Origin of the sequence: Allobosea sp. TAF32 (assembly GCF_052113585.1) — a bacterium.
GTDB lineage: Bacteria > Pseudomonadota > Alphaproteobacteria > Rhizobiales > Beijerinckiaceae > Allobosea.
Genome location: NZ_JBFRDM010000013.1, coordinates 1 through 55,101, shown reverse-complemented (window position 1 = coordinate 55,101; position 55,101 = coordinate 1). Strand labels below are relative to the sequence as shown.

Annotated in this window: 55 protein-coding genes and 7 pseudogenes (1 of these 62 only partly in view); 36 read left to right on the top strand and 26 right to left on the bottom strand. The window is 62.8% G+C overall.

Annotation, left to right across the window (positions count from 1 at the left end):
* Nucleotides 1-984, bottom strand: partial view of a GlxA family transcriptional regulator gene (locus AB4Z16_RS25205; RefSeq protein WP_441514067.1) — the 5' portion only. It extends 3 nt beyond the left edge of the window; the window shows 984 of its 987 coding nt (coding positions 1-984); the start codon lies at nt 982-984; its stop codon lies beyond the left edge, outside the window.
* Between the two features lie 317 nt (nt 985-1,301).
* Between AB4Z16_RS25205 and AB4Z16_RS25200 the strand changes: the two are divergent.
* Nucleotides 1,302-1,916, top strand: a pseudogene (locus AB4Z16_RS25200) (transposase); the annotation flags it as partial.
* Between the two features lie 317 nt (nt 1,917-2,233).
* Here the strand turns inward: AB4Z16_RS25200 and AB4Z16_RS25195 are convergent.
* Together AB4Z16_RS25195 and AB4Z16_RS25190 are read right to left on the bottom strand one after the other, a co-directional pair.
* Nucleotides 2,234-2,641: a DUF982 domain-containing protein gene (locus AB4Z16_RS25195; RefSeq protein ID WP_441514066.1), complete on the bottom strand. Its 408-nt coding sequence runs from the start codon at nt 2,639-2,641 to the stop codon at nt 2,234-2,236.
* Nucleotides 2,642-2,725: 84 nt separating this feature from the next.
* A complete protein-coding gene (locus AB4Z16_RS25190; protein WP_441514065.1) occupies nt 2,726-2,995 on the bottom strand; it encodes an usg protein in 270 nt (89 codons plus the stop codon).
* Between the two features lie 262 nt (nt 2,996-3,257).
* On the opposite strand from AB4Z16_RS25190, the gene groES reads away from it, so the two are divergent.
* From groES to htpG, 5 genes and pseudogenes are all read left to right on the top strand, one after another.
* Nucleotides 3,258-3,572 (top strand): co-chaperone GroES, encoded by a 315-nt coding sequence (gene groES, locus AB4Z16_RS25185; RefSeq protein ID WP_112765056.1) that lies wholly within the window; start codon nt 3,258-3,260, stop codon nt 3,570-3,572.
* Between the two features lie 56 nt (nt 3,573-3,628).
* Complete coding sequence (gene groL / locus AB4Z16_RS25180; protein WP_441514064.1) at nt 3,629-5,254, top strand: chaperonin GroEL; 1,626 nt, start codon at nt 3,629-3,631, stop codon at nt 5,252-5,254.
* Between the two features lie 85 nt (nt 5,255-5,339).
* Nucleotides 5,340-5,540: a hypothetical protein gene (locus AB4Z16_RS25175; protein ID WP_441514063.1), complete on the top strand. Its 201-nt coding sequence runs from the start codon at nt 5,340-5,342 to the stop codon at nt 5,538-5,540.
* Nucleotides 5,541-5,596: 56 nt separating this feature from the next.
* Nucleotides 5,597-5,863: a hypothetical protein gene (locus AB4Z16_RS25170; protein WP_441514062.1), complete on the top strand. Its 267-nt coding sequence runs from the start codon at nt 5,597-5,599 to the stop codon at nt 5,861-5,863.
* Between the two features lie 105 nt (nt 5,864-5,968).
* Nucleotides 5,969-7,859, top strand: a pseudogene (gene htpG / locus AB4Z16_RS25165) (molecular chaperone HtpG).
* 469 nt (nt 7,860-8,328) lie between these two features.
* Here the strand turns inward: htpG and AB4Z16_RS25160 are convergent.
* From AB4Z16_RS25160 to AB4Z16_RS25150, 3 genes are read right to left on the bottom strand one after another with little or no spacing between them, the layout of a single operon-like run.
* Nucleotides 8,329-9,213, bottom strand: a complete 885-nt coding sequence (locus AB4Z16_RS25160) for an ABC transporter permease (RefSeq protein WP_441514061.1) — start codon at nt 9,211-9,213, stop codon at nt 8,329-8,331.
* A complete protein-coding gene (locus AB4Z16_RS25155) occupies nt 9,213-10,166 on the bottom strand; it encodes an ABC transporter permease (RefSeq protein WP_441514060.1) in 954 nt (317 codons plus the stop codon). Before AB4Z16_RS25155 ends, AB4Z16_RS25160 begins: the two co-directional genes overlap by 1 nt.
* Before the next feature lie 30 nt (nt 10,167-10,196).
* Nucleotides 10,197-11,873: a peptide ABC transporter substrate-binding protein gene (locus tag AB4Z16_RS25150; protein ID WP_441514059.1), complete on the bottom strand. Its 1,677-nt coding sequence runs from the start codon at nt 11,871-11,873 to the stop codon at nt 10,197-10,199.
* 301 nt (nt 11,874-12,174) lie between these two features.
* Between AB4Z16_RS25150 and AB4Z16_RS25145 the strand changes: the two genes are divergently transcribed.
* From AB4Z16_RS25145 to AB4Z16_RS25135, 3 genes are all read left to right on the top strand, one after another.
* Nucleotides 12,175-12,792: a helix-turn-helix domain-containing protein gene (locus AB4Z16_RS25145; protein WP_441514058.1), complete on the top strand. Its 618-nt coding sequence runs from the start codon at nt 12,175-12,177 to the stop codon at nt 12,790-12,792.
* A 57-nt stretch (nt 12,793-12,849) separates the two neighbouring features.
* A complete protein-coding gene (locus AB4Z16_RS25140) occupies nt 12,850-13,194 on the top strand; it encodes a RidA family protein (protein ID WP_441514057.1) in 345 nt (114 codons plus the stop codon).
* An 81-nt stretch (nt 13,195-13,275) separates the two neighbouring features.
* Nucleotides 13,276-14,712, top strand: coding sequence for an NAD(P)/FAD-dependent oxidoreductase (locus tag AB4Z16_RS25135; RefSeq protein ID WP_441514056.1), 1,437 nt, complete (start codon nt 13,276-13,278; stop codon nt 14,710-14,712).
* Nucleotides 14,713-14,923: 211 nt separating this feature from the next.
* On the opposite strand, the gene AB4Z16_RS25130 is transcribed toward AB4Z16_RS25135, so the two are convergent.
* Complete coding sequence (locus AB4Z16_RS25130; RefSeq protein WP_441514055.1) at nt 14,924-16,660, bottom strand: putative bifunctional diguanylate cyclase/phosphodiesterase; 1,737 nt, start codon at nt 16,658-16,660, stop codon at nt 14,924-14,926.
* A gap of 111 nt (nt 16,661-16,771) precedes the next feature.
* Here AB4Z16_RS25130 and AB4Z16_RS25125 point away from each other — a divergent pair, with 111 nt between their 5' ends.
* Nucleotides 16,772-17,755 carry an AraC-like ligand-binding domain-containing protein gene (locus AB4Z16_RS25125; RefSeq protein WP_441514054.1) on the top strand — a complete coding sequence of 328 codons (984 nt, stop codon included), beginning with the start codon at nt 16,772-16,774 and terminating at the stop codon, nt 17,753-17,755.
* A 315-nt stretch (nt 17,756-18,070) separates the two neighbouring features.
* On the opposite strand, the pseudogene AB4Z16_RS25120 reads toward AB4Z16_RS25125, so the two are convergent.
* The 3 genes and pseudogenes from AB4Z16_RS25120 to AB4Z16_RS25110 form a co-directional block, all read right to left on the bottom strand.
* Nucleotides 18,071-18,364, bottom strand: a pseudogene (locus AB4Z16_RS25120) (DDE-type integrase/transposase/recombinase); the annotation flags it as partial.
* Between the two features lie 178 nt (nt 18,365-18,542).
* On the bottom strand, nt 18,543-18,953 hold the full coding sequence (locus AB4Z16_RS25115) for a low affinity iron permease family protein (protein WP_441514053.1): 411 nt from the start codon (nt 18,951-18,953) through the stop codon (nt 18,543-18,545).
* A 47-nt stretch (nt 18,954-19,000) separates the two neighbouring features.
* A complete protein-coding gene (locus AB4Z16_RS25110) occupies nt 19,001-19,495 on the bottom strand; it encodes a YciE/YciF ferroxidase family protein (protein WP_441514052.1) in 495 nt (164 codons plus the stop codon).
* On the opposite strand from AB4Z16_RS25110, the gene AB4Z16_RS25105 reads away from it, so the two are divergent.
* The gene (locus tag AB4Z16_RS25105; protein WP_441514051.1) at nt 19,494-19,907 is read left to right on the top strand and encodes a hypothetical protein; all 414 of its coding nucleotides are present in this window, start codon (nt 19,494-19,496) and stop codon (nt 19,905-19,907) included. The two genes, AB4Z16_RS25110 and AB4Z16_RS25105, sit on opposite strands and share 2 nt — an antisense overlap.
* A 559-nt stretch (nt 19,908-20,466) precedes the next feature.
* Nucleotides 20,467-20,619 carry a DUF6894 family protein gene (locus AB4Z16_RS25100; RefSeq protein ID WP_441514050.1) on the top strand — a complete coding sequence of 51 codons (153 nt, stop codon included), beginning with the start codon at nt 20,467-20,469 and terminating at the stop codon, nt 20,617-20,619.
* Nucleotides 20,620-20,695: 76 nt separating this feature from the next.
* On the opposite strand, the gene AB4Z16_RS25095 is transcribed toward AB4Z16_RS25100, so the two are convergent.
* From AB4Z16_RS25095 to AB4Z16_RS25080, 4 genes are all read right to left on the bottom strand, one after another.
* The gene (locus tag AB4Z16_RS25095; RefSeq protein WP_441514049.1) at nt 20,696-21,052 is read right to left on the bottom strand and encodes a hypothetical protein; all 357 of its coding nucleotides are present in this window, start codon (nt 21,050-21,052) and stop codon (nt 20,696-20,698) included.
* 370 nt (nt 21,053-21,422) lie between these two features.
* Complete coding sequence (locus AB4Z16_RS25090) at nt 21,423-21,674, bottom strand: hypothetical protein (RefSeq protein WP_441514048.1); 252 nt, start codon at nt 21,672-21,674, stop codon at nt 21,423-21,425.
* Between the two features lie 610 nt (nt 21,675-22,284).
* A complete protein-coding gene (locus tag AB4Z16_RS25085) occupies nt 22,285-23,313 on the bottom strand; it encodes an aldose epimerase family protein (protein ID WP_441514047.1) in 1,029 nt (342 codons plus the stop codon).
* Entirely contained in the window at nt 23,306-24,232 is a 927-nt protein-coding gene (locus tag AB4Z16_RS25080) for a Gfo/Idh/MocA family protein (RefSeq protein ID WP_441514046.1), read from the bottom strand. Before AB4Z16_RS25080 ends, AB4Z16_RS25085 begins: the two co-directional genes overlap by 8 nt.
* 254 nt (nt 24,233-24,486) lie before the next feature.
* Between AB4Z16_RS25080 and AB4Z16_RS25075 the strand changes: the two genes are divergently transcribed.
* The 6 genes and pseudogenes from AB4Z16_RS25075 to AB4Z16_RS25050 all read left to right on the top strand — a co-directional run.
* On the top strand, nt 24,487-25,551 hold the full coding sequence (locus AB4Z16_RS25075) for a LacI family DNA-binding transcriptional regulator (protein ID WP_441514045.1): 1,065 nt from the start codon (nt 24,487-24,489) through the stop codon (nt 25,549-25,551).
* Nucleotides 25,552-25,601: 50 nt separating this feature from the next.
* Nucleotides 25,602-26,885, top strand: coding sequence for an ABC transporter substrate-binding protein (locus tag AB4Z16_RS25070; protein WP_441514044.1), 1,284 nt, complete (start codon nt 25,602-25,604; stop codon nt 26,883-26,885).
* A gap of 10 nt (nt 26,886-26,895) precedes the next feature.
* Nucleotides 26,896-27,840, top strand: a complete 945-nt coding sequence (locus AB4Z16_RS25065; RefSeq protein ID WP_441514043.1) for a carbohydrate ABC transporter permease — start codon at nt 26,896-26,898, stop codon at nt 27,838-27,840.
* Between the two features lie 10 nt (nt 27,841-27,850).
* Nucleotides 27,851-28,696, top strand: a complete 846-nt coding sequence (locus tag AB4Z16_RS25060) for a carbohydrate ABC transporter permease (protein WP_441514042.1) — start codon at nt 27,851-27,853, stop codon at nt 28,694-28,696.
* Between the two features lie 54 nt (nt 28,697-28,750).
* On the top strand, nt 28,751-30,049 hold the full coding sequence (melA, locus tag AB4Z16_RS25055) for an alpha-glucosidase/alpha-galactosidase (protein ID WP_441514041.1): 1,299 nt from the start codon (nt 28,751-28,753) through the stop codon (nt 30,047-30,049).
* A gap of 108 nt (nt 30,050-30,157) precedes the next feature.
* Nucleotides 30,158-30,808, top strand: a pseudogene (locus AB4Z16_RS25050) (IS30 family transposase); the annotation flags it as partial.
* A 113-nt stretch (nt 30,809-30,921) separates the two neighbouring features.
* Here the strand turns inward: AB4Z16_RS25050 and AB4Z16_RS25045 are convergent.
* Together AB4Z16_RS25045 and AB4Z16_RS25040 are read right to left on the bottom strand one after the other, a co-directional pair.
* Nucleotides 30,922-31,419 carry an RES family NAD+ phosphorylase gene (locus tag AB4Z16_RS25045; RefSeq protein ID WP_441514203.1) on the bottom strand — a complete coding sequence of 166 codons (498 nt, stop codon included), beginning with the start codon at nt 31,417-31,419 and terminating at the stop codon, nt 30,922-30,924.
* Nucleotides 31,420-31,427: 8 nt separating this feature from the next.
* On the bottom strand, nt 31,428-31,778 hold the full coding sequence (locus tag AB4Z16_RS25040) for an antitoxin Xre/MbcA/ParS toxin-binding domain-containing protein (protein ID WP_441514040.1): 351 nt from the start codon (nt 31,776-31,778) through the stop codon (nt 31,428-31,430).
* Nucleotides 31,779-32,025: 247 nt separating this feature from the next.
* On the opposite strand from AB4Z16_RS25040, the gene AB4Z16_RS25035 reads away from it, so the two are divergent.
* The 4 genes from AB4Z16_RS25035 (at nt 32,026) to AB4Z16_RS25020 (ending at nt 35,781) form a co-directional block, all read left to right on the top strand.
* Nucleotides 32,026-32,238 (top strand): hypothetical protein, encoded by a 213-nt coding sequence (locus AB4Z16_RS25035; RefSeq protein ID WP_441514039.1) that lies wholly within the window; start codon nt 32,026-32,028, stop codon nt 32,236-32,238.
* Nucleotides 32,239-32,682: 444 nt separating this feature from the next.
* On the top strand, nt 32,683-33,735 hold the full coding sequence (locus AB4Z16_RS25030) for a type III polyketide synthase (protein ID WP_441514038.1): 1,053 nt from the start codon (nt 32,683-32,685) through the stop codon (nt 33,733-33,735).
* On the top strand, nt 33,732-34,238 hold the full coding sequence (locus AB4Z16_RS25025) for an isoprenylcysteine carboxyl methyltransferase family protein (RefSeq protein ID WP_441514037.1): 507 nt from the start codon (nt 33,732-33,734) through the stop codon (nt 34,236-34,238). Before AB4Z16_RS25030 ends, AB4Z16_RS25025 begins: the two co-directional genes overlap by 4 nt.
* The gene (locus AB4Z16_RS25020; protein WP_441514202.1) at nt 34,222-35,781 is read left to right on the top strand and encodes a DHA2 family efflux MFS transporter permease subunit; all 1,560 of its coding nucleotides are present in this window, start codon (nt 34,222-34,224) and stop codon (nt 35,779-35,781) included. The genes AB4Z16_RS25025 and AB4Z16_RS25020 overlap by 17 nt, the downstream gene beginning before the upstream one ends.
* Before the next feature lie 633 nt (nt 35,782-36,414).
* Here AB4Z16_RS25020 and AB4Z16_RS25015 read toward each other — a convergent pair.
* The 3 genes from AB4Z16_RS25015 to AB4Z16_RS25005 form a co-directional block, all read right to left on the bottom strand.
* On the bottom strand, nt 36,415-36,969 hold the full coding sequence (locus tag AB4Z16_RS25015) for a phosphatase PAP2 family protein (RefSeq protein WP_441514036.1): 555 nt from the start codon (nt 36,967-36,969) through the stop codon (nt 36,415-36,417).
* Nucleotides 36,970-37,033: 64 nt separating this feature from the next.
* The gene (locus AB4Z16_RS25010) at nt 37,034-38,275 is read right to left on the bottom strand and encodes an MFS transporter (RefSeq protein WP_441514035.1); all 1,242 of its coding nucleotides are present in this window, start codon (nt 38,273-38,275) and stop codon (nt 37,034-37,036) included.
* Nucleotide 38,276: 1 nt separating this feature from the next.
* The gene (locus AB4Z16_RS25005) at nt 38,277-38,819 is read right to left on the bottom strand and encodes a Chromate resistance protein ChrB (protein WP_441514034.1); all 543 of its coding nucleotides are present in this window, start codon (nt 38,817-38,819) and stop codon (nt 38,277-38,279) included.
* Between the two features lie 154 nt (nt 38,820-38,973).
* Here AB4Z16_RS25005 and AB4Z16_RS25000 point away from each other — a divergent pair, with 154 nt between their 5' ends.
* The 4 genes and pseudogenes from AB4Z16_RS25000 to AB4Z16_RS24985 all read left to right on the top strand — a co-directional run bounded on the left by AB4Z16_RS25000 (nt 38,974) and on the right by AB4Z16_RS24985 (nt 41,347).
* Nucleotides 38,974-39,252 carry a metal/formaldehyde-sensitive transcriptional repressor gene (locus AB4Z16_RS25000; protein WP_441514033.1) on the top strand — a complete coding sequence of 93 codons (279 nt, stop codon included), beginning with the start codon at nt 38,974-38,976 and terminating at the stop codon, nt 39,250-39,252.
* A gap of 5 nt (nt 39,253-39,257) precedes the next feature.
* Entirely contained in the window at nt 39,258-40,487 is a 1,230-nt protein-coding gene (locus AB4Z16_RS24995) for a nickel/cobalt efflux transporter (protein ID WP_441514032.1), read from the top strand.
* A gap of 21 nt (nt 40,488-40,508) precedes the next feature.
* Nucleotides 40,509-41,079, top strand: a pseudogene (locus AB4Z16_RS24990) (MFS transporter); the annotation flags it as partial.
* 106 nt (nt 41,080-41,185) lie between these two features.
* The gene (locus tag AB4Z16_RS24985) at nt 41,186-41,347 is read left to right on the top strand and encodes a hypothetical protein (protein ID WP_441514031.1); all 162 of its coding nucleotides are present in this window, start codon (nt 41,186-41,188) and stop codon (nt 41,345-41,347) included.
* Between the two features lie 138 nt (nt 41,348-41,485).
* Here AB4Z16_RS24985 and AB4Z16_RS24980 read toward each other — a convergent pair whose 3' ends face one another.
* On the bottom strand, nt 41,486-42,598 hold the full coding sequence (locus AB4Z16_RS24980) for an ATP-binding protein (RefSeq protein ID WP_441514030.1): 1,113 nt from the start codon (nt 42,596-42,598) through the stop codon (nt 41,486-41,488).
* A gap of 87 nt (nt 42,599-42,685) precedes the next feature.
* Between AB4Z16_RS24980 and AB4Z16_RS24975 the strand changes: the two genes are divergently transcribed.
* The gene (locus AB4Z16_RS24975; protein WP_441514029.1) at nt 42,686-42,919 is read left to right on the top strand and encodes a hypothetical protein; all 234 of its coding nucleotides are present in this window, start codon (nt 42,686-42,688) and stop codon (nt 42,917-42,919) included.
* On the opposite strand, the gene AB4Z16_RS24970 is transcribed toward AB4Z16_RS24975, so the two are convergent.
* Nucleotides 42,913-43,665, bottom strand: coding sequence for a response regulator (locus AB4Z16_RS24970; protein WP_441514028.1), 753 nt, complete (start codon nt 43,663-43,665; stop codon nt 42,913-42,915). The two genes, AB4Z16_RS24975 and AB4Z16_RS24970, sit on opposite strands and share 7 nt — an antisense overlap.
* A 160-nt stretch (nt 43,666-43,825) precedes the next feature.
* Between AB4Z16_RS24970 and AB4Z16_RS24965 the strand changes: the two genes are divergently transcribed.
* The 5 genes from AB4Z16_RS24965 (at nt 43,826) to AB4Z16_RS24945 (ending at nt 47,846) form a co-directional block, all read left to right on the top strand.
* Nucleotides 43,826-44,041 carry a hypothetical protein gene (locus AB4Z16_RS24965; protein WP_441514027.1) on the top strand — a complete coding sequence of 72 codons (216 nt, stop codon included), beginning with the start codon at nt 43,826-43,828 and terminating at the stop codon, nt 44,039-44,041.
* A gap of 98 nt (nt 44,042-44,139) precedes the next feature.
* Complete coding sequence (locus AB4Z16_RS24960) at nt 44,140-45,570, top strand: TolC family protein (protein WP_441514026.1); 1,431 nt, start codon at nt 44,140-44,142, stop codon at nt 45,568-45,570.
* Nucleotides 45,571-45,583: 13 nt separating this feature from the next.
* Nucleotides 45,584-47,020, top strand: coding sequence for a multicopper oxidase family protein (locus AB4Z16_RS24955; protein ID WP_441514025.1), 1,437 nt, complete (start codon nt 45,584-45,586; stop codon nt 47,018-47,020).
* A 36-nt stretch (nt 47,021-47,056) separates the two neighbouring features.
* Nucleotides 47,057-47,539, top strand: coding sequence for a cupredoxin domain-containing protein (locus AB4Z16_RS24950; RefSeq protein WP_441514024.1), 483 nt, complete (start codon nt 47,057-47,059; stop codon nt 47,537-47,539).
* Between the two features lie 25 nt (nt 47,540-47,564).
* On the top strand, nt 47,565-47,846 hold the full coding sequence (locus AB4Z16_RS24945; protein ID WP_441514023.1) for a copper-binding protein: 282 nt from the start codon (nt 47,565-47,567) through the stop codon (nt 47,844-47,846).
* 29 nt (nt 47,847-47,875) lie between these two features.
* Here the strand turns inward: AB4Z16_RS24945 and AB4Z16_RS24940 are convergent, their stop codons facing one another.
* Nucleotides 47,876-48,070, bottom strand: a complete 195-nt coding sequence (locus AB4Z16_RS24940) for a hypothetical protein (protein WP_441514022.1) — start codon at nt 48,068-48,070, stop codon at nt 47,876-47,878.
* Here AB4Z16_RS24940 and AB4Z16_RS24935 point away from each other — a divergent pair.
* From AB4Z16_RS24935 to AB4Z16_RS24920, 4 genes and pseudogenes are all read left to right on the top strand, one after another.
* Nucleotides 48,069-50,109 (top strand): annotated as a pseudogene (locus tag AB4Z16_RS24935) (heavy metal translocating P-type ATPase). The gene AB4Z16_RS24940 and the pseudogene AB4Z16_RS24935 overlap by 2 nt on opposite strands.
* A gap of 241 nt (nt 50,110-50,350) precedes the next feature.
* Nucleotides 50,351-51,019, top strand: a complete 669-nt coding sequence (locus AB4Z16_RS24930) for a Spy/CpxP family protein refolding chaperone (protein ID WP_441514021.1) — start codon at nt 50,351-50,353, stop codon at nt 51,017-51,019.
* 154 nt (nt 51,020-51,173) lie between these two features.
* The gene (locus AB4Z16_RS24925; protein WP_441514020.1) at nt 51,174-51,389 is read left to right on the top strand and encodes a heavy-metal-associated domain-containing protein; all 216 of its coding nucleotides are present in this window, start codon (nt 51,174-51,176) and stop codon (nt 51,387-51,389) included.
* Nucleotides 51,390-51,394: 5 nt separating this feature from the next.
* On the top strand, nt 51,395-51,871 hold the full coding sequence (locus tag AB4Z16_RS24920; protein WP_441514019.1) for a DUF411 domain-containing protein: 477 nt from the start codon (nt 51,395-51,397) through the stop codon (nt 51,869-51,871).
* A gap of 343 nt (nt 51,872-52,214) precedes the next feature.
* On the opposite strand, the gene AB4Z16_RS24915 is transcribed toward AB4Z16_RS24920, so the two are convergent.
* The 4 genes and pseudogenes from AB4Z16_RS24915 to AB4Z16_RS24900 all read right to left on the bottom strand — a co-directional run.
* Nucleotides 52,215-53,270 carry a Cj0069 family protein gene (locus AB4Z16_RS24915; RefSeq protein WP_441514201.1) on the bottom strand — a complete coding sequence of 352 codons (1,056 nt, stop codon included), beginning with the start codon at nt 53,268-53,270 and terminating at the stop codon, nt 52,215-52,217.
* A gap of 83 nt (nt 53,271-53,353) precedes the next feature.
* Nucleotides 53,354-54,243: pseudogene (locus AB4Z16_RS24910) on the bottom strand (DUF1259 domain-containing protein).
* A 73-nt stretch (nt 54,244-54,316) separates the two neighbouring features.
* Nucleotides 54,317-54,703: a hypothetical protein gene (locus AB4Z16_RS24905; RefSeq protein WP_441514018.1), complete on the bottom strand. Its 387-nt coding sequence runs from the start codon at nt 54,701-54,703 to the stop codon at nt 54,317-54,319.
* On the bottom strand, nt 54,703-55,101 hold a 399-nt coding region (locus tag AB4Z16_RS24900; RefSeq protein ID WP_441514017.1), incomplete at its 5' end, for a chromate resistance protein ChrB domain-containing protein. The genes AB4Z16_RS24905 and AB4Z16_RS24900, both read right to left, overlap by 1 nt.

Below are 55,101 nucleotides of genomic sequence, written 5' to 3'. Positions count from 1 at the left end.
GCCGATTTCGGACATAGTGGGTCTTGACCCGTCTCCAGATGTCCGGAACCGATCGCGGTAGTCCGAGGGCATCGCTCCGAGATGCGCAAGAAAGGCGCGACGCATCGCCCGCGCCGAGCCGAAACCGCATTTCGCGGCGATAGAATCGATCGATAATCGGCTGCCTTCGAGCAGAAAGCGCGCGACATCGATCCGTGTGAGATCGACATACTCGGCCGGCGAGGTTCCCACTTCCTGGGTGAAGACCCGCGTGAAGTTGCGCGGGCTCATTGCCGCGATCTTCGCCAAGGCGTTGACGGACAGATCAGCAGCCGGGTGGTTCAGGATATACTGCTGGACCTTGTAGAGGCGACTGCGGTCGACACCTTGCGCCGCCAGATGCATGCTGAATTGAGACTGATCCCCCGGCCTCTTCAGAAACACAACCAGACGGCGGGCGACATAAAGCGCAACGTCCCGGCCAAGATCCTCTTCGACGAGCGAAAGGCCGAGATCGATCGCCGCGCTCGATCCGGCGGACGTGACCATGGGGCCATCCCGGATGAAGACCCGGTCTCCGTCCACCTTCGCTTCTGGGAAGCGTTGGGCGAGGAGAGGCGCATACTGCCAGTGCGTTGCGACGTGGCGTCCGCCGAGAAGTCCTGCGTCACCAAGCAGGAAAGCTCCCGTGCAGACCGAGCCGTAACGTCGCGTCTGCGGGGCTGCGCGTGAGAGCCAGTCGATCATGCCCTTGCCGGGGGCATTGGGTATGCCCACGCTTCCAGCCACAAGAAGGGTGTCGGGATCCTTCGGACACATAAGGTAGTCTGAGTCCGGCAAAACTCTCAGTCCCGACCCGCAGCGGAGCGGGCGGTTTTCTTCCGCAACGATACCGACCTCGTAGAAACCTTCGGCAACACGCGCGTTCGCTTCGGCAAACACGTCCATCAAGCCCGCGAGTTCCAGCGAGTGAACGTCGGAAGGCGCGAAGATGATGACCCGCACGTGGATATTCCTCGAGAAGCGCTGACTGGGATATGGCGATATGCCAGCCCGCAGCAGCCAGTCGGTCTACGTGGTGGCTTCTGACGCAGGCTGCGATGGCGCCGGCCAATTCCGGCTAAGCGGGGCTGCTCAAGAAAATCAGAGGCCCCCCCGCGATTGACCCTCACGTACGCAGGTGATCATCCTCTTGCCGTCATGCTGTCATCGTCTCAGGAATTGTCGCTTTCGGCAAACTTGGAATGGTGGCTTTGCTGCCGCTGTGAAATCCTGATTCAGTCGTCCTAACGGAGGGCGGCGCGACGAGGGGCGAGCGGCGGGTGGCGCAAGAAGCTCTGTTTTACGCCGCGTGAGCATTGGGTGCGCGCTATCGATCGCTTCGTCGAACTTTCGGAGATTCGCGCGCATCTGCGCCCGTTCTACAGCGAGATGGGCCGGCCTTCGGTCGATCCCGAGCCGATGATCCGGATGCTGCTCATCGGCACTGCTTCGGGATCCGCTCGGAGCGTCGGCTCTGTGACGAGGTCCATCTGAACCTGGCCTATCGCTGGTTTTGGCGACTTGGGCTGGAGGGCGATGTTCCCGACCACTCGAACTTTCTCGAAGAACCGGCATGGCCGCTTTCGTGAGAACGATCTCCTAAACGAGCTGTTCGAGAAGACCGTCCCGCGCTGCATCGCGGAAGGGCTGATCCGAGCCGACACGAACAAGCAAGGCTCGGCCGAGGCTTCCCAGCCTGTTGACTGGGACGATCTCGCCCGGTCGCGCCGCTCGGTACGCGAGTATCTCGGCACGCTCGATGAGGCCGCCTGGGGAGCGGCCAACGGGGCCAGGCCGAAGTTCCGCGCTCCGATCCGCCGGCGCAATGGACGGTTCGCCTATGCACCAACTATCTGATCGATCTCGACCATGCCGTCATCGTCGATGTCGAGGCTAAGTCGCTACGAGCTCCCAAGGAGCGACGTCCGAGGGAGGGAGCAGATGATGGCGCCGATTCCGTAGCATGCCGCTGCCCAATGTCGGCCGACTGCGCTTTCAACTAAGCCAATTTGCGCCCAGCTGACCTCATCGAGTGCCAAAGAGTACGCAGAGAACGCAGGCACCCAACGGCATCAACCGCTCATGACAAAGCTGCCAGACCTTGACCCGTTAGAGAACGGTATCGGCGCATGGCGTACACAAACCGGCGGGCGCCTGCGGAGACCCAGCTTACGAAGAGCCCGGCCTCGCTAAAGCGAGGTCGAGCCCTTAATCAGGCGTGGCCGCGCGAGCCTTCCCTCCGGCTGCCGGCGAATGCGGCGACGTCTGGCGCGAGAAGCTCGTGCTTTTCCGCCCATGACGCGAACAAGCCGCGCGCCGTATCCGGTTCAATCTCGCCGCGGATCGCCGCCAGGCAAGCCTTCAGCGCAAAGCCGTGGACCGCATCTCGCCTGCTGATCGGCAAGTCGGCCAGGAACATGTAGGCCTCCATCGCAGAGGCGATTGCCGCCGGATACCCGAGCCCGGTCAGGATCACGACCGGCCTCTCGAAGTCGTCTGATGTCATCATGCAGTCCTCCCCGAACGAGGAGCGATTGCCAAGGTTGCCATAGCCATATCCTCCTGGAAGCAACATGGATCCGGTTTGGTTGATTGCCGCCCGCATCGAGCCGATTGTCATGATCGGCGGCTCCCTGATTCTGGTGAGGGTTTTGCTCAGATCAAGCCCTTGCAGCGATCGATCGGGACGAAGCGCAACTCGTCGCTACTGGAGCCGGAATTCGCCGCTGACCGCACTGAGGTCGGCCGGGCCGATCAGGTCCTTGTGCGCGACGGTGATGCGGAACAGCTTGCCGTCGAGCTTGGTCTGCCAGAAGGCGAGGAACTTGTTGAGCTCGGGGAAGCGCGGGGCGAGGTCGTAGTCCTGCCAGATGTACTCCTGCAGGATCGAAGGGTGGTCGGGCAAGCGGTATAGGATCCCGGCGGTGGTCAATCCGTAGCCGGCGATCTGGCGGGCGAAGTCTGTCGAAACCATTCCTTTCAGCTCCCAGGTTTCACTGTCCCGATGGCAGCGCGTTTCCAACGCCTTGGCAAGCCAAAAAGTTGCGTTTGCGCTGCCTTTTCAGCCTATTAGCACTCAATCAAAAAAAGTGCTGCCGGCCTCTTGAAGGCAAAAATCGGGCAACCCAAATCATCGCGCGGGCACGGCGCCTCAGGGGCGCGCGGAACCTCGCCGCGAGACCCGAACAGGGCCGACCCGCTTTGACATGTGACCGACATGGAAACCGGAGGAACTCATGAAGTTTCGGCCACTGCATGACCGCGTCGTCGTGAAGCGCATCGACGCCGAGGAGAAGACCAAGGGCGGGATCATCATCCCCGACACCGCCAAGGAGAAGCCGCAGGAGGGCGAGGTCGTCGCCGTCGGCGCCGGCGCACGCGACGAGACCGGCAAGCTCGTGCCGCCCGACGTCAAGGTCGGCGACCGCGTGCTCTTCGGCAAATGGAGCGGCACCGAGGTCAAGATCGATGGCCAGGACCTTCTGATCATGAAGGAATCCGACATCATGGGCGTCGTCGAGACGACTGCCGCCCTCAAGAAGGCCGCCTGACGGGGCCTCATCCCCATCATCAACCTGAAACCTCAAGTCTGAAGGAGTGAGGAATCATGGCTGCGAAGGACGTGAAGTTTTCGCAGGACGCGCGCGAGCGGATGCTGCGCGGCGTCGACACGCTGGCGAATGCCGTGAAGGTCACGCTGGGTCCCAAGGGCCGCAACGTCGTGATCGAGAAGTCGTTCGGGGCGCCTCGGATCACAAAGGACGGCGTCACCGTCGCCAAGGAGATCGAGCTTTCCGACAAGTTCGAAAACATGGGCGCCCAGATGGTCCGCGAGGTGGCATCGAAGCAGAACGACGCGGCTGGCGACGGCACGACGACGGCGACCGTGCTCGCCCAGGCGATCGTTCGCGAAGGCGCCAAGGCGGTGGCCGCCGGCATCAATCCGATGGACCTGAAGCGCGGCATCGATTTAGCCGTCGAAGCGATTACGAAGTCGCTCGGCGAGCACTCGAAGACCATCACCGGTTCGGAGGAGGTCGCGCAGGTCGGTACCATCTCCGCCAATGGCGACCGGACGATCGGCGAGATGATCGCCGAGGCGATGAAGAAGGTCGGCAGCGAGGGTGTCATCACCGTCGAGGAAGCCAAGACAGCCGAGACCGAGCTCGACGTCGTCGAAGGCATGCAGTTCGATCGCGGCTATCTCTCGCCTTACTTCGTGACCAACACGGAGAAGATGGTCGCGGAACTGGAAGACCCCTACATCCTGATCCACGAGAAGAAGCTCTCGGGACTCCAGACGATGCTGCCGCTACTGGAAGCGGTGGTGCAGACTGGCAAGCCGCTGCTGATCGTGGCGGAGGATGTCGAGGGCGAGGCCCTGGCCACGCTCGTCGTCAACAAGCTCCGCGGCGGCCTCAAGATCGCTGCCGTCAAGGCTCCGGGTTTCGGCGACCGCCGCAAGGCCATGCTGGAGGACATCGCGATCCTGACCGGCGGCACCGCGATCAGCGAGGATCTCGGCATCAAGCTGGAGACCGTCACACTCGACATGCTCGGCCGGGCCAAGAAGGTCCGCATCGAGAAGGAGAACACGACCATCGTTGACGGGGCCGGTGCGAAGGTCGAGATCGACGCCCGCGTAGCCCAGATCAAGGCCCAGATCGAGGATACCACCTCGGACTACGACCGCGAAAAGCTGCAGGAGCGTCTGGCCAAGCTCGCCGGCGGCGTCGCGGTGATCCGCGTCGGCGGCGCGACCGAGGTCGAGGTCAAGGAGAAGAAGGATCGCGTCGACGATGCCCTGAACGCGACCCGCGCTGCGGTGGAAGAAGGCATTCTGCCCGGCGGCGGCGTCGCGCTCCTGCGCGCGGTCAAGGCGCTCGAAGGTGTCGTGCCCAGCAATGAAGACCAGAAGACCGGCATCGAGATCGTCCGCAAGGCGATCACTGCCCCGGCCCGCCAGATCGTCGAGAATGCCGGCGGGGATGGCGCGGTCGTGGTCGGCAAGCTGCTGGAGTCTACGGATTACGCCTGGGGCTACGATGCCCAGACCGGCGAGTATGGCGATCTGGTCAAAGCCGGCATCATCGACCCGACCAAGGTCGTGCGCACGGCGATCCAGGATGCGGCATCGGTCGCGGGCTTGCTGATCACCACCGAGGCGATGAACGCCGAGGCGCCGAAGAAGGATCCGGCGCCGGCCATGCCCGCCGGTGGCATGGACTATTGAGCATGGAGGGCGCCGCTTCGGCGGCGCCCTCTTCCAGCGCCGCGATCTCCCGGCACGCCGAGGCAAAGCCATGCCCTTTTCAACGTTGACCGATCCCGTCGATCTGGCCCGTGCCGAGGCCGCACTCGAAAAGGCATGGGCCGAACTCAAGCCGTCGCTTCCGGAAGGCTCTCGCGAACACGAGCGAAACAACCTCGCATATATCGTTGCTTCGCTGGTTCCTCTGGCGCTCGACGAGGATGATCTCGCAGAGCGTGCGATCGATCGGTTTCGCGAGAAAGCCTAGTCGAGAGCCCCCCGGGAAAGCCCCTGCATTCGTCTCAATCGCATCTGGCATCCGACATGACCGACGGCCCGCAGCAACCTAAGGACATCGCCCCTTCCGACCACTTCAAGGCTCTCATCACCAACGCCGAAAGCGCGACATATGGATTGAAGGATAACCTCTTGGCCGTCATGACACGGGATGGATCGGCAAGTTGGCAGACCGTCGCCGCCCATGTCGAGGCCCAATTGCCCGGCGCGGGCGAGTTCGCGACCGCGCGGTTGAACGCCATACTTGCTCTGATCAGGACGCTTTCCAACCGACAAGCGTCGGGGAGCCGATGAGTTCCGCTCCCAATCGTCGCCCCGACCGGCTAGCTTGCCGCGTTTCCGCGGGATATCGCTCTCTGCCAGGAACTCCCTGCCGCCCCGTCTCTTCGAGAAACCCCGATGACAACGACCGCCACCACAGCCGAGCATCGCAGCTTCGAAGCCGACGTCTCTCGCCTGCTCCATATGATGGTGCATTCGGTCTATTCCGACCGGGACGTTTTCCTGCGCGAGCTGATCTCGAACGCAGCCGACGCTTGCGAGAAGCTGCGCTACGAAGCGATCGGCAAGCCCGAGCTTCTGGGAGAAGAGCCTAAGCTTGCGATCACCATCTCGGCCGAACCGGAGGCCGGCAAGCTGACCATTGCCGACAACGGCATCGGCATGAGCCATGACGAGATGATCGAGGCCCTCGGCACGATCGCCCGTTCCGGCACGCGTAGCTTCATGGAGCGGGTCGCGACCGCCGATGGCAAGGACGGCGCGCAGCTCATCGGCCAGTTCGGCGTCGGCTTCTATTCCGCCTTCATGGTCGCCGCGAAGGTCGAGGTCGTCAGCCGCCGGGCCGACAGCGCCGAAGCCTGGACCTGGTCCTCGGACGGCAAGGGCGAGTTCACGGTGGCGCCAGCGGCGCTGGACGAGGCTCCGTCTCGCGGGACGCGCGTGACGCTTCACCTGATGGAGGATGCCAAGTCCTAATGCCGAGCGCTGGACGCTGGAGCGCATCGTCAAAGAACAGTCCGGCCATGTGCCCATCCCGATTTCACTCATTACGGAGCCGGGAGCAGACGCCGTCGCCCTCTCCGACGGGGCCGCGCTTTGGACCAAGCCCAAGAGCGAGATCACCAAGGACGAATACGCCGATTTCTACCGCAGCGTTGCGGGGCAATATGACGAGCCGGCCGCTACGATCCATTTTCGCGCTGAAGGCCTGCACGAATATACAGCGCTGGCCTTCGTCCCGGGTGCGCGCCCCTTTAACCTCTTCGACGCCGACCGCAAGGGGCGGATCAAGCTCTATGTGAAGCGCGTCTTCATCACGGAGGAGGCCGAACTCCTGCCGCGCTACCTGCGCTTCGTACGCGGCATCGTCGACACCGCCGACCTGCCGCTCAACGTCTCCCGCGAGATGATCCAGGACAGCCCGCTGCTCGGCGCGATCAAAAAGGGCGTCACCAACCGTGTCCTCTCCGATCTCGCGAAGCTGGCCGAGCAGGATCCGGACACGTTCCGGCTGATCTGGGAAAATTTCGGCTTCGTCATCAAGGAAGGGCTCTATGAGGATTTCGCTCGCCGGGATCAAATTCTAAGCCTCGCGCGCTTCCGCACGACGGCTTCAGGTGAAAGCTGGCGTAGTCTGAAGGACTATGTCGGTGCGCTGAAAGAGAACCAGACGGCGATCTATTACATCGCCGGCGACAATGCCTCCCGGATCGCCAGCTCCCCGCAGCTCGAAGGCTTCCGGGCGCGCGGTATCGAGGTGCTGCTTCTCTCCGATCCGATCGACAGCTTCTGGGCGTCGGCCGCGCCGGATTTCGAAGGCAAGCCGTTCAAGTCGGTGACGCAAGGTGCCGCCGATCTCGGTCTCATCCCGCTGCTCGACGGCGCGGCGCCTCCTTCCGCAGAAACGAATGAGAAGATCACCTCTCTTCTCACGTCGATGAAGGAGATTCTGGCCGAGGAGGTCGCGGATGTCCGATCCTCAGACCGATTGACCGAGAGCGCGGTCTGCCTTGTTGCGTCGGACAAGGGGCCGGATCGCCAATTCGAACGCCTGCTCAGCGCCGCGGGCCGTGTCGAAAGCGCGGCCAAGCCGATACTCGAGGTCAACCCGCGCCATGCGATGGTCTCGGCCGTCGCGTCTATCGAAGATGGTGCCCTGCGCGCTGACATCGCTCATCTTCTCCTCGACACCGCCCGCGTGCTCGATGGCGAGCCCCCCGCCGATGCGAGCGGTTTCGCCGAACGGGTTGGCAGAGTGGTCGCGAGAGCCACGGCAAAGGCTGAATGATGCAATTTGAGATGAGCGCGGACAGGTCCTACCTACTTTCTTCGGTCTAGCAGCGCGGCGAGCGGGGGAGCTTTCCGCTGCGCTGCTAGCACGTGCATAGTCCGCTTCCTGGCGCTGAGTTGAAGTCGGCTCTTGGCGCTGAGTGCTGGCTAGCTCCTAGCGGCATTGGCAGTTGCCAGCGAGGATTGGTGGCAGTTGCTCGCTCGTGGTGTCTTTGCTGCAGCTGCGGCGAATGCTGGCCTGCAGAGGAGACCGAAGCAGTCCGTCTTTCCCTGGAAGGAATGACGGATGATTGTCTCGACGAGGATTCGATCATCGACCCGTACGTCTGAGGCGCTTCGGCGTTGCACCGCGACAGCATCGGAAGAGGGGTCGTGCTTAAGTCATGTCGACGCTGCGCCGCTTCCTGACATTGGCTGCCGCTGGAAAGCGGACGTTAGCCGCGTCGGCAGGCCGCGCGAGTTCGAACTTAAAGTTTCGGATCCAAAGCGTCCCGTAGTCCGTCGCCAATAAAATTGAACGATGTCACCGCGAGCGTGATTGCGGCACCGGGGATGATCGCGAGCCAAGGGGCGCTGGTCAGATAGCTCTGTGCGCTTTCAAGCATGTTACCCCAACTCGGAGTCGGCGGCTGGATGCCGAAGCCCAGAAACGAGATATAGCTCTCGGCAAGGATCGCGTGTGCGACATTCAGCGTGGCTGCAACGACGATGGGCGCCACGGCATTGGGCAGCAACTCCCGCAGCATGATGCGCCGGCTACTGGCGCCGAACGAGACAGCAGCCTGGGCGAACTCGCGGGTCTTGAGGGATCGGATCTGAGCCTCGACGACGCGCGCGACCTCCATCCAGGATGTCATGGCAATCAGGATCACGATCGACGGCACAGAAGGCGAGACCAGCGCCGAGATCGCCAGCAGCAGGAAGATCGACGGAAAGCACAGCATCGCGTCGACGAAGCGCATGAGGACTGCGCCAACGGCCCCCTCATAGAAGCCGGCGACCATTCCGACGACAATGCCGATGCACATTGCGATGAGCATGGCGGAGAAGCCGACCGCGAGCGAGATGCGGCCTGCCATCAGGAGACGGGCGAGAATGTCGCGACCGAGCGGGTCGGTTCCCAGAATGTGCGGACCTGAGAAAGGCACTGCGAAGCGCGAGCGAATGTCGATGAAGGTGTCCGTATAAGGCAGAAGCATGGGACCGAACACGCAGGCGAGCGTCAGCAAGACGATCGTGAGGGTACCGAAGACGGCCAGCTTGTGACGACGGAACCGCCGGAAACCAGGGCTGGTCCAGAAACCCGGGGCCGGGCCGAGCGAAACCTCGCTCACGAATGGCGCGCCGCTCATCACCGGCTCCCGGAAATACGTGGGTCAGCGACCCCGTAAAGCAGATCGGCGATCAATGAGCCCAGGAGCACCAGAACCGCTGAGAACATCAGAATGCCCATCACGACGGGGTAGTCGCGATAGCTGATGGAATCGAGGAAAAGGCGCCCCATGCCAGGCCAGGCAAACACGGTTTCCGTCACCAGGGCGCCTGATAGCAACGTTGGAACGTGCAGACCGGTGATGGTGATCATCGGGAGCAACGCGTTCCGGAGTGCGTGCCGCACCAGGATCTGACGCTCGGGAACGCCTTTAGCACGAGCCGTGCGGATGTAGTCCTGGTTGACGACATCCAGCATCGAGGAGCGCATGTATCGGCTCCAGACCGCCGTTGAAACCAGGGCCAGCACGATGCAGGGCCCGATCAGGTGATGCACCTGGTTGAGCAGAGAGCCGTCGCCGACCGTGTAGCGGTTGCCGGCCGGGAGCCAGCCGAGACCGACAGAAAAGACGTAGATCACGACGAGGCCGAACCAGAAGGTCGGGATCGAGAGGGCGACCATCGCCCCGACGGTCGCCATCGCGTCGAAGAGCGAATAGCGCTTGATCGCCCCGAGGATGCCGACCCAGGCGCCGATCGCCATGGCGAGCAGCGTCGAGGTCAGCATCAGTTCGAAGGTCGCTCCCAGATGCGATGTGATGACGTGCAGTACCGGCTGCTGATCGCGATAGGAGCGGCCCCAATCGCCGCTCAGCATGCGCCAGAGCCACTCGATGTACTGGATCGGCAACGGCCGGTTCAGGCCGAGCTGTTCCGCGATCCGGTCCAGATCGGCCTGGGTCATGTCGCCGCCCGCGGCGAACTGGGACAGCGGGCCACCGGGCGCCAGATGCAAGATCGCGAAGCCGATCATCGAGACGATGAGCAGCAGCAATAGCGATTGGCCCAGTCGACGGATGAGAAATCCGATCAAGACACCGCTCTCCCAGCTTTGCTCATTAGGTCATTTCGCCCAGTACCAGTTGCCCATGTTCCAGGCGTTCTGGCGTTGGTTGATGTTGGGGCGATAGCCGATGAGGCCTTCCTTGACGCCCTCGATCGGCGCGTACTGGAAGATCGGCAGGATCGGCAGCTCCTCGCGGACGATCTCCTGAAGCTTCAGGTAGATTGCTTTGCGCTTCTCTTGGTCGAAGGTTTCCTGCCCTTGCTTCATCAGCGCGTCGGCCTCGGCGTTCTCCCACTGCATGTAGTTGCCGCCGCTGCCGCCCTTAACCGGGATAGCGTCGGAAGCGAAACGCGAGGCCGGGTCGGGATCGACGCCCGTCCGGAAGGTCGTCCCGACCAGCAAGGACTCGAATTTCGAGCGAACGTAGAACTCGCCCCAGATCACTGCCGCCGGCATATTGTTGATGGTCATCTTGGCGCCGATTTGCTGCCAGTCCTGCTGCATGAGCTGCTGGCACTGTTCACGGAGCTGATTGCCCGTCGTCGTCGAGACGGCGAATTCGAGCGGCACGCCATTCTTCATTCGCGTGCCCGAACCGGAACGTTTCCAACCCGCGTCATCGAGAAGCTTGTTGGCCCTGTCGAGGTCGCGCTTTTGAGTCGGCAGGCTCGGATTGAACGCCCAGGACTCCCGCGGCGCGAAGGACTCTGTCGGCTTGGGAACGCCGTAATAGATCGCGTCGATGATCGCCTGCTTGTCCATCGCAGCATAGAGCGCCTGGCGCACTGCTTTCTCGGCAAAGGCCTTGTTGCCGAGGTTCGGCATGATGATTTCGAGGTTGCCGCTGGGCGCGACCGCCACGTTTCGCCCCGGAAGCTTGATCGCCTCCTGGTAGAAGTTGGCGGGAATGCCCGAGATGATGACGAGGTCGACCTGACCGGTGCGGAACTGGGCGTAGAGCGCCGTCATGTCCGGTACGTATTTCAGTACGGCCTTTTCGAGATAGGGTCCGTCGCGGTGATAACTCTCGTTTGCGACGAGCGTGATGTTGTCGCCGGGTTGGCGCGTGCCCCAGCGAAAAGGGCCGGTTCCTACGGGGGCGTTGTTGAACGCCGCCGTGTTCGGATCCCCTGCCTTCCCGAGAATATGCTTGGGCACGATGTGCGTGTTGGCGAGCATCGCCAGGTATGGCGCGTAGGCTTTCTCCATTCGCCAGGCGATCTCGTGCGGCCCCTTGACCACGATGTCCTTCACGAAGGCGTGGCCGACGCGCGTGCGGGCCTTGAAGCCGGGAGTGTTGATCAGTTCGAGCGAGTACTTGACGTCCTCGGCGGTAAACGGCGTGCCATCGTGCCACTTTACGTCATTGCGTAGTTTCACCGTCCAGGCGAGACCGCCCTCAGCAATGCCGCCATTCGCTTCGCTCGGAACTTCGACCGCAAGATCCGGCTTGAGGCTGCCATCCGGCTCTGCGACCCAGAGCGAGTTGAACACGCTCGTCCAGACCACCTCGTCGACTTCCACGCCAGGCATCAGAGGATTGAACGCGACTGGCTCCTGCGAAAGGCCGACGACGACCACCCCTTTCGGCTTCGCGGGAGGCGGGGGATTGGGCTTGCCTGAAGTCTGAGCCTGCGCGCCGAAGCTAGTGGCAGCAGCGAGTGCTCCGGCGCCAAGCCCGAATAGATCACGGCGATTGAGGTCAAATGGCCAGCCAGCCCGGTTGATCGTCATATTTTTATCTCCCCTTCCAAAGCGCCCGGCGGTCGCTTCCGGCTGATGATCGAGCATCAGAATACTGAACCTAGTGGCCAAAACGTTGTCGACCTGGTTCACTTTGGACGAAAATTTTCATCATCGATGCCTGGCGTCAAGCATATTCTGGGCGGCGCAGCGGCGGTGAGGCGACCGAATTATTTCTAAAGTGATGATACCAAACAGCTTTAATCGCTAGGTCGCATAAATTCAGTATAATGGTTGCGCCCGTTCACTCCTCATCATATCGTCTTCTGATCACTCTTAGCCGTGAGCCCCCATGTCGGATGCCATTCAGACTGCCGAAAGCCTCGAATCCGAGACCGAAGAGCAGTTGGAAAATCAAAGGATCGGCCGCCGCCTTCGCGCTCTGCGCACGGAGCGTGGCATGACCATTCTTGAGATGGCGGCGAAGGCTGGGGTTTCGGCAGGCAGCATCAGCCAGATCGAGCGCGGTGCAACTAACCCCTCAATCAGCACATTGCAGAAGCTTCGTGCCGCGCTTGGCGTGACGCTGTGGTCATTCCTTGAGAGCGAGGCCGAAGCTCCGCGCGAGAACCCCTATGTTCGACGTCCTGGCGAGCGACCTAAGATCGTCGTCGGCGGGAGCCATTTCACCAAAGAACTGCTTTCGCCCCGCGACAACAATCAGCTCCGCTTCATGATCCTCACTGTGCCGCCCGGAGCCCAGAGCATGGATGTGCTCACTGGGCCGGGCGACAAGGCCGGCTACGTGACGTCGGGCAACGTCGATCTGACGGTGGGAGAAGAAGTCTTTCAGCTCGCAGAAGGCGACAGCTTCCAGTTTCCGAGCACGATCCCACACTACCTCACCAACCGCTCGGGCAGTGAGGCAAGGCTGATTTGGATCATCAACATCCGAGAATCGCACCTTTAGGGCGATAGCGTCGGGCCGCGTGAGGCTGCCCATTCTTCTAAACTGTCACGAGGAATCATGATTACGCGTCACGAAGTCACCGGCCGCCTCAGCAAGGTGCTGGTTGCGAACGGGTTCGCTTTCCTGTCCGGCCTGACCGCCAAGGACCGCAGCGGCGGCGTCAAGGAACAGACCGCCGACATCCTCGCCCAGATCGACAACTACCTGGCGATGGCCGGCACCGACAAAACGCGCATCGTTGTCGCCAACATCTGGCTCAAGGACGTCAGCACCTTCAATGAAATGAACGCGGCATGGGAAGCCTGGGTCGACCCCAAGCAGCCCCCGGCTCGCGCCACGGTGGAGTCGAAGCTGGCTGCCGACGACATCCTCGTCGAAATCCAGGTTCAGGCGCTCGTCTGAGCTCATAAGCCCTTCGCCGTGTCGCACGGTGGAGGGCATCGACCTTCCGCTTCAATTCGCCTCGCCATTCGGTGCACAGCCATGTCGCAGCCATCCGTCTATCCATCGGTTTCCCCCGGGGATCCTTCCTGGTGGTTCAGCGACGCGCTTCGCGCGGAGGGCGGCGAGAAGCCCTCGCCTTCGCTTTCCGGCCAGATCACTGTCGACATCGCAATTGTGGGCGGAGGGTTCACCGGGCTTTGGACGGCTCTGGCTTTGCGCGAGCGCGCGCCGAAGCTCTCGATCGCGCTGATCGAGGCCTCTCTTTGTGGCTCCGGCGCCAGCGGCAAGAATGGTGGGAAGGTCCATGGATACTGGGCCTCGCTTGCCGGCATGGCGGCCAACATCGGCGCTGATGGCGCACTTGCTGTTGCACGAGCCGGTACGCGTGCCCAGGACGCGATACGGGCCTTTGCTACAGCTCCCGGGCGCGATGTCTGGTGGCGCGAGTCGGGCAATGTTCGTGTGTCAGCTGCCCCTGCGCAGGATGCGAAGATCCAGCTTTATGTCGGAACGGCAAAGCGTCTCGGCGTGCCCGACAGCGCGCAGGCGCTGACGCCAGAGCAGGTGGCCGACTATTGCCGCTCGCCGGTATTCCGCGGTGGCCTATACCTGCCGGAAGGCGCTAACGTGCATCCTGCTCGGTTGGCGCGGGCGCTGCGGAAAGCTGCCATTGAGGCTGGCGTCGCAATTTACGAGAACACGCCGATGACCGGGCTCGACCCCGGTTCGCCAAACCGGATCTCTACGCCGGCCGGCGAGATCATCGCTCGCGAAGTCGTCCTCGCGACGAACATCGAATTGGCGAAGCGCCCAGAGGTAAGCCCGCATGTCAGCGTGTTCTCGTCTTACGCGCTGATGACCGCGCCGGCGCCCGAGAAGCTAGCTGCGATGGGCTGGAACCTCGACCAGGGGCTCGCGGACTTACGCATGTTCGTCCACTACTTCCGAAAGACCGTAGATGGCCGCATCCTGATGGGATCCGGTTCCGGGCCGATCAGCTTCGCCGGAAACACCAGGAATCCTGCATTGACCACTGACCGCGGTTCGGCGGCGCGAGCCGAGAGAGGACTGCGCAGGCTGTTGCCTGGTTTGGCTGATGTCCCCGTTGAAAAGGTGTGGGGCGGCGGCATCGACGTTTCGTCCGACCGGCTGCCTTTCTTCCGGACAGTGGCAGGTGCACGCATCCACTATGGAGCAGGCTACTCCGGCCACGGCGTCAACCCGAGCTACATGGGCGGACAATGCTTGGCCTCGCTTGTACTAGGCGTGAAGGATGAATGGTCGACGCTGCCCCTGTGCACGCGCGACGTCCCTAAATTGCCACCCGAACCCTTCAGAGCTGTTGGCGGTAGGCTCGTGCGCTGGGGTATTATCGGTTGCGAGGAGGCAGAGGAGCGTGGCGATCGGGCAGGCGTCATGATGCGCGTGGCCGCCGCGGTCCCGAAGGTATTCGGCCTTCGGATCGGCACGCGTTAGCTCGCAAATGAAGCCCGACCTCCCCCTGCAGGGCTGGTGTCGGCGTTGCCAACCGGGCCTGCCAGGTAGCAAGCCTTCCCAAGGGTGTTCGAGGTCTGGCGCCATTTCCTGAACTCAAGAATGTCCGGTTCCGGGGGCAGTCTGGGCGCGATGCCAACGCGCGAAGGGGGGCATTCTCGGACTCTGCGCTCTCGTGGTTTGGCTCGAATGCTCATGCTACCGCTTGCGCGACGACTTCTGCGAAAGCCTCCGGATCGATCGCCTTGCCGAACAAGAAGCCCTGCCCCAAGTGGCATCCCAGATCTTGCAGCCGCGCGCATTCCTCTGGCGTCTCTATGCCTTCCGCAACGACCTGGAAACCAAGCTCATTGGACAGGCGAACAATTGCTTCGATAATGATCGTTTTCGATCGGCTCTGCTCAAGTCCGCGGATGAAGCTGCGATCGATCTTGAGTTCCGTGATGGGAAACTCCTCCAAATAGCGCAGATTGGCGTATCCGGTTCCAAAATCATCGATCGAGAGGCCAACGCCAAGGTCCCGCAGGCGCGTCATGATAGCTATCATCGCGGGCGAGCTCTCCGCCATGTTGCTCTCCGTTAGCTCAAGCGTGATCCAGCGAGGATCGACGCCGCTCGCCGAAATAACCTCGTTCACGAATCCAGGCATGTCCCGATGCCTGAACTCTATGGCTGACACGTTGATTGACACGTTGAGCGCACGACTGCGCGCTCGATTAATTCGGGCGGCGAAGTCTGCTACGGCGTGGAGACCACGCCTGCTAATCTCGAGGATAAGCCCCGTGTCCTCCGCATGGGTGATGAAGCTACCGGGCATCTGCGTGCCGAATAGGCCGTGGCGCCAGCGCAGCAAGGCCTCGGCCCCCGCGATGGCCCCTGTCGAGAGATCAATCTTGGGCTGATATTGAAATCCGAATTCGTCGTTTGTCAGCGCATGCTGCATCTCGCTGGTCATCCGGATGCGATTGCGACTGCGCATCTCATCCTCGGCTTTGAACTCAGACGCCTCGAGAAAGTTGCTGGACTTGGAGCGTCGCAGGGCGGAGTCGGCCTGGCGCATCAGCTTCGTCGCGTCCAAAGTCGAAAGGCCGACGACAAAGCCAATGGCAAAGCGAATATTGATTGTCGCTCCCGCTACGAGGAATTCTGGCGCTAGAGCAGAGCGGATCAAATTGATCGTTTCTGGGGTGTTATTTTGGTGCCCTAGCGGCTGCGCGATCGCGAATTCATTGGATCCCGTTCGTGAAACGATCGAGAAACCCACGCTCCGGATGCGCTTGGCAATTTGTGTCAAAACCTCATCACCGGCATCGTAACCATAGCCAGAGTTGATATCATGAAACCCGGCAACATCGAGCTTGGCGACCAGCAGAGACTCTGATTTCACCACTGCAAGACGATTGAGCTCATCCGCGAACGCATTGCGATTGAGCGCGCCGGTTAAATGATCGAGACGTGCATTTTGTTCGACGCGATCCAGGGCGCATTTCCGCACTGTTACGTCACGCATCAGGCCAAGGTAGTGAGCAGGCCGGCCATCAACAATATTGATTGGTTCGATCCTAAGTTCATTCCAAAACATTTCTCCGTCTTTTCGATAATTTCTAAGCGTTACGCAAACGCTGCGTCCGCTATCTATCGCTTCTCGAAGATATTTAATTTCGGGCTGAAGCCTATCTCGTCCCTGAAGGTAGCGACAGTTTTTTCCAATTGCTTCGCTCTCGGTATACCCAGTTATACGCTCAAACGCCGGATTTACATATATCAGTGGACAATCCCTTTCCCGAAGATCGCCAACGAGCACTCCATCTGTCGATAGGTCAAGCAGGCTCGTCAAATCCGGTTTGAGGGCGATGTGATCATAGCCACATCCACGCTGCTCATTCTGGAGGTCGGATTTATCCAAGTCTGGTTCGTGAATCTCGTTCATGTCGAACTGAAGCCATGTTTGTGATTTCAAGAACCTTAGTCGATTTGTACGCCGGGCGATCGGCTCTGCGGGCATTAATGATCGGCCGTCGTTGCCAGTCAGGAGGCTGAAGTGGAGTTGATATTCTCGACGGCGGACGTTCCTCGTCGCAACCGGTTTGACTACTGGCATAGCGTCGCGTGCCAGAACGTGATCCATCACGATTCAAAGCCGCGCTGCCTGCCGGAATTTCATGCAGAGCTTCGGTCGAGCGCTCTCGCTGACCTCGGCTTAGTCGAATTCAGCAATGCGGCGATGACGGTCGTTCACAGCGCCGCACACGCTGCAAATGCGAATTCCGATGAAGTCCTGATCTGCCGCCAAGCCGCGGGTCGTTTGATCCTGGAACAGGAGGGGCGAGATGCCTTGCTTCATCCTGGAGACATAACAGTCCTCGATCCGTGCCTGCCCTACACGGGGGAGTTCTCGGCCGGTTCGCGACTGCTGGTAGTCAAAGTGCCGAGGCGACAACTGGAAGCGCACTTGGGCTCCTTACGAGCGATCACTGCCCGCACCCTTCGGCCGGTTGAAGCCGAGGTCGGATTGACCTCGAGTTTTCTGGCAATGCTGCCATCGTTCGTCGCCAGCTTGCACCCATTGGCCCAAGAAACCATTCGGAACCAGACGCTGGAACTGATCACACTGTCGCTGGAAAAAGCGGGGGGCATGAACGGGAGGAGCGCCTCGTCAGCGCGTGCGCTGGTCCGTATGAAAGTACGTGCCGCAATTGAAGCGCGCCTGCCTGATCCGAAGATAGATCTGGCATCGGTCGCGGCGGCGGCCGGTGTGAGCGTGCGGTACGCCAATGCTGCGCTGTCAGATGAAAACACGTCGATCTCGCGCATTATCCAGGAAAGGCGGCTGGCGCGCTGTAGGAAAGCCCTCGAAGATCTTGCACAATCGCACCGGACCGTGAGTGATATTGCTTACAATTGGGGATTCTCGGACATGACCCATTTCGGCCGCAAGTTCAAGGCAGCTTTTGGCCAACTGCCCAGCGAATATCGCCGCTCGTTGAGCGAGGCGGGTGGGCCGAAGACAACCGACGCGACGTGAGGCGCGCCATCGCGTTTTGGAAAAAAACCGGCCGCTGTTCTGGAAAACGCACCCGCGTTATTTTTAGCACGTGGATCGTGAGGCGCCTTTTCGTTGCCGTTTGGTTGATGTCAGGTTTCGGGCAGGCACCCCATGTCCGGAAGTGGCGCGCAACGACATTCGATGGTCTCCCCACCGACAGGTCCAGGGAAAGACACTGGCGGGTCGATCGGAATGCGGGTCAGACCGCACGGGGCACCTTGCGGCGCCAGCCTACCAAACGGTCGATCGGTATTTGAGACAGACCGCCCGGGAACTGGCCTCGATCTATTTACTGTCCGAATGGTGCAGCAGGGCATCCGGCTTTCCCGGCGCCAGATCGTCATCATCAGCGCATCGGTCACGAGCCCGGCGGTCATCGCGGCCTTCATCGACCAGCCCACCCCCCGGCGGGAGAAGAGGTCGATGACGGCTGCAACGTAAAGCCATCCCTCTGCGGCCAGATGTAGGCGAAGTCGGCGATCCAGCGCTGGTGGGCCGTTCGGCGTGGAACTCCCGGCCGAGCGTATTCGGCGCGAACGTCGACATCTGGCCGTCGTCCTTGGGCTGGCTGCGCCGACGCGGCCAGGCGGACCGCCTCGATCTTGAACTCACGCCCAAATTGTCTTCGCCGCATACGCCATCTCCGGCTTCATAAAACACCCAATCTCGGTGTCCACGACCGGCAGCAGGCCAGGATGCGTCATGCTTGTCGAAGCTCAGCCTTCGGCTTGGAATACCGGTTGCACCATAGGTCCGAAGCCGCCGCTTAAGCCGATCGGCTCCGGGCCTTTGATGCTCGCTCGCAGAAATCCTTGCGAATCAGGGCTAGGTCCTTTTCATCAAGCTCCTCGAGGTCCAGCAGTTCCTCGCGCGCTCCTTCGAGCCGAATGATCAGCTCGTCGAGTTTGATCTGCATCGCCGCCGTGTCGCGGTTTTGGCTGTTCTGGATGATGAAGACCATCAGGAATGTAATGATTGTGGTCGAGGTGTTGATGACGAGCTGCCAGGTGTCGTTGAAGCCGAAGATTGGGCCAGAGACAGCCCAAACCAAGATGATGGCGACGGCAGCGAAGAACGTCACAGGTTTCCCGGTCCAGGTCGCAACCGCCTGAGCTAAACGTGTGAAGAGCGAAGCACGATTGTGCTTGCTGGGAAGATGTTCATACTTTGTTGTCATGAATGCCCCCGAAAAGAGGCGCCGCGCTGAGCCCGGCGCCTCCGCGTTCACGCGGCCTTTTTATTCGTCGCCGTGATGCCGAGCTGCGAGAGGACCTTATCCGTCTTCGTTTCCTCGCTAAGCGTCTGATCGAGCAAGGTCACCGCGTCCTTGTGGCCCAGCTGCTGCGCCCATGCCTTCAGCGTTCCATAGCGGGCCATCTCGTAGTGCTCGACCGCCTGGGCTGCGGCAACCAGGCCGGCATCGAGTGCCGGGCTGCCCTCAAACTCCTCGATGATGCTCTTGCCTTCCTCGATGATGCCGAGGATGGCGTCGCAGGTCTTGCCGCGCGGAGCCTTGCCGATGAGATCGAATACCTCGGTGAGGCGCTCGACATGCCCTTCGGTCTCGTCGCGATGAGTTTCGAACGCCTTCTTGAGTTCCGGAGACTGCGCTGCCTTCGCCATCTTTGGCAGCGTCTTCAGGATCTGCTTCTCGGCGTAATAGATGTCCTTGAGCGTGTCCAAAAACAGGTCGTCCAGGGTCTTTTCTTGAGCGGCCATGATCTTCCTCCGGGTTGATGATGGCCGGCAAACCATCTCGGGCACCGCGAGTTCCCGCAGTCCGCCTCTAACGAAATATCACAGCTCAAACCGTCTTTTTTTAATGACTGATGGCGCCTTCCGCAGTGGCGCGTCCTGCTTAGGCAAAGTCTCGAATCGAAGCGAACAAATGCCCGATGCAGACCCATTCGCCATTCTCGAAGACACGCAGGCTATATCGCGAGCGGCGATGGCTTTGGAAATTGCATGGAACTACGTGGAAGTAGGCATCGCACCGGCTGACAAAGTCTGGCACCGTCGGCGTATGCAGTTTGTTGTGATATCGCTTGCGCTTGATGGCGGAGATGATGCGACCGAATTGGCGCATCGAGTGATGCGACGATTTCAGAAAAAGCCTTACCGCCGAACCTGAGCTTTACAGACGATGCGTCGCCCGCCATATCTCGACATCGAGAACAAGCTGGATTAGCGCGCTCCTCGGGCATGCCTTCCGGGGTGCCGGTTAGTTGCTCGATGCGCTCCAGCCCGAGAATCCGGCAAAGCGGATGATGGTTCCCTGCGCTTAAGAGGCGGTCGCAAATGGTTCGCACGAAGCGCCTCGCGATCCTGCGAGCGCAAAATTCCTAGGCACCGAAGCACGTCAGTCGTCGCACCGCGTTAGCAATTGACGGGCCGACTCAATCAGGAAGTAGCACTCGGTTGCCGTCGTTATCCTTGCATCTCCCGATACAGCTCGCGCTTGATAGGGCTATGGCGGCGGGGCGGCAGTTCGGCCGGCTTTCGCACGGCAACCATGAGACGCCTCACACAACAGGGACGCTAGACGCTGCACGGACCGCGTGCATGCGGAGTTCCCAAGCTCCAGTGCCGCTCTATCATCGCAGCAATCTTGGCCATCGTTATATGATATGCGAGTCGGGAACAGGAACCCCCGGCCGATTCTGTATTCCTCCAAAAATGCGAGGAATCCCATGCCGAAATATCGTTTCACCACCGAAGAGGGGAACCGGGTGGACCGCGACGAGAAGCCCCTGGATTTTCCGAATGAAAAAGCGGCCAAGGAGGATGCTCAGCGAGCCCTCGCCGATAGCCAAGGACAAGTTGCCGGATGGCAATCGCTTTGATCTGAGAGCGCGGGTCGAGAATGAGGCCGGCCAGGAAGTTTACCGCGCCTCTCTGAAGTTCAAAAAAAGAGAGCGACTAAGCGCGCGGATTTCCTTCAGACGCCGTGCTCGCTCCTGATGCCGCGGCCAAGCCCGCCAAATCGCCGGCGCCGCCTCTCGCTTTTTCCTCCACGTACTTCAGTCGGATCGCGGCGGTGTTCGGGAGCCCACGAGCCCGTAGCCAATCCAGAAATTCGTCCGGACGGATCGTGACAATCTGAAGCGCTCGCCCGTGAGCGAGCCAGGCGTTCATGACTTCTAGCGCTGACGCATACCAGACTTCATAATCGCTTGGCATGTCGTCATGATCGTCGGCGAGCTCCCACATGCGCTGAAAATCAGCGCGCTCGTACCACGGCAAGACTGCCGTGTACGTCTCGACTGTCGGTTTCACTTGAGGGCCAATCGTTCGCGTGCGACGCGAGAAGTGAGGAGCCACCGCGATCAAGCGCGGGGACAGAGGTTTTTAGCGTTTGGGCTTCGCCTTCCGCTCCGTGAGAAGGTAGTTCTGAGCTTCGCCGCTCAGTACCACCTGAGCACCGTTACGCCTTGCCAAGCGCTCTGCAGCCTCGATGGCCTCGAACAGGTCGGGAGACTGTCCGTAGTTGGCGCCGGTGACATCTCGTGCTGCCCATTCAAGGCCGACGCGATGTATGCTTAGCACACTGGACATTCGATGACCCCGGCGCTCCAACGTCAAGGAACGCCCGGAACCTTTTAATGTTCCTAGCAAGCCACGCCGTTGGCCTAAACATCAAAGGCTCTTAGGCCGCGAGCGCCTGGGTACGCCCGGAGACTGCCAAGTAGCGGTCGCTGAAATGGGTCACGACGAAGCGGACCTCGGTGCCGTCCTCGCAAACCAGATCCATTCGGTCGCCATATGAAGCTGGATTGATGCCGGACGTATTCAGATGCAGGTAGCCCGAGCGGACTTCGTCAAAGTTGGTTGCAAATTGAAAATTGAGAGGCAGCCTGCGTCCGTCGCGCAGGATCAAATGGCCCTTACCGGTATGCATGACAGGTCTCCGCCTAGGCGGCGTCAATGCGCGCCGCCAGCGGTCATTTCCAAAAGCGGCATGGAGACAACTGCAGCAACATAAGGCGCCATGGCCCAGGCAATGTCTATGTCATTTGATGGAATGACGACGAGCGATTACCCGTCTCGCGGACCATCATTCACCGGAAGGCCAATGTCTGCAACGGGGTCGGTCGCCGGCTTTCAAGCGGCCGCTAAGAGGCGCCCGACATGCAGAAGGGGGTCGCATGTGCCGCTCCGGCCACCCACAATGGATCGGCCAACGGTGCCGGTGGCGCCGCCCGAGGTATATGAGGCTGCCAAGGAGGCAGGTGCCCATCGTCTGGGGACATGTCAGCTTGTTCTCGCCGTGGGAGTTCAACATCGCTCCGGCCGCGCGGCCATCCAGCTTCTCATCTCGCTTCCGCTAGTCTTGATGACGGTGCCGCCTGCCGCCACCGATATCCCGCTGAAGCGCGGATGAGCGACCTCCAACCGTAAGTCCGCAGGCGACATTTCTAATGAGCACAGAAAGAGACTTGTCTAACGAGTTCTGACATCGGCCATCCCCCGCGCGTCGAGAGAGCGCAGGCTGGCGCGGGTCGGCGTGGCTAGCGTTGGAACAGGCGGTACTCGTTGACTTGCCGGTAAACGATCCCCGGCGAAAGCACGGTCGAAGGCAAGTGCCGCAGATTGGGCGAATTCGGCGCGTGCTGCGGTTCGAGCGCGACGCCAGCGAAGGCGCCATAGTTCGCCCCGCCAAGTGCCGGCACCGAGAGCGCGAGCTTGGCACCGTCATAGAGCTGCAGGCATGGCTGCGTCGTCCAGATTTCCAGCGTCACACCGCTGACCTCGGAGGTCAGCGTCGCTGCCCGCGCGAGTTCCAGCCCCGAGGCGGCGTCGCGTTCCATGGCATCGCGCCGAAGCAGGAAGCAGCAATCGTAGCGGGGTTGCGCTGCCCCGGCAGATGCAGCTCCGATCGATCGGAACTGCCGGAAATCGAACGGCGTGCCGCCCACATACGCAATCGATCCGTCCGGGATGAGCTCGGCATCGGTCGTCAGGACCAGATCGCTGTCGATCTGCAGGCGATGGCTCAGCACGTCTGCCTCATCGTCGAGCTTGAAATAGGGATGATGCGCCAGGTTGAGGATCGTCGGAGCATCGGTCGTGGCCGAAAATTCGATGCGCAGCGTCGCGCCGTCGTTGAGGCTGTACCGACACCAGACACGGACCGTCCCCGGATATCCGGCATCGCCGTCCGGCGAAACCAGCGCCAGAGTTGCGGACCGCTCGCCGATTTCGACGAAGGTCCAGCGCTGCTTGCCGAAGCCGTCATGGCCTCCGTGCAGCGAGTGACGACCATTCTCATTGAGGGGCAGCTGATAATCCTGGCCGCCCAGTGAGAAGCGCCCATGCGCGATGCGATTGGCAAATCGGCCGGCGACGGCGCCCATATGGGGCGAATGTGCTGGATAATCCTCGAGGCTCTGCAAGCCAAGGACCGCTCGCCGGCAAGAGCCATCCGCTGCCGGCACGCGCAGATCGCGCAAGCTGGCGCCGTTGTCGATGATCTCGGCCTCCATGCCGGAGGGCGAGCGCAGCGTCACGCTGCGAATTGGCGGGCTGCGCTCAGTCATCGAACGGCTCCACGATATGGCGGCGGCCGAGCATGAAGGCATCGGCAACAAGCGCCAACGGCGTGAGGTCGACTTCGCTGCGGCCTGCGCGGATCAGTTCGACGAAACGGCGATAGATGCCGCGATATTCCTGCTCAGGCTCGTCGACGAGCAGGTCCCCTGCAAAACTCAGCCTCGCTGCGCCCGAGGAGAGCAGCAGCACCCCAGCATCTGTCTCGATCTCGATCGACCAGGTTTGCTCGCCGCTCTGGCGGAAATCGAATGCGGCGCGGATCGGAAGGCTCGAGGGACTCGCCAATTCGATGTCGGCGGCGATCGGCGCCTGTCGATTGGCCGGAAACGAAAGCTCCGCTCCCGTCGCGAAAACCGGCTCCGGCAGAATTTCCGTCAGGATCGAGAACGCGTTGATGCCGGGGTCGAAGACGCCGAGGCCGCCGGGTTCGAAGATCCAGCCCTGCCCGGAATGCCAGACCCGCACGTCCTCCTTCCAGGTGATCTTCACGGCGCGTGCCTTGTGCTGCGTCAGCAGCCGTCGTGCCGGCACGACGGCCGGGGCAAAGCGCGAGTGCCATATGGCGAAGAGCGTCCGCCCGCTCTCGCCTGCCCTCGCCAGCATCGGGGCGAGCTCGCCCGTCGTGGCTCCGGGCGGCTTTTCGAGCAGCACATGCTTGCCGGCGGCGAGCGCCGCGATCGCTTGAGCGCGACGCGGTTGCGGCGGCGTGCAAAGTGCGACGGCCTCGATGTCCGGAGCCCGCTCCAGAAGCTCCTCCAGCGTCGCGAAATGCGCGACGCCATTGAGACTGGCATGGCGGCTGGCGACGGCCACCACCTCGATGCCAGCTGTTGCCGCGATGGCTGGCAGATGCTGCGCCTGGGCGATCTTGCCCAGACCTACGAGCGCAAGGCGTATCGGCGTCACCACTTCGGCACTCTCCCAATCGAAACGGATCGCAGGGGCAGCCCGGCCTTGGCAGCCGCCGGCACCCCCACTTGCCGAGGATGCCGAATGAGGCGCGCGACACTGGGAGCTTCGGGCTGTGACCGCAACCGCAAACGCACACGCGGCGCACGATCGACGAGCCGTATTGACACCGGCAGAAACACGAATAACCTCTTACTAACTCGTGTTAGATTCCGATTTTAGAGAAAAACTCGCGGGAGTGAAGACGCAGAGTGGCGACGCGGCGAGACAGAGCGAGGACGACGAGCGCGGAAGTCGCCAAGCTTGCCGGCGTATCGCGGACGACGGTTTCTCTCGTTCTCAACAACCGCAGCGGCGAGATCGGCATCTCGCCCGAGACACGATCCCGCGTCATCGATGTCGCGACCAGCCTCGGCTATCAGCCGAGCCACGCGGCGCGCTCGTTGCGGCGCTGGCGCACGAACGTCATCGCGCTGCTGCTCTACACGCTCGACAGCTTCTACAACGCCGAAATCATCGGCGCGGCCCATGCCGCAGCGCTGGAGCGCGGCTACTCGCTGAACATCATGTCGGCCAAGTTCGACGAGGTGCAGCGCCGCGCCTATTCCCTGCTGTCGGGCGGCATCGCCGACGGCGTCATCGTCGCCGCGCCGCCTGCCGACCTCGCCGCCGATCTGAAGCGGCTTGCCGATATCGGCATGCCGATCGTGGTGATGCAGCACCACAGCCCTGATGCTGCCATTCAGGCCGTGCGCGTCGATCTGGAGATGGGAGGGCATGTTGCGACGCGCCATCTGATCGCGCTCGGCCATCGCCGGATCGGCCATATCGGGAGCGCCTCGCAGCGCCTGCTGAAACGCAAGGAGCGCTCGGACGGCTATGCGCGGGCGCTCGCCGAAGCCGGGCTGCCCGTCGATCCGGAGCTCATGGTCATGGCCGAGCCCAGCCTGGCCGGAGGTTTCGCGGGAATGGAGGAGCTGCTGGCCCTGCGCAGCCCCCCCACCGGCGTCTTCGTCTACAGCGATCAGATGGCGATCGGCGCGCTGCACGCTTTGCGCAAGCGCGGAATACGCGTCCCGGAGGAGATGGCGATCGTCGGCTTCGACGGCATCGGGCTGGGCGGCTTCGTCACGCCGGAGCTGACGACGGTCGACTATTCCCGCGCCGATATCGGCCGGCTGTCGGTCGAGGCGGTGATCGAGCGCCTGGAAGGCCGCATGGAGGCTGCGCGCGAGCAGATCCTGCCGGTGCGCCTCCTGGTCCGGGAATCATGCGGCCGAATGCTGAATGGAGGGCTTCGCCAGGAGAGTGCCTGAAAGCGCGCGCAGAAGCCGTGCACGACAAAATCAAGGGAGGGTAGAAGACAATGAAAAGCATCAATAGACGTGACTTCGTCTTGTCCGGCCTCGGAGCAGCGGCCGGCGCGAGCACAGGCATGTATTGGGGCGCAGCCAGCGCCCAGAGTGCCGTCAACCTGACCATGACGTCCTGGGGCTCGAATGCGGAAATCGCAGCGTTCAACGCGCTGATCGAGCAATACAAGGCGCGGAAGCCCAATGTCTCGATCAAGCTGGAGGTCGTGCCGAGCGGGCAATACTACCAGCAACTCGACACCCGCTTCGCCGGCAAACAGGCGCCCGACATCTTCCGCGCGCAGTATCAGCGGATCGGCCGCTACGCGCAGAGCGGCGCTGCCATCGACCTCTCGCAATATCTCGATGCCGGGTACGGGCAGGATTTCCTCGCCTCGGTCTGGCGCGCCTCGACTTTCAAGGGAAAGCCTCACGCACTGCCGCATCACACTGATACCTTCGCGCTGTTCTACAACGCCGAGATCTTCGAGAAGCTCGGGATCGACGCGCCGAAGAGCCTCGACAGGGCGATGACCTGGCAGCAATTCATCGCCGCCGCCAAGCTGATCAAGGAAAAGGCCGGGCTGAACTACGCCTTCGCCATGAACTGGCAGAACTCCAACGCCTATCGCTGGCTGATGTATCTCTACCAGCATGGCGGCCAGCTACTCGACTCCGATCTCAAAGCTCCGCAGATCAACACCAAGGAAGCGACCGAGACCGTCGCCTGGACCCAGAGCTGGTTCAAGGAGGCCCTGGTGCCGCCCAACACCTCGCTGAAGAGCTCCGAGCCGGTCCAGAATCTGTTCGCCACCGGGAAGATCGGCATGCTGCTGCATGGCGACTGGCAGATTCCGTTCATCCAAGACCAGGCCAAGTTCAAATGGGGCGTCACCTATCTGCCGCGCGACGTCGCCATGGCGGCCGATCTCGGCGGGAACGCTCTCGCGGTTTCCCGCGACTCCAAGAGCGCCGATACGGCGGCCGACTTCGTCAAGTTCATGGTCGAGGAAGAGGCGATGCGCAGCTTCGTAACGAAGGCCCAGTTCCTGCCGGTGCGCAAATCGCTGAAGGACAAGGGCTTGAACTACGACCTGCGCAACGAGGAGATGAAGGTCTTTCTCGAGCAGTCGGCAACCGTGCCCGAACACCTCGTCAGCACCATCGTTATGCCGAGCTGGGACAGGTTCAACGCCAGGCTGGCGGATGAGCTGGAACTCGCCTTCACCTCCGGCCAGGACCCGGCCGCGACGGTCGCGAATATCGAGCGGCATGTCCGTTCGGCGCTACTCGTCTGAGGGCAGGAGGATGGCTGTCGCGGAAAGGCTGAACGGACTGGACCGAGCCCAGCCCGCGACGGCCGCGCCCCTGCGCTACTGGCTCCAGGCCAAGCGAAGCCAGCTGACGCCGTACATGTTCATCGCCCCGAACATGGCGCTGTTTTCGGTCTTCGTCTTCTTCCCGCTGCTCTACGCCTTCTACATCAGCCTGCGGGAATGGAGCCTGATCGACACGCCGCGCTATGTCGGGCTCGAGAACTTCGGGCGCCTGGCCAATGACGCGCTGTTCTGGCAGTCGCTGCAGAACACCGTGGTCTATTCGATCGCGACGGTGCCGATGAGCCTCGCCATCGGCCTTTTGCTCGCCGTCGCGCTCAATCGCGACCTCCTCGGCCGCACGATCCTGCGCAGCATCTTCTTTCTGCCCGTCGTGATCTCCAATGTCGCGACGGCGGTCATCGCCGCCTGGCTCTTCAACGACAATTACGGCGTAATCAACATGCTGCTGCAGCATGTCGGTCTGAGGCCGGTGGCCTGGCTGTCATCGCCCCGCTGGGCGCTGTTTTCCCTGATCGTCACCACGCTCTGGACCCGGATCGGCTTCTGCATGCTGGTCTACCTGGCGGCGCTCCAGTCGATCTCACCGACCTATTACGATGCGGCGCGGATGGATGGCGCCAGCCGGTGGCAGCAGTTCCGCTTCGTGACCTGGCCGCTGCTGCGCCCGGCCACCTTCCTCCTGCTGATCCTGGGCGTCATCCACTCCTTCCAGGTCTTCGACCTGATCTACGTCATGACCGGCGGCGGCCCCGGCTTTTCGACGACGATGATCGTCCAGTACATCTATCAGGCCGCGTTCGTCAGTTCCGAGATGGGCTATGCCAGCGCGATGGGCGTGGTCCTTTTCGTCGTGATCCTGCTTTTCACCCTGCTGCAATGGCGGGTGAACCGGCGGGTCGAAGATGTCGCATGAGGGCCCGGGCATGATCGCAGGAACGAACCCGCGCGCCCTGCCCCGGCGCCTCGAGGCCACGGGCATCTGGCTGCTCCTGGTCGCCGGCGCCGGCGTCATGGCCTTTCCGGTCTACTGGATGTTCGCCACCGCCGTGCGGCCGAAGGACGAGGTCTTCAGTGGCGCCGCCGGCCTGGTGCCCTCGCGCTTCGTCTGGAGCAACTTCGCCGAGGCGATCGAGCGCGTGCCCTTCCTTCATTGGGCGATGAACTCGCTGGTGATCACGGTGATCGCCGTGATGATCACCGTGATCATCAACCTCCTCTGCGGCTATGCCTTCGCGAAATTTCGCTTCGTCGGCCGCGACATCATGTTCCTGGCGGTGCTCTCCGCGCTGATGATCCCGTTCCAGGTCATCATCGTGCCGCTCTTCCTGGTGGTCTCCGAATTCGGTCTGCTCAGCGATTATTGGGGCGTCATCCTGCCGCGCGCGGCAGAGGCCTTCGGCATTTTCATGGTGCGCCAGTTCATGGTCTCGATCCCCGACGAGCTCATCGAGGCCGCGCGGATCGACGGCGCAAGCGAACTGACGATCTTCTTCAAGATCGTCGTGCCGCTCTCGAAGCCGATCATCGCGGTGCTCGTGATCTTCACCTTCATGTGGCGCTGGAACGACTTCGCACTGCCGCTGATCGTGCTGATCAAGCAGGACATGTACACCGTCCAGCTCGGGCTGAACCTGCTGCGCGGCCAGTTCAATACCGAATGGACCATGATCATGGCCATCGCGCTGCTTTCGCTGGTGCCGATGCTGATCATCTTCATGTTCTTCCAGCGCTATTTCGTCCAGGGCATTTCCGGCTCCGGGCTCAAGTGAACCGTCCGCCGCCGGCGGGCGCAGTCAAACCGACGTGTCGAAAAGGAAAGTCCGGTGGTCAAGATTGCCATGATCGGTGCGGGCAGCGCCGTTTTCGTCAAGAACCTGCTGACCGACATCCTGAACTTCACCGAGCTCGGGCGCGTCGTGATCTCACTGCACGACATCGATCCCGAGCGCCTCGAGACCGGCGGCATGATGGCGCGCTGGACCGCCAGGCAGTTCGGCGCCGATGCCGTCATCGAAGAGCATCTCGACCGCAAGCGTGCGCTCGCGGGCTGCGACTTCGTCATCAACATGGTCCAGATCGGCATGCACGAAGCGACCATGATCGACTTCGACATCCCGCGGAAATACGGGCTAAAGCAGACCATCGCCGACACCGTCGGCATAGGCGGCATCTTCCGCGGATTGCGCACGATCCCGTTCATGCTCGATCTCGTCGGGGAGATGCGCGAACTCTGCCCGGATGCTGTGCTGCTGAACTACACCAATCCGATGAGCATCCTGACCTGGGCGGTCTACCGCGCCTTCCCCGAACAGTGCGTCGTCGGGCTGTGCCACAACGTCCAGCACACGGCGCGTGATCTCGCATCCTATCTCGGGGTCGAGCTTCCGCAGCTGAGCTATGATTGCGCCGGCATCAACCACATGACCTGGTTCCTCAAGCTCCAAATCGACGGCCGGGATGCCTACCCAGCCCTGCGGCAGGCGATGGCGGACCCGAACATCTACGCCAAGGACAAGGTTCGCTTCGAGCTGATGCGTACGCTCGGCTGGTTCGTCAGCGAGTCGAGCGAGCACAATGCCGAGTACACGCCGTACTTCCTGCGTCGCGACGACCAGATTGCCGAATACGACGTGCCGGTCGATGAATATGTCCGCAGGAGCCTGCGCAATCTCGATCGCTATTCCGAGACGCGTCGCAAGCTTCTGGCCGACGAGACCTTCCCGCTGGAGCGCAGCGACGAATACGGATCGCTGATCATCCGGGCCATGGTCACCGGCGAGCCGACCGTGATCTACGGGAATGTCGAGAATAAGCACCTGATCGACAATTTGCCGGAAGGCTGCTGCGTCGAGGTGCCGATCATCGTCGATCGGAACGGCCTGCGTCCCTGCCACGCCGGAGCGCTTCCGCCCGAACTGGCGGCCCATTGCGCCCCGCATGTCTTCGTTCAGGATCTGACTGTGCGCGCAGCGCTCGAGGGCGACCGCGAACGGGTACACCGCGCCGCCGCTCTCGATCGACATGCGGCGAGCGTCCTGTCCCTGAAGGAGACGCGCGCGATGGTCGACGAACTCCTGGCTGCTCACGGCGACGCCATGCCCAGATGGAGAAACGCCGCCTGATGGCGCGGCTCTTCCGGAGCGGACCGACGCCAAGCGCGCGCCAGGGCAAGAGCCTCTTCAAGGCGGGCTGATCGCTTGGGCCAATCGGTGATCGAACGGATCCAGCACGGCTGGTCGCCACAGCAGATCGCCGGCCGGATGCGGCTCGAGCGCCCTCCGATCTCGGTCAGCCACGAGACGATCTACAAGTTCGCCTATTCGGCCGATGGTCAGGCCCTCAAGCTCTGGCGGCATCTGCCGGAACACCGCGCGCGCCGCCGCCCGCGCCAGGCGCCGGCATGGCCAGCGCTTCAGCCCGGAACTGAACATCCTGCGCCGCCCGGACGTCGTCGCCGACCGCAAGCAGTTCGGGCACTGGGAATGCGATCTCATCCAGTTCCGTCAGAAGTTCGGCAAGGCCAATGTGACATCGCTGGTCGAGCGGGTCAGCCGCGTCGCCGTCCTCTTGCGCAACAATGATCGGCAATCGCGGCCGATCATAGAGCGGCTCGTCGGCGTGCTGCAGGCCCTGCCCCATCGCGCCGCCGCTCGATCACTTTCGACCACGGCACCGAGTTCACCGACTGGCCCTATCTCCAGGCCGGGATCGGGTCTCAGACCKGGTTCTGCGACCCGCARTCGCCCTGGCAGAARGGYMCCGTCGAGAACACGAACGGCCGGGCCAGRAAATGGCTCTCGCGCGACGTCGATCCCCTCTCCMTCRCCGACCARGAGCTSAAGGACATYTGCGAGCGCTTGAACACMACGCCGCGAAAATGAATGGGCTACAGGACACCGGCCGAGGTCTTCCGGGCCCAGATGCGGTCGGTTGGATCGGATCACACGGCCGCAAGTCGCGCTTCAGCGAGAACTCACACTTGCAATTGTTCGACTTATATCGACAGCCTCCCCTCGTCGTCGATCAGGATCAGGCGGGCAGGCGGAGCATCACTCCAAGTCCAGAGTACCAGGTTTAGATCACCCAATCCTGCTCCCGGAGCGAAGCTGCGGACCAAAAGGCCGTGATAACCGCTTCCCATTAATCGCCGGGCGAAGGATTGCGTTTGGGATACGCCATTCGCCTTCATCTCGTCGCGCCAAGTTGGCGCCATGAGCAAATCCGTGTCCATGCCCTCTGCAGCAATTGCGTCGACGTCGCGCGTGTCGAAGATCTGCTTGATCTCCGCTTCATAAGAGACGAGCGTGGTCGGCTGGAGGTTGCCGACTTGGTTCGCCTCGCGCAGCGCTGTCAGGACAGTCAGGGAGGTGTAAAGCGCCGGCATGCCCTTCGCATTGAACCGCCCTCCATACAGCTCAGCTCCGCGCCCTGAGAGCGGCTCGCGGGCAAAAACCGGATTGAGCGCGCGATAAAGCTTCCCTTGGTAGCTGATCGCCATGGTCAGGCATGAACGCCGGCATCAACTGCGTCTACGTAGTCGAGCACATCTTCGGCACGGCCCGCGCGTACAAGCTGCATAGCAGTTTGGCCGGAAAAGCCGGGTAGCGGCTCCGACCGATACCAAGCATAAGCAATCAGCGCTGATCCGAAGCGCGATTCAACTTTGTTGATTACCTCGACCATCTCCCGCAGTCGGCGCTGCGTCCGCTCCGACTGAACCCGATCCCGCCGCTGGACGGCGTCCTTGCCGAGGCCAGCCGTCCGGGCGACCTCTTCGCTGGTGGTGCGGAAAGCGTCCGCGATTTTGCGAGGAGCGAAGATGCCGTCATCAGCATATTGCGCGAGACCCATGATATCCTCCCTCTAGCCCACCACTCATACTGACGCTATATCGCGTCAGTATGAGCGCATTGCAAGGCGCTGAACGAGCAGGCATACGCGAAGTGCTTAGCGATCTGGTCACGCGGTACGAGCCGTCGCCTCACTCGACTCAAGAGACGCTGAGTTTGACACTACAGCGCATTGGTACTTGTCTGCCTCACCCAAGAAAGAGCCCGCCGCTGACCAGCGGCGGGCTCGTTGTGAGTGGAACCATAGTTTGCCTTATTGGCGCATCAACGCACCGCACTCGCGGCAGGCTTTCTTTTTGGCAGCGATGACCGGCTTCTTGTGGAAGGCGATCAAGCGGCTGACCGTTGGCTTCGGCCAGGTGCGGATGTTCGGGAGGCAGGTCTTCATGGCTGTGCGCCAGGCTCTCGGCGTCCTCCGCCCGCCAGACCTGAGTGGCCGTGGCGAGCGCAGCGAAGGTTAGCACAGCGAAGACCAACGCACCGAGAGCGGAAGCGTCGCCCCGAGCCAGCCTGCAAGCGGGTAGGTTAAGAGCCAGCAGGCATATGAGAGCGCGAACTGCGCCGCGAATACGGCGGTTCTGTCGGCAGCCTGGGCGGAACGCCGCAGCAATCTCCCGGTTGGGGTCTGTACCCCCGAATATCCGGTGCCAAGCAGCAGCCAGGTAACCAGGAGCAAGGGCCAGGCCCAGGTTCCCGCGACCGTGGCAGCCGTCGCAACGTCGGTCCATCACGCTGAGAATAGGGCGGCGAAGAATGTGAGCACGAGACCGAGCCAGCAGTCCGCGGGCACGCGCCGTAATCACGCAGCCTGTCCTGGAACTTATGGGCTCACTGACACGTAGTTGGGATGGTGTTGCAGGTCCGCCCGCATCGGGCGGTACCGCGCGCCATGGCAGGAAGTGGCTATGGCTCACCCGGTCAAGCTCGTTTCCATCGCGACGGCTGTCCCGCCCCAGGAATTGAGCCAACGCGATGTTGCAGCCGCCGCCCATCGGAATTTTGCTGACCGCTATCCCGATTTCGAGCGCCTTGCGGCCGTTTTCGAAAGTTCGGGCATCAGCCGCCGATATGCAGTCCGGCCGATTGAGTGGTATTTGCAGCCATTAGGATGGCCCGAGCGCAGCGCCGCCTATATTGCTGGCGCTTGCGACCTGTTCGTGGAGGCAACGACGAAGGCGCTGGGCGTCGCCAGCCTTCAGGCATCCGAGATCGATACGATCGTGACGGTCTCATCGACGGGCATAGCGACCCCCAGCCTCGATGCCCGTGTCGCCGAGAGACTTGGATTCCGAAGCGACGTCGAACGTGTGCCGGTGTTTGGCCTGGGATGTGCCGGCGGCGTATCGGGTTTCTCGATCGCGTCTCGATTGGCCGCGTCCCGCCCGGGTTCGACAATCCTCCTCGTGGCTGTCGAGATCTGCTCGCTGGCTTTCCGACTTGATGTTTTGACGAAGGCCAACATTGTTGCGACCGCCTTGTTCGGCGACGGCGCCGCAGCCTGCATCCTGAAGGCAGGACCGGATGGTATCGCCGCGGTCGAGATGACCGGGCAGCACATGTGGCCCGATACGCTGGATATCATGGGATGGACTGTCGATCCCGAGGGCTTCGGCGTGATCTTCGACCGGGCGATCCCGCCCTTCGTGGAGGAGCGGCTCAACCCGGCCATCACAGGCATCCTGAAGCGTGAAAGGCTATCGCTTTCCGACGTCGATCTATTTGCCTGTCATCCCGGCGGGAAGAAGGTGATCGAGGCCCTGGAGATCGCGTTGTCACTCGGGCAAGGAGCGCTCGACCACGAACGTGCCGTCCTTTCCGACTATGGCAACATGTCGGCTCCGACCGCCCTCTTCGTCCTCCAGCGTGCGATCGCGGCAGGCCTGCCCTCGCGCACGCTTCTGACGGCGATGGGGCCGGGCTTCACCGTGAGCTGCGCCTCGCTGCGGCAAGGGACATGACACCGGCCATCGTCTTGCTGGCCCTGGTGACTGCCGAGCGGATCGGAGAACTCTGGCTCGCGAAGAGAAACACGTCTGCCTTGCTCGCCAAGGGCGCCGTGGAGAAGGCTGCCGGCCACTATCCGCTGATAGTCCTGCTGCACGCAACCTGGCTGATCGGGCTCTGGGGGCTTGGTTGGGCACACGCGCTCCATTTCGGCTGGCTCGCGGTTTTCTGCCTGCTTCAAGGGCTGCGCTTTTGGGTTCTGGCGACGCTGGGCGGTCGTTGGACGACTCGCATCATCGTAACACCCGGCGAAAGGCTCGTGGCGCGGGGCCCTTACCGGTTCGTGTCGCACCCGAACTACATCGTCGTCATTGGCGAGATCGCTGTCTTGCCGCTGTGCCTTGGCCTGCCATGGTTCGCCCTTGTCTTTTCGATCGCCAACGGCCTCGTCCTGACGATCCGCATTCGCGCGGAGAATACGGCACTTGAAGAGGTTCGTCATGCCGCCCCGGGATGATGTGATGGGCGAAAGGCGCGTCAGCGTGGCGACATGGATCGGCTTTGCCGCCATGTGCATCGGCATGTTCATGGCGATCCTCGACGTGCAGGTTGTCGTGACGTCCCTGCCGACGATCCAGAGCGCACTGGACCTTCCGCCCGACCAGATGAGTTGGGTCCAGACCGCCTATTTGATCGCCGAGGTCATCGCGATTCCGCTGACCGGTTTCCTGACGCGCTTTCTCTCGATGCGCTGGCTGTTCGTCGTGGCGCTCGCCATCTTTACCGTAGCTTCCATCGGCTGTGCGGCGAGTCAGTCGTTCCCAGCCCTGATCGCTTGGCGCGTCCTCCAGGGGTTTTCAGGTGGTACTCTGATTCCCGCGGTTTTTTCGGCTGTTTTTTTGCTCTTTCCCCCGAGCAGGCAGCCCATCGCGACGACGTTGGCTGGCGTCTTTGCCGTGCTGGCGCCTACGGTCGGGCCGATCGTCGGCGGTTGGATCACGCAGACCTATTCCTGGCATTGGCTGTTCTTGATCAACGTCATTCCCGGTATCCTCTCAGCAGGACTTGCTGGTTTCCTCCTGCCACGTGACAAGCCGAACTTCACCGAAGCGCGCAAGCTCGATGCCCTGTCTCTGGTGATGATGGCGATCGCGCTGGCCGCGATCGAGATCGCACTGAAGGAGGCGCCTCAGCGTGGATGGATTTCGGGCCTGATCCTGGGGCTCATGGCACTAAGCCTGGCAAGTGGTTTCTGCTTCATCAAGCGGACGTTGCAAGCCGACAATCCGATCGTTGATCTCAGAAGGTTTGCCGACCGGAATTTCATGATCGGCAGCATCCTAAGCTTTGTTCTCGGCATCGGGCTGTTTGGATCGGTCTATTTGATGCCGGTCTTCCTGGCCTTCGTGCGCGATCACAACGCCCTTGAGATCGGCAAGATCATGCTGGTGACCGGCGTCGCCCAACTTGCCATCGCGCCGGTTGCCGTCGCTCTGGAGCGTCGTGTCGAAGTCCGCTTGTTGACCGGCATCGGCTTCGCCCTCTTCGCCATCGGCTTGGGACTGAGTGCACTTCAGACCCCGCAGACCGACTACGACGCGATGTTCTGGCCGCAGGTCGTCCGTGGCCTGTCAATCATGTTTTGCCTTCTACCACCAACGCGCCTTGCATTGGGACAGCTTCCCCCGATGCGCGTTCCAGACGCCAGCGGCCTGTTCAACCTGATGCGAAACCTTGGCGGCGCGATCGGTCTCGCCCTGATCGACACCGTCATCTACAGCCGCTCGCCTTTGCACGGCACGGCGATCATGGAGCGGCTGCAAAGAGGTGATGTCGAGACGGCGAAGTTCATCGGCGTGCCTGTGGGACTCATGGCAATGCGCCCGCCCGGGCCGCTCGACGCGCAGGCGCAGGCGCTGCTTCAGCCACTGGTCGAGAAGGCAGCTCTGGTCCTGTCGATCAACGAGGCCTGGGGACTGGTTGCTGTCCTCACAATCGCAGCATTGGCATTTGTTCCCTTCGCCAGGAAGGTGCCCATCGGCGATCAGCTTCGCGTCTGAGGGGCTTGGTGCCGAGCTATATGTCGGAAAAGCCCGGCGCGGCGACGCATTGCCCTTCCGCGCCAGCGGCAGCTTCCTACGCCCTGCCTACGATATCGGTCGTGACGTCAACATCGTCGACGACCAGATCGACATCGAGTTCCAGGGCCGGCTGGCGCGATGAGCACAAACTTGAGAGCGTGTCCGAGCGCGGGAAATCCCGGCTCGGATAATCGACTTGCGACCGGGGAAGCGCCGAGCCGTCCGTTCCGCTGGCATTCGGCCAACGTCTCGTTGCATTGGCTGACCTTACCTACTGATCAAGTTGAGGGAGCGGACCTTGCCGCCGTTGCTCATCGCTAACGCCAGGAGTGCGCTTAGGGACCGGAGAGGAAGTCAGGCCCGGGAGAAGGCAGTCGTATGGCGGTTTGGATGTCCTCGCCACGATAAAAAATTGCTCGGGGCTCCCTGCTTGAAGCATCCATCAACCTGTCACGGGCGAATTGAGTCGCCTCCGATAACAGCAAGCAATGGCTTCGTCGCAGCAGCAGATCTGACTTGCTACTCACAGTCCGGACGCGCGCCGGGCCATCCTCGGCGACGCTGTGGCGGCCCGCGACTGCCCCAAAGGTGAACCTCACCAAGGCACGCCTCCTACAGGATCGAGGTGACGAGTCGGTCCAGCCGCGTCCCTTCGCGGTAGAACACCCTGACGAGAGCGGCGGCGACGATGCCCGTCACGGCTCCTCCGTGAACGTCGCCGACATAATGCGTTCCGACATAGACCCGCGAAATCGACACCAGCACGGCAGCGGCCAGGAACAACAGGCCCATTCGGCGCATCCCGTGGACTAGGAATGCTGCGGCGATGGCAAAGGTCGGGGTCGCATGATTGGACGGGAAGGATGGGTCGGAACTGTGCTCGATCAGCAGATGGGTGACGCCGCCGTCGTAAGGCCGGACGCGGTGAACGAACAGCAGGACGATCTGGTTGATGGCGAGGCCTAGCAGGAAGAAGAGCCCTGCGGAGACGAGGACGTGCCGGTCGTGCGGCCTGCCGCCTCCGCGCCACCATTGCCCCGCCACGGCGAGCACCAGCAATGGCACAGCGATGGCCGAGATCCAGATCATCAGGACGTCGGCGACAGCCACCCCGGAGAAACTGTTGATGGCATGCGTCGCCGCGGCGTCGAGATCATATAGCTCCATGGCCAATCCCTTGCTTCAACGTGCCCTGGCGGGCTGGCCGTTCATGAGTTGAGCGTCGCTGCCGTCAGGCACGAGGCGAGGTCCCGAACCGATCGCGCACGGGCAGCAGGCCCATCACGGCCAATACGGCGAATCCCGCGCCGACGAGGAAGGTTCCCTGCGGCCCGACCGCATCCCAGAGCGCCCCGGCGATCACGCTGGCCGCGAGCAGGGCCATCCCCGTCACTAGGTTGAACACGCCGAAGGCGGTGCCGCGCAGCTCGGCCGGGGCGGTTTCCGCGATCAGGGTCGAGAGTAGCCCCTGGGTGAAGCCCATGTGGAGGCCCCAGAGCGCTACGCCGATGCCGACACTCGTGATGCCGGAAGCGAAGGCCAGCACGAGATCGGCAAGGATGAGCAGAATCAACCCGAAGATCAGGATCGCCACGCGGTCGATCCGGTCAGAGAGGATTCCGATCGGATAGGCCGACAGCGAATAGACGAGGCTCATGATCACCAGCACGATCGGCGTCAGCGCCAGCGACAGGCCGATCGACTGCGCGCGCAGAATCAGGAAGGCCTCGCTGAACCGGGCGAGCGTGAACACCGCCGCGATCGCCACCACCCACCAGTAATTCGCACTGAGGCGGCCGAGCTCCTCGCGCCTGAGCGGCATCCGGACGCGCCGGATCTCCCCGTGCCGCTCCGGCTCCTTCACGGCGAACAGGAGCACGCCGACGGAGAGGAAGGCCGGGATGACGGCGATCCAGAACACCGTCTGGAAGTGGTTCATCGTCAGCCACATCAGGCCGATGGCCAGGAGCGGCCCGATGAAGGCACCGATCGTATCGAGCGACTGGCGCAGGCCGAAGCTCGCCCCGCGCAATTCGGGTGGCGCAATGTCGGCGACGAGAGCATCGCGCGGCGCCCCGCGTATGCCCTTGCCTATCCGGTCGATGAAGCGAGCCGCGACGAGCCAGTCGAGAGAGGGCGCCAGCGGAAAGATCGGCTTGGTGAAAGCCGCAAGACCGTAGCCCAGGGCGGCGAGGAACTTGCGCTTTCCGAGCCAGTCGCTGAGCGCGCCGGAAAACACCTTGGTGATCGAGACGGTCGCCTCGGCGATGCCCTCGATCAGGCCCACGGCCAGCGTCGAGGTGCCGAGCACCGTCACCATGTAGACCGGCAGCAGGGCGTGGATCATCTCGGAGGAGATGTCCATCAGCATCGAGACGAAGCCGAGCGCCCAGATTCCCAGAGGGATGCCCCGCCGGGCGGCCGATGGCGGCGCGGCTTCCGCGGCGGGCGGGCGCTTGGCTCGATCGCTCATCTCAGTGGTTCTCGTCATTGGCGTCGAAGACGCGCTGTGCGTAGCTGTCGAGCAGCGCCTCGCAGGCCTGGAGGCGAGCGGCCGCCTCTTCCGCGAGCGTCGCCTCGTAGAAGTCGAGCTTCCTGATCCGTTCGAGCCAGCCCTGGAGCTTCTTGAGGTCGGTGTCCTCTTCCTCGAGCTCGGCATAGGTGAACTTGTTGATCGCGATTTCCTTGGCGATCTCGTTCTCGAAATCGGCACAGCGCCCGAGGAACTCGCGATACTGCTCGTCGCGGTCGGCCCGGAAGCGGGCGACGACCTTCTCCTCCTGGGCACGGTCAAGCGCGACGGTCTCCAGCAGCACGGCCTCGCCGCCCATCTCGGCGATGTCGTTCTCGATCATCTTCAGCCGCCGGGCGTGATCGTCGGCCTTCGGCAGCAGGCAGACGCCGTTTTGCAGGTAGACGGCGCCCATGCCCTTGAGCCGCCGCCACAAGGCGACCCGCTTCGTAGCCGGTTCGGGCGGCACCTTATAGGTGAGCAGAAGCCATGATGGAGAAACCATGGATTCTATCTATTGAAACGGCGGTTACAAATCAAATGAGATATTCTTCGTAGCGAGCGGAGGAATTGGAACTAGCCTCGGAGCAGCGGCCCCGTGCCTGGGTGTCGGCCATCGCTCGGTTGGCATGATATAGCCCCCTACCCTATATGGAGGCATGACACATACGATACATCACAAACAAAAACTGCTTGGCCGGGTGCGACGCATCAAGGGCCAGGTTGAAGCCATCGAGCGAGCTCTTGAGACCGAGGCGGGCTGCGACCGAGTCATGCAGCTCATCGCGTCAGTTCGAGGCGCCACGGCCGGGCTGATGTCCGAGGTGGTCGAAGACCACGTCTGGCATCATCTCGTGGATCCCGAGAAGCACCCCGGCGCTCTCAATCAAGACGCCGCCGAGCAATTGCTCGACCTCGTCCGCACGTACATGAAGTGACCCTCATGCCCTCCTTCGCTGATCTGCTCCAGCAGAGCTCCGCTCACGCTTGGCTGTTCATCCCGAGCGCGATCTTGCTCGGCGCGCTCCATGGACTTGAGCCCGGGCACTCCAAGACCATGATGGCTGCGTTCATCATCGCGGTGCGCGGGACGGTGACGCAGGCCGTGCTCCTAGGCCTGGCGGCAACGGTGTCCCATACGATCGTCGTCTGGGGCATCGCGTTTGGCGGCATGTATCTCTGGCAGGGCACCGCCCCGGAGACTTTCGAGCCCTATCTCCAGATCGTCTCGGCGATGATCATTGTCGGGATGGCATTCTGGATGCTCTGGCGCACCTGGGAGGACCAGCAGCGCGCCAAGCTAGCTTCCGGTCATAGCCATGGCGGCCATGGAGGTCACGGCCATCGAGGGCCCGGCGGACACGGACACCATGGACATGAGCACGCCGACGATACGCGCCAGATCGACACCGGCCATGGCGTGATCGCGATCGAGATCTTCGAACAGGGCACGCCACCGCACTGGCGCATCCATAACGAGCGCGGCCATGGCTGGGCGGCAAAGGACGTCCGGATCGAAACCGAACGCCCGGATGGTGCACGTCAGACCTTCACCTTCGAGAAGAAGTCCGACTTCCTGGAATCGGTGCAGGAGATCCCCGAGCCGCACGAGTTCATGGCGCGGGTCAGCCTCGGCCACGGCGGACACAGCCATGACTACGATCTCTCCTTCGTAGAAGACCATGCCCATGCGCATGACCATATGCATGAGGAACTGCGCGGGCTCGATGTCGCGACGGATGGCTACCAGGACGCACATGAACTGGCGCATGCCAACGACATCCGACGCCGCTTCGCCGATCGCAACGTCACGACTTGGCAGATCGTCCTGTTCGGCCTGACCGGCGGCCTTATCCCTTGCCCTGCGGCGATCACCGTCTTGCTGCTGTGCCTTCAGCTCAAACAGTTCACGCTCGGCTTCACGCTAGTGCTGTGCTTTTCCATCGGTCTCGCGATCACCCTCGTCTCCGTGGGCGCGGCCGCGGCCCTCAGCGTTCGCCACGCGACGCAGCGTTGGTCCTGGTTCTCCACCTTCGCTCGCCGTGCTCCCTATTTCTCCGGGATACTGCTGATCGGCGTCGGCCTATATGTCGGTACTCATGGCTGGATGGGGCTCTCGAGCCAGGCTTCGCGATCGGCGCAGGCCGCGCTGATCCTGTCGATCCACGGCTGATCAAGGACGACACACACGATCATGCTCGACGTCCTTGCCAACCGAACCTACCGCCACCTGTTCCTCGCGCAGATCATCGCGTTGCTCGGAACGGGACTTCTGACGGTTGCGCTCGGACTTCTGGCATTCGAGCTCGCGGGCGAACGGGCCGGTGCGGTTCTCGGGACAGCGCTGGCAATCAAGATGGTGGCCTACGTCACCGTCGCACCGGTCGTCGGAGCCTATGCTGCGCAGCTTCCGCGACGCGCGTTCCTGATCGCGATAGATCTGGTGCGGGCGGCCATCGCCCTGTTGCTGCCATTCGTCTCGGAGGTCTGGCAGATCTACGTCCTGATCTTCCTGCTGCAATCGGCCTCCGCCGCTTTCACCCCGACGTTCCAGGCGACGATCCCCGACGTGTTGCCGGAGGAAGCGGACTACACCCGAGCGCTGTCGCTCTCGCGTTTAGCCTATGATTTCGAATCCTCTGGCGGCGCTGTTGCTCACCCTGATCAGCTTCCACTGGCTGTTCTCCGGGACGGTAGTCGGCTTCCTGTGCTCGGCCGCCCTCGTCCTGTCGGTGGCCCTGCCCGTTTCGCCGGCCGTCCAGCGCGACATCCGCGCATCGTCGTGGAAACGCCCTACAGCTTGACGATCGCCATCCTCGCGGCTCAGAGCCTCGGCCTGGGCCTCGTCAACCCTTCATCATCGCAGATCGCATGATCCAGGGCATCGCCATTCGGCCCTTCGAGCTCGCCATCCATTTCCGCGCCTTGCTGCTGCGACCGCCGGATGGAGTGAATTCACACCTAGTCTCCGACTTCATCGCGGAACTCTATGCTGCGCGAAACGCCTTCTCCACCAATCGTTCGGTGGCATAGTCCCCGCGCGGGGGCTCGGGTCTATCGCAAAGACGAAGGTTGGCACGCCGACGTCCCCTTCAAGGACTGTGCCCGGGAGAGCTGAGGATCACCGGAAGTTCCGAGCGGGTCTTCCCAGGCGAACTGCCCGCGAGCCGCTTAGTTCTTGGTCGCGATCGGCTGTTCTACCCGATCCAGGTTTTCAGGCACTGAAAACCTCGCCCCGTGTGGTTTGGCTTTCGACAAGGTGATCGTTACGCGCAAACCGCCAGAAGCTCGATTGGCCAGATTGATGTCTCCATCGTGCGTCCGGATTACGGATGCCGCGATGGTGAGCCCCAAGCCAGTCCCGCCCGTCTCGCGACCGCGAGACTCCTCAAGCCTGACGAAGGGATGAAACACACGCTCCCTGTCGGCTTCCGGGATTCCGGGCCCCTCGTCCTCTACGGTGACGACGAGGTTGTCGCCGATTTCCGTGACCGTGACTTGGGCCGCCGTGCCGTATTTGATCGCGTTGTCGATGATGTTGGAGAATGCGCGCTTCAGAGACAGGAAGCGCCCCAATACGGGGGCAGATGTGAGTCCGGTCAGGGAGGCTCCGTGCCGCTGGTCGAGATGCTCGTCGACAATCGTCTCAATGACGGACACGAGGTCGATCAGCCGCATGGCTTCGCTGGAAACGCCTCCGCGAAGATATTCCAGCGTCGAGTCGATCATCGCCTCCATCTCGCCGAGATCGGCGTCGACCAGTTCTCGTGTTGAATCATCCTCGAGCAACTCCGAGCGGAGCCTGAGCCTGGTGATCGGGGTGCGCAGGTCGTGCGAAACTGCCGCCATGGCCTGCATGCGCTCGGCAACGAGGCGCTGGATCCGCTCGCGCATGGTGTTGAAGGCGCGGGCGGCATGGCGCACTTCGGCCGGGCCGCGCTCAGAGAGAGGTTGCGGTGCCAGATCCAAGCTGAAGCGCTCGGCTGCCAAAGCAAGATCCTTCAGGGGACGTGTCGCCCAGCGCAGCAGCAGCAGCGCGACGACGACGATGCCGACTCCGAAGCAGATCGTCGCTGCGACGACGCTCCAGTCGGCATGTTGGCTCACTCCGAGGGTGGAGGAAGAGAAATTCACCCAGGAACCGTCATCGAGCCGCACCGAGACCAGCATCATGTGCCGATAGGCGTCCGCCTCCCCCGCCCCCAGCGCTCCATCGTCGGCGAAACCCACCCTGAAGGATTCCGCGGCGAGCTCGGGCGCCAGCGTCTTGAGCCGCGCCTCCATCGCTCGTGTCCGATCCGTTCCCGGGGCGCTGCCGAGGACCAAGCTGACCTTGCTCCAATGCACTTCCAGGCTTGCGCTCGACAGATCATGCGCGACGCGATCGCGGTCCGGCGCCTCCGGAAGGTTTGCGATCACTCGCTTGATCGAGACGATGCGCTCGGCAAGGCCGCGATCCTGCCCGATGGTCGCAAGATTCTCGACGCTGACGCGATAAGCCCAGTAGCCGAGCAGGTGAAAGGCGAGCAGTGCCGCCACCAGGATCAGAATGGCGCGGCTGGCGACCGTATCGGGCCAGAGCCATTTTGCCAGGCGCCTCAATAGGGGCGTCCTTCCCGATCATTGACCTGGGACGTGAAGATGTAGCCGGCGCCGCGCACTGTCTTGATCAACTGACCCCCATCGGCATCCGCCTCAAGCTTGCGGCGCAAGCGGCTGATCTGCACGTCGATCGTGCGATCGAAGGGATCGTCACTCGTCCGGGCCTTGGCGAACTGCATCAGCGCCTCCCGCGATAGGACGCGGTTGGCGTGCTCGACGAAGACGACAAGCAGGTCGAACTCGCCGGTCGAGAGGTCGATCAAAGTACCGCTGGGCGAGACCAACTCACGCCGACGCAGATCCACACGCCAGCCGTCGAAGCTTACGGCCTCGCTCGGACGCGCTTGGGCGGGGCCACGCGCGGCGCGCGACCGACGCAACACGGCGCGTACCCGGCCGAGCAGTTCGCGCGGGCTGAAGGGTTTGGTGACGTAGTCGTCCGCCCCGCCTTCAAATCCCATAATGCGGTCGCTCTCGTCGGCGCGGGCCGTCAGCATCACGATCGGAAGCTGGGAGGTCGCGCGGACGTCCCGGCAGAGCTCGACGCCGGAGCGACCGGGCAGCATCAGGTCAAGAACGATCAGATCGACCGCAGCATGGGTCAGGACATCCATCATGACTCGCCCGTCAGGCGCGCCGGTGACCTGATAGCCGTAACGCTGGAGAAAGCGCGCCACCAGCAGCCTGATCTGCGGATCGTCATCCACCACCAGGATATGCCCATGGTCCTCGGAAGACGAATTCGTCACGCGCGTCGTTTCCTGTCCGCAATGCGCCTCGGCCTCTGCCGAGCCGGACTTGTATAACGCGCCCAGAACGGTGTGCCGCCTGCCGGATTGAAACAATTTGTAACGGACGCCCTCGGACGGCCGCTGCTACCCCTGTCACGTCAAAACAGGGAGCCGAATCGTGAGCTGGGTGAAGGTGCCGTTGCTGATGGCGGTAGGTCTGGCGCTCGGCGCCTGCTCCGCCACGGTCCCAGACCATCTGGCGCGACCTGCCGATCCAGACGCCCACGTTCCTGCTGTCGCCTATCGCAGCGTGACGGCCGGCGCCTCAACCTTCCGCCCGGCCGAGCCCAGGGATTGGCAAGAACTCAACCGCCAGGTCGCGCCCAAGTCATGACTCTGCCCGCCCATCCGCCCGCTTCGTTCGCTCTGCGATTTCCAGCCGACCCCGAAAGGCCAACCTTGCTTCCTTCGACTGCGCCGAATGGCCGTCGCTTGTTACGCTGGAGCCTGCTCATCGGGGCGGCAACGTTCCTCGGGGGCTGCGCCAGCTTCTCGGCCGACGGCGGCATGGGGGCGATCCAGTCCGCAAGCTATGCCGATATCGGCAAGGAGGTGATCAAGATCGGCGACGATCAGGCCGCGCTCACGGCGAAGGCACGGGTCGACCAGCTCCTGCGTAAGCCGCTTACGGCGGATACGGCGGTGCAGGTTGCGCTCCTGAACAATCGCGGTCTTCAGGCTGCGTTCAACGAACTCGGCATGGCCGAAACCCAGATGGTGGCGGCCAGCCTGCCTCCCAATCCGCGCCTCGGCATCTCCAAGAAGTCGGGGACCTTCGAGCTCGAAATCGAGCGGCAGATTGCCGCCAGCCTGCTGGCGCTCGCCACCTTGCCAGCAAGGGCCGAGATCGCCCGCGATCGGTTCCAGGCGGCACAGCTCAGGGCCGCCGAAGCGGTTCTCAGGCTCGCTGCGGATACCCGCCGCCAGTATTATCGGGCGGTCGCCGCCAATGCCCAGGTCGCCTTCTATCAGGAAGCCAAGAGCGCGACCGATGCCGCCTCCGAGCTGTTCAAGCGGCTCGGCGAGAGCGGCGGCGTCAACAAGCTCGATCAGGCACGCGAATTCGCCTTCGAAGCCGAACTGACCGTGCAGCTCGCCCAGGCCCGCCAGCAGCAACGCCAGGAGCGCGAACGGCTCATCCGCCAGCTCGGGCTCTGGGGCGACGATCTGAAATTCCAGCTTGGCAGCTTGCCGCCGCTGCCACGGCTGCAATCGGCGAAGGCGGTCGAGGCCGAGGCCCTGCGCAAGCGCGTCGACCTCAAGGTCGCGCGGGCCGAGCTCGACACGCTGGCAAAGTCGCTGGGGCTGACCCAGGCGACGCGCTTCGTCAACGACATCGATCTGCTGGGGCGCCGCACTTACGACCGCGGCCGCGTCGTCTCCGAGGACGGCCATGTCGACCGCGAGACGAGCCGCAGCACGACTCTCGAACTCGAGATCGAGATTCCGATCTACGATTTCGGTCAGTCCAAGGTCGCTCTGGCCGAGCAGACCTACATGCAGGCTGCCAACAAGCTGGCGGAGAAGGCGGTAAATGTCCGCTCGGAGGCACGCGAGGCCTATACCGCCTATCGAGCGAACTACGACATCACGCGCCAGTACCAGAACAATGTCCTGCCGCTACGCAAGATCATCCAGGATCAGTCGCTGCTGCAATACAGCGGCATGCTTAACGATGTGACCGACCTCATCACCGATGCTCGCAATCGCATTCTCTCGAACGTCGCGGCGATCAATGCCCGCCGTGACTTCTGGATCGCCCACACGGATTTCAAGCACGCGCTGATCGGAGGCGGCAGCGGCGGTGGCGGTGCGACCGTAACAGCGGCGGCAGCCGGCGGCGACGCCGGCGGCGGGCACTGAAGGAGTTCCCGATATGACATCCCTATCGCGCAGAGGCTTCATCGGTTCGTCCGGGCTCGTGCTGGCAGGTGCCACCGCCGTCTCGGGCCGCACCGCCTTCGCCGCCGTGCCGGAAGCGCCGACCATGAAGGACGCAACGACGCAGGCGCCACTCGTGCCGACCACGGGGCCGGACTACCAGCCGGTCGCGACGCTCAACGGCTGGTCCCTGCCCTGGCGGATGAACGGCGACTGGAAGGAGTTTCATCTCGTCGCCGAGCCGGTGGTGCGCGAGCTCGCGCCCGGCATGAAGGCCTATCTCTGGGGCTATAACGGCCAGTCGCCGGGGCCGACCATCGAGGCGGTCGAGGGCGACAAGGTCCGCATCTACGTCACCAACAAGCTGCCGGAGAACACGGCGGTGCACTGGCACGGCCAGCGCCTGCCCAACGGCATGGACGGCGTCGGCGGGCTGACGCAGCCGCATATCCCGCCCGGCAAGACCTTCGTCTACGAGTTCCAGCTTCGGCGCTCCGGCACCTTCATGTACCACCCGCATTCGGACGAGATGGTCCAGATGGCGATGGGCATGATGGGCTTCTTCGTCGTCCATCCCAAGGACCCGGCCTTCCGCCGCGTCGACCGCGATTTCGTCTTCCTGCTCAACGCCTTCGACATCGAGGCCGGTTCCTACGTGCCGAAGGTCAACACCATGACCGACTTCAACATGTGGTGCTGGAACAGCCGCGTGTTCCCCGGCATCGATCCCTTCGTCGTCGGAAAGGACGACAAGGTCCGGATCCGCTTCGGCAACCTGACCATGACCAACCACCCGATCCACATGCATGGCTACGAGTTCAAGGTCTCGGGCACGGATGGCGGCTGGGTCGATCCGGCGGCCGCCTGGCCGGAGGTCTCGATCGACTGCGCCGTCGGCCAGATGCGCGCCTTCGATTTCGTCGCCGACGAGCCGGGCGATTGGGCGATCCACTGCCACAAGTCGCACCACACCATGAATGCCATGGGGCATTCGGTGAAAACCTATATCGGCGTGAACAAGAAGGACCTGGCCAAGCGCATCGCCAAGATCGCGCCTGGCTACATGCCGATGGGCTCGAGCGGCATGGGCGAGATGGGCGCGATGGAAATGCCGCTGCCGGACAATACCCTGCCAATGATGACGGGCTTCGCCCAGTTCGGGCCGGTGGAGATGGGCGGAATGTTCTCGGTGGTGAAGGTCCGCGAAGGGCTGGCCAAGGGCGACTACAAGGATCCCGGCTGGTTCAAGCACCCAGAAGGAACCGTCGCCTACGAGCTCAAGGGCCAGAAGCTGGGCGAGGCGCCACGCGCGACGCAGCCCGACAGCGGTCTCGAGGCAACGGAGTGGCGCGTCAAGGATCCACGCAAGCCCAGCTTAGGGCCCGACGGCAAACCGCGCGCGACCGCCAAAAACCCGCATTCCAACCACTGACATGGCAATGAAGCACACTCACTTCCGGAGAGAGATATGAGGACAGCAGCGTTCAAGCTCGCCGCGATCGGATTTTTGATGTCGGCCAGCGCCGCTTTCGCAGGCCCCGGTGGGGCCGGCCATAGCCATGGCGGCGAAGCGGCTTTCGGCAAGGCGGGCGATCCCAAGAAACCCGCCCGGATCGTGCAGGTCGTGATGAGCGAGCGCGACGGCAAGATGGCGTTCATCCCGGATCGGATCGAGGTTCGACGCGGCGAGCAGATCCGCTTTCAGCTTCGTAACAACGGCGAGCTCGACCATGAACTCGTGCTGGCCACGCTGGAGGAGAACCTCAAGCATGCCATCGAGATGCAGAAGAACCCCGACATGGAACACGACGATCCGAACGCCAAGCGGCTCGCACCGAAGAAGACCGGCGAGATCGTCTGGGCCTTCACCAAGGCCGGCGAGTTCGACTTCTCCTGCCTCATCCCTGGTCACCGCGAAGCGGGCATGACCGGCAAGATCGTCGTCAAGTGAGCGCCGTATCGAAGAGGATCATGCCATGCTGAAGACCATCGCCGCCACCCTCGCATTCCTGATCGTCGCGCTGCCCGCCGCCGCGCAGTCGGTCAGCGGCACCGTCACCAAGGTCGACGAAGCTCAGGGCAAGCTCACCATCAACCACGGCGCCATCAAGAACCTCGACATGGACGCGATGACCATGGTGTTCCGAGCGGGCGATCCCGCCATGCTCAAAGGGCTGAAGGTCGGGGACAAGATCAAATTCGACGCCGACCGCGTCAACGGGCAGATCACGGTGACCAAGCTTCAGAAAGCGAAGTAGCCCTTCCCGGCCGATCCGGATGGTAAATATCATTCCTGACTGTTTGCACCGGGTCGGCCACTCGGAACGCTGGGGAAGAACAAGCGTTTGGATGGTCCATCAAGATCGAACGCCGCCTCGATCGCATCGAAGGATAGAGGCTCCAGCGCAAACGCTTGACCTTCCCATGATGGGAAGCCCCAGTCTTGCCGCAGCTCATCGATGCGTATGCGGAGAATCGTCATGACCGACACCCCGACCAGCAAGGGCCCTGGCCATCATCACGACCATGGCGCCCATGGGGGAGATCATCATGAACACGCCGAGGAGGCCGGCAAGGTAAAGGATCCGGTCTGCGGCATGACGGTCGACCCGCACGCAACCGCGCATCGGGCGCAGTACGAGGGCAAGCCGTATTACTTTTGCTCCTCCGGCTGCCAGTCAAAATTCATGGCCGAGCCAGCCTACTACGTCGAGCCGGCGGCGGCCCGGAAGGCGGCCTCCCCGCCGGAAGGCACGATCTATACCTGCCCGATGCACCCCCAGATCGGGCAGGTGGGACCCGGTTCCTGCCCGATCTGCGGCATGGCGCTCGAACCCGTGCTCGCGACGGCGGAAACCGGCCCCAGCCACGAACTGATCGACATGACGCGCCGGTTCTGGATCGGACTGGCGCTCTCCCTGCCCGTGGTCGCGTTGGAAATGGGTGGGCACCTGACGGGCCTGGGCCACTACATCGGCCAGCAGACCTCGAACTGGATCCAGATGCTGCTCGCGACGCCGGTCGTGCTGTGGGCTGGCTGGCCGTTCTTCGTGCGCGGCGGGCAATCGCTGGTTTCGCGCAACCTCAACATGTTCACGCTCATCACCATGGGTACGGGCGTGGCCTGGGTCTACAGTATGGTGGCGACGCTGGCGCCCGGGATTTTCCCGGCCGCAATCCGCGGCCATGACGGATCGGTAGCCGTGTACTTCGAAGCGGCCTCCGTCATCACGGTTCTCGTCCTGCTCGGGCAGGTGCTCGAATTGCGGGCAAGGGAGAGCACCAGCGGGGCCATTCGCGCCCTGCTCGACCTCGCGCCCAAGACCGCCCGCAGGATCATGTCCGACGGCACCGAGCAGGAAGTCCAGCTCGACACCGTGCAGGTCGGCGACCGCCTGCGGGTGCGGCCGGGCGAGAAGGTCCCGGTCGACGGCGTCGTCGTCGAGGGGCACAGCGCGGTCGACGAGTCGATGGTCACGGGCGAGTCGATGCCGGTTACCAAGGAAGTCGGGGCGACGGCGATCGGAGGGACGATGAACCAGTCCGGCGGCCTCGTGATCGAGGCGCAGAAGGTCGGGTACGACACCATGCTGTCGCGGATCGTCCAGCTCGTGGCTGAGGCCCAGCGCAGCCGCGCCCCAATCCAGCGATTGGCCGACCAGGTCTCGGGTTACTTCGTGCCCGCCGTGATCGGTGTGGCGGCGCTCGCCTTCTTCGCATGGGCCGTCTGGGGTCCCGAGCCGCGGCTCTCCTACGGCCTCGTTGCAGCCGTCGCGGTCCTCATCATCGCCTGCCCCTGCGCGCTCGGTCTCGCCACGCCGATGTCGATCATGGTGGGAGTCGGGCGCGGCGCCCAGCATCGACGCCGCCCCCCTGGCAGAGCAAGCGGACAGGTTGCGCGAGGACGGCGCCACGGTGATCTTCGCCGGCATCGACGGGAAGGTGGCGGGTGCCATCGCCATCGCCGATCCGGTCAAAAGCTCGACCCCCGAGGCACTCGCCGGGCTCAGGGCGGAGGGCATCCGAGTCGTGATGCTCACCGGCGACAACTGGACGACCGCGAGGGCGGTCGCCAGGCGGCTCGGAATCGACGAGGTCGAGGCCGAGGTTCTACCCGACCAGAAGAGTGCCGTCGTCCAGCGGTACAAGGCGGACGGCCGGGTAGTCGCCATGGCGGGCGACGGCGTCAACGACGCGCCGGCACTGGCGGCAGCGGATGTCGGCATCGCCGTGGGTACCGGCACCGATGTGGCGATGGAAAGCGCGGGCGTGACCCTGCTGAAAGGCGACCTGACCGGAATCGTGCGGGCGCGGCGGCTGTCCCAGGCTGTGATGCGCAACATCCGGCAGAACCTGTTCTTCGCCTTCATCTACAATGCGCTCGGCGTGCCGGTGGCGGCGGGGGTGCTCTTCCCGTTCTTCGGGATTCTGCTATCGCCGATCATCGCGGCGGCCGCGATGGCATTGTCCTCGGTCAGCGTGATTGGCAATGCGATCCGCCTGCGGGCGGTACGGCTGTGATCGTTGGGCTGGGCCGCTCCCATCGGGAGCCACCCGGCCCTTCCCGCAGTTTGATGCGGCGCAATGTTTCGGTCCGCCAAACCGGGTAGGCTTCTTCCAATGAAGTGGCGTCGGGAAGAATCCCCGTCTACGCCGGCGACCATGCTCCTCACGGCTGCTGCGATGGTTCGCCCATAACCCGAAAGCAGCGTCGACGCCGTCCGTCGCCCTTTTTGGACTGATCCGCAAAGGAGAGCCTGCCATGAAGACGTCCGTTCTCGCGACCATTCTGATTGCCCTTGCTGGACCCGGTTTGGCCCAGGCACCGACTTCCCATGATCAGCATCATCCGGGTGGCGCCACCACGGCGCAGGCCCAACCCGCAGCTCCGGCAAAACCTCTGGCAATGCCCGGCCAATCCGGAGTGCCGATGCCAATGGGTCAGATGATGCAAGGTCAAGGCATGCCCGGCGGCATGATGAGCGAGGGACTGATCGGCCGATTCTCGTCCGAGGATATGAGCGCCTTCATCGATGCCCACGTCGCGGCAATCCACGCCGGGCTGAAGCTGTCCGCCGACCAGGAAAAGCTATGGCCGCCTGTCGAGGCTGCGCTCAGCAACCTGGCGACCCTTCACCTCAGCCATATGCGGGCCATGCGCCAGACCCAAGGGATGACGGCAAACGATCCGGTGGGCATGCTCCGCACCATGGCCGATCATATGAGCCAAGGAGCTGAGGCCATGCGCAAGCTCGCAGACGCTGCTGCGCCTCTCCACGCGACCCTCGACGAGGCCCAGAAGCGGCGGCTTCCGATACTCGTCCGAATGGGCAGCCAAGGCATGATGGAACGGGGAATGATGGGTTCCGGCGGCGCCATGATGCCCGACGGATCCGACGGCGCTGACAATGGCACCCCGAACAAGCACTGACACGCCATCCCGGATGGTGATTGGCGCGCCGGGGTGAAATCGCCGCTTGACCTTGCCCTTATGGGAAGGTGCAGCCTGCTCGCATCATCGACAGGAAATGGAGATCAATTCCATGTGCGGATGCAACAATCACCCCTCCCAACCGAGTCAGGCAGTGGAGCGTGATCCGAATGCCCTGACCTTGCGGGTCGAGGACATGACCTGCGGACATTGCGCCGGCACGATCAAGAACGCGATCGAGACGGGACTGCCCGGCACCCAAGTCGAAGCCGACCCGACTTCCAAGCTGGTATCCGTCCGCGGGAGCCGCGACCTTGCGTCCATTTCGGCTCTCGTCACCAAGGCGGGCTACACCCCGGTCGCCGCCTGAAGGAGATGCTCATGCTCAACCGCCGCCGCTTCCTCGCTGTCCTCGGAACCTCCGGCGCGGCCCTCATGGCCGGACAAGTCATTGCGTCTGCCCTGCCGAAGGTCGTCGTGATCAAGGATCCGAACTGCGGCTGCTGCGGCGGCTGGGTGGAGCACATGAAGGCCGCCGGATTTCCCGTGGAGGTCGTTACATCCTCCAATGTCGACCAAGTGAAACTCCGCCTTGGCGTGCCGGACGAGCTTGCCTCCTGCCACACGGCAGAGGTGGCCGGTTACGTCATCGAGGGCCATGTGCCCGCTGACGCCGTCAATCGTCTGCTGGCCGAGATGCCTCGGGCTCGAGGCCTCGCCGTTCCGGGAATGCCGATGGGCTCTCCCGGCATGGAGGTGGCCGGCAAGGCGCCGGACAGCTACGAAGTCGTCCTGTTCGGACCTTCGGGCCAGACTACCTTCGCTCGCTACCGCGGTGTGAACCGCGTCTGATCTCGGGAGCGAGCTTGTTCAGGTTGCGGGTTGACCCGCGTCAACGCTTCCTCTGCAATCGATACGAGCCAAAGCCATCATTGGGCGGTGAAATCGTTCCCTAGATCGAGATACCACCGCGACGGGACCGCTTCCGGCAAAAGGGGCAGTGAGTTACTGGAATGAACGGCAGATCCCACTCCAGCGCTGTCGATACTGCCTCGTCCTCGGTCCTCCGGTCCGCAAAGGTGGATCTGATGTCGGCCGTACAATATTCCACGACCAGCGGACGGTGGTTTCGCCGACGGAGAAACGTCGATCCACGCCTCGGCAATAGCGTCGCCCCATCGCGCCATCTACTCACTCACCGATGGCCGGCCCTCAATCGCGCGGCAACAAGTCCCGCAATGGCGGCCGGCGCCTCATCCGGAATGGCGAAGACCGAGCTGACGTTGATCTCGCAGAGCACGTAGGTGTCGTCGCCGGCGGCGGTACGCGGGCCATAGAGAAAGTCGGCGTCCCAGATGATCGGCAAGGAGGCGATGTCGAGGCCGAGGACGTCCATCATCTGCGGCGTCCACTCCGTTTCCATCAGAGTCCGCAACTTCTGAAAAGCCTCGGCCGACGGCCCGTGCATGATCCGAGGGCCGGGCTGCGCCGCCTCCGAGTCCGGCCCCTGGGGTGGCGGAGGAATGAGTGCCTTAATGAGCTGGTGGCCGAACCCGACGACCTTGTCCGCGCCCATGTAGCAGCGGATCATCCCGTCGGGCAGACGAGGCTGGAATGGCTGGTCGACAATGCAGCCCCCGCCAGCGAAGTAGTCTTCGCAGCTCGCCATGAAGTCCGCGAGAGCGACCTCTTCCGACATACTGCCTCTCTGTGCGTGGAGGATCCACACCATCTCCGCGCCATTCGATCCGCCGAGACCCTCGACCTTCCACACACCCTGGCCGCCGTTGCCGCGGTTCTGCTTCAGGACGCGCGGCCCCGCCGTCCGCAATCGCTCCGGGAACTCCTCCCGGAAGGAAGCCACGGACCGGTAGAGGTGGCTGTCGGTACCCCAGCCGAGATGTTTCGTGCGGTGCAGGATCTCCTTCACCCCCATCTTGAGGATGGTGTCAGGATGGGCGCTGACCCACGGCCCACTCGCCGCAACATCTCGAAGCAAGGCATCAAGCTGATGCCGCGTCTTGCCCGCATGCAGCGGATCCACCCAGACAAGGACCCCGTCCGCAGCGAGGAGCTGATCACGAACTTCCCCCGAGAAGGCCTCGTCATACACTGCGGGCTCGGCTTGGATGCCGATCGCGCTCAACTCCTCGAAGATCAGATGGAAGCGATTGTTCTGCGGTGTCGCGGTGGTTCTCGCTTCCCTGTCCCCTCGCCAAACCACGGCAATCTTGGGCATTGCGGTAGTCATCATCTCACCTCGATGCTGATTGGGATGGCCCCGAGGAGCTAGACGCCGATCGATGGCCGGGATCGATCGGCGCGCACGGGGCGCTAGGACTTCTTGCTGCTCGGAGTCTTGTCGAGCCCGGCCTTCAGGCCCTTGGCCAGTTTCAGGGCGTCGTCATTCGCCCAGAAGTGCATGAAGAACAGCCGTGGCGTGTCCTCGAGCATGTGGTTGTGGACCGCGGTTACCTCGATCCCATTCTCCCGAAGGGTGCGAAGGACCGGATTCACTTCCGATGCGATCAGGACGAAGTCCCCGGTGATCGCCGCCTTGCCGTTCCCCGTCGGCTGGAAGTTGATGGCGATGGCCGAGCCCATGGCCTCCGGAACTTCCATGCCGCCATCGCGGATCTTTTCCGTACGCGGGACGCCGACCTGATAGACGCCGCCGTTCACCTTGCCCTTGTATCCGAGCGCCTGGTCGATGGCCGACGTGTCGAGATCGATCGCGGAAGCGGCGGCGGGTGCCGGTGGCGTCTCACCGAGAGGCGTGCCGCTTTCCTGCAAGCCAGCATGCAGCGCTCCCGCCAACTTCACGGCATCGCCATGGCCGCTGACATGCAGGTACATGGTCGCGGGCTCCGACCTCAGGAGATGGTTGTGAAGTGCCGTCACCTCGAGGCCGCCCTCGACAAGCTTCTTCATGACCGGGTTCACTTCCGGCTGGGTCAGGACGAGGTCGCCATCACCATGGCGTCGTGATCGCCCATCGGCAGGAACGCCAACCATGAGCCCAACGCCAGCGCGGGTTTCAGCTCCACTCCGTCCAGCCTGACCTTCAGGTCAGATCGAGGGAGCCCGACGCGATAGATGTGGCCCGGAGCCTGCGCACCGGACTTCCCGAGCGCCTTACCGACTGCGGCCCAATCCGGTTCAGCATGCGCGGGCGCTGAGATCGCCAACGCCATTCCAATTCCAATTGCAAAGTATGCTCGCATCACGATGCTCCATTTCCATCGCCCCCGCGTTGGATCTGCCCCTGGGCCCGCGCTCACGGCGCAGGGCCTGGTCTCAGTGCCGGGCGGACGGCCGCTGAACGATGCCTTCCTCGTAGATGTCGAAGTCGGGCTCCTGGAGACGGTAAGTCTTTCCGGAGTTTTGGACGGCGTAGCAGCGGTGGTCATCGGCAGTGCGGTCCAAGCAAAGCTGGTCCTGTTTCACCCGCCAGCGCCCAAGGGTCTTTTTGCCCATGGCGATGTTCGTGAGGGTTCCGTCGCGCCCGAACAGGAGTGCCCAGTGAACCTCATCGGTGAACTCCATGCTCGCGAGACGGTTTCGAATTTCCGCCCCACGAAGCGTGCGGAATGTCTCCGCTTGCACAGGGCCCACGCCCACGAGCGCCGCCAAGCCGAGAGCTCCACCCGCCATCACAACGGCGCGACGCACGTTGCCCATCATCAGGCAGCCGTCGCCTTCATCACCGGTGGCCAGCTATGGGTTTCACCCTTGCGGCGGGATGCCCAGGCATAAAGCGCGTCGTAGATGATGAAGCCGCGTCTCAGGACCTCATGATCATCCGGAGACAAATCGCGCAGCCCCATCGAGATCGCCAGCAGCCCGGCCGATTGCGGCGTGAGATCGTGCCTGTCGGTATCGGCTCCGCGGACGATGGCGGCCACCGTGGTGATGGCGGGATCCTTGGCCAGGTCGTGCTTCTCGACGAAAGTGTCGAAGCTGCATCCCTCTCCGACATGCGTGTACTCGACGCCGGGCACATCATAGGGAATGGCACCGGTTTCCTCGGCCACCTTCCGGACCTGGTCCGGCGGCACGAACAGGAACTCGGGTTCCTTGTC

Bases quoted from the DNA above. Each gene is read 5' to 3' on its own strand.
- AB4Z16_RS25110 (WP_441514052.1), bottom strand. From the start codon at position 19,495: ATGGCCGCTCAAGAAAAGACCCTGGACGACCTGTTTTTGGACACGCTC.
- AB4Z16_RS25195 (WP_441514066.1), bottom strand. From the start codon at position 2,641: ATGACAATCGGCTCGATGCGGGCGGCAATCAACCAAACCGGATCCATG.
- AB4Z16_RS25025 (WP_441514037.1), top strand. From the start codon at position 33,732: ATGACACCGGCCATCGTCTTGCTGGCCCTGGTGACTGCCGAGCGGATC.
- AB4Z16_RS25015 (WP_441514036.1), bottom strand. From the start codon at position 36,969: ATGGAGCTATATGATCTCGACGCCGCGGCGACGCATGCCATCAACAGT.
- AB4Z16_RS25090 (WP_441514048.1), bottom strand. From the start codon at position 21,674: ATGCATACCGGTAAGGGCCATTTGATCCTGCGCGACGGACGCAGGCTG.
- AB4Z16_RS24930 (WP_441514021.1), top strand. From the start codon at position 50,351: ATGAAGACGTCCGTTCTCGCGACCATTCTGATTGCCCTTGCTGGACCC.
- AB4Z16_RS25145 (WP_441514058.1), top strand. From the start codon at position 12,175: ATGTCGGATGCCATTCAGACTGCCGAAAGCCTCGAATCCGAGACCGAA.
- AB4Z16_RS24940 (WP_441514022.1), bottom strand. From the start codon at position 48,070: ATGACGATTCTCCGCATACGCATCGATGAGCTGCGGCAAGACTGGGGC.
- AB4Z16_RS24920 (WP_441514019.1), top strand. From the start codon at position 51,395: ATGCTCATGCTCAACCGCCGCCGCTTCCTCGCTGTCCTCGGAACCTCC.
- AB4Z16_RS25100 (WP_441514050.1), top strand. From the start codon at position 20,467: ATGCCGAAATATCGTTTCACCACCGAAGAGGGGAACCGGGTGGACCGC.
- AB4Z16_RS25130 (WP_441514055.1), bottom strand. From the start codon at position 16,660: ATGAACGAGATTCACGAACCAGACTTGGATAAATCCGACCTCCAGAAT.
- groES (WP_112765056.1), top strand. From the start codon at position 3,258: ATGAAGTTTCGGCCACTGCATGACCGCGTCGTCGTGAAGCGCATCGAC.
- AB4Z16_RS25190 (WP_441514065.1), bottom strand. From the start codon at position 2,995: ATGGTTTCGACAGACTTCGCCCGCCAGATCGCCGGCTACGGATTGACC.
- AB4Z16_RS25140 (WP_441514057.1), top strand. From the start codon at position 12,850: ATGATTACGCGTCACGAAGTCACCGGCCGCCTCAGCAAGGTGCTGGTT.
- AB4Z16_RS25040 (WP_441514040.1), bottom strand. From the start codon at position 31,778: ATGGGTCTCGCGCAATATGCTGATGACGGCATCTTCGCTCCTCGCAAA.
- AB4Z16_RS25030 (WP_441514038.1), top strand. From the start codon at position 32,683: ATGGCTCACCCGGTCAAGCTCGTTTCCATCGCGACGGCTGTCCCGCCC.
- AB4Z16_RS25170 (WP_441514062.1), top strand. From the start codon at position 5,597: ATGACCGACGGCCCGCAGCAACCTAAGGACATCGCCCCTTCCGACCAC.
- AB4Z16_RS24905 (WP_441514018.1), bottom strand. From the start codon at position 54,703: ATGATGGGCAACGTGCGTCGCGCCGTTGTGATGGCGGGTGGAGCTCTC.
- AB4Z16_RS25160 (WP_441514061.1), bottom strand. From the start codon at position 9,213: ATGAGCGGCGCGCCATTCGTGAGCGAGGTTTCGCTCGGCCCGGCCCCG.
- AB4Z16_RS24995 (WP_441514032.1), top strand. From the start codon at position 39,258: ATGCCCTCCTTCGCTGATCTGCTCCAGCAGAGCTCCGCTCACGCTTGG.
- AB4Z16_RS24975 (WP_441514029.1), top strand. From the start codon at position 42,686: ATGCGCGACGCGATCGCGGTCCGGCGCCTCCGGAAGGTTTGCGATCAC.
- AB4Z16_RS25065 (WP_441514043.1), top strand. From the start codon at position 26,896: ATGGCTGTCGCGGAAAGGCTGAACGGACTGGACCGAGCCCAGCCCGCG.
- AB4Z16_RS25105 (WP_441514051.1), top strand. From the start codon at position 19,494: ATGATCTTCCTCCGGGTTGATGATGGCCGGCAAACCATCTCGGGCACC.
- AB4Z16_RS25010 (WP_441514035.1), bottom strand. From the start codon at position 38,275: ATGAGCGATCGAGCCAAGCGCCCGCCCGCCGCGGAAGCCGCGCCGCCA.
- AB4Z16_RS25000 (WP_441514033.1), top strand. From the start codon at position 38,974: ATGACACATACGATACATCACAAACAAAAACTGCTTGGCCGGGTGCGA.
- AB4Z16_RS25060 (WP_441514042.1), top strand. From the start codon at position 27,851: ATGATCGCAGGAACGAACCCGCGCGCCCTGCCCCGGCGCCTCGAGGCC.
- AB4Z16_RS24980 (WP_441514030.1), bottom strand. From the start codon at position 42,598: ATGGAGGCGCGGCTCAAGACGCTGGCGCCCGAGCTCGCCGCGGAATCC.
- AB4Z16_RS25115 (WP_441514053.1), bottom strand. From the start codon at position 18,953: ATGACAACAAAGTATGAACATCTTCCCAGCAAGCACAATCGTGCTTCG.
- AB4Z16_RS25020 (WP_441514202.1), top strand. From the start codon at position 34,222: ATGCCGCCCCGGGATGATGTGATGGGCGAAAGGCGCGTCAGCGTGGCG.
- AB4Z16_RS24955 (WP_441514025.1), top strand. From the start codon at position 45,584: ATGACATCCCTATCGCGCAGAGGCTTCATCGGTTCGTCCGGGCTCGTG.
- AB4Z16_RS24915 (WP_441514201.1), bottom strand. From the start codon at position 53,270: ATGACTACCGCAATGCCCAAGATTGCCGTGGTTTGGCGAGGGGACAGG.
- AB4Z16_RS24985 (WP_441514031.1), top strand. From the start codon at position 41,186: ATGATCCAGGGCATCGCCATTCGGCCCTTCGAGCTCGCCATCCATTTC.
- AB4Z16_RS25005 (WP_441514034.1), bottom strand. From the start codon at position 38,819: ATGGTTTCTCCATCATGGCTTCTGCTCACCTATAAGGTGCCGCCCGAA.
- AB4Z16_RS25085 (WP_441514047.1), bottom strand. From the start codon at position 23,313: ATGACTGAGCGCAGCCCGCCAATTCGCAGCGTGACGCTGCGCTCGCCC.
- groL (WP_441514064.1), top strand. From the start codon at position 3,629: ATGGCTGCGAAGGACGTGAAGTTTTCGCAGGACGCGCGCGAGCGGATG.
- AB4Z16_RS25070 (WP_441514044.1), top strand. From the start codon at position 25,602: ATGAAAAGCATCAATAGACGTGACTTCGTCTTGTCCGGCCTCGGAGCA.
- AB4Z16_RS24945 (WP_441514023.1), top strand. From the start codon at position 47,565: ATGCTGAAGACCATCGCCGCCACCCTCGCATTCCTGATCGTCGCGCTG.
- AB4Z16_RS25135 (WP_441514056.1), top strand. From the start codon at position 13,276: ATGTCGCAGCCATCCGTCTATCCATCGGTTTCCCCCGGGGATCCTTCC.
- AB4Z16_RS25150 (WP_441514059.1), bottom strand. From the start codon at position 11,873: ATGACGATCAACCGGGCTGGCTGGCCATTTGACCTCAATCGCCGTGAT.
- AB4Z16_RS24950 (WP_441514024.1), top strand. From the start codon at position 47,057: ATGAGGACAGCAGCGTTCAAGCTCGCCGCGATCGGATTTTTGATGTCG.